Below are 57,671 nucleotides of genomic sequence, written 5' to 3'. Positions count from 1 at the left end.
GGCCAGGCGCGGCATGTTGGTCAGGCGCAGCGGCTGGTCGGTCAGCAGGCTGGCGGCCATCAGCTTGATGGCCGAGTTCTTGGCGCCGCTCACCGGGATGATCCCGTTCAGCTGCGCGCCGCCGGTGATGGCGATGCGATCCAATGAAAGTCCCTCGTCGCGCGGCCTTCGGAGGGGTGTCGCCGCGCGGTCATATGTGAAGGGGCGGTTCTACCGGTTGCAAGGGTCCGCGCAAGGGGCTGCACGGATTCCTCAACCTTCCTCCTCAGTCCGAAGAGGATTCGTCGTCCGAACGGGGTGATTCCGGCTTGGCGGCGGCCGCGGGGGCCGCCTTCCTGCGGCGGAGATTGGTTCGCAGCGCCTGCGCCAGCCTAGCTTCGCGCTCGGCTTTTTCGTTACTGGGCTTGGGGTTCTGGCTCATATGTCCACAGGTGAAATCGCTGCGACGATCGGTCAAGACGATTTTGGCTTTGCCAACCGCGTTTGGTTCGCTATACGCCCCCTCCTCGTCGCCGCCGTAGCTCAGTGGTAGAGCGCATCCTTGGTAAGGCTGAGGTCGGCAGTTCAATCCTGCCCGGCGGCACCATCGGGGTCCAAACCTAGCGGTTTGGGCCCCGACCCGTTTCTGGACATCGTCATCGACAGGCCCGGCCGCTCGGTCAGGCGCGCAGTTTCGACAGGTAGTCGAAGCTGATCCCCACCGATTCCAGGCGCGAATGGGCGAAGGGCGGCTCCTGCTCGACGAAGAAGTCGCGGACGCCTGCCGCGTGGGCGGCGGGCAGCAGGCGCGGCCAGTCGATCTTGCCGGACCCCACCTCGGTCGGGTCCTGGACGAAGACGAAGTTGGGCTTGGTCGACGCCTTGATGTCCTTGACGTGCATGGCCACGAACCGGCCCGGATGCGCCTTCAGAAGGGCGAACGGGTCCTGGCCGGCCGCGGCCACCCAGCCGGCGTCCATCTCGAAGCTCACGGCCGCCGGATCGGTGTTGGCCAGCAGGATCTCGTAGCCGTTGCGCGCGCCCGGCTTGCCGCCCGCCTGGGCGGTCAGGGGCGAGAACTCGGCGTTGTGGTTGTGATAGGCCAGCTTCAGGCCCAAGGCCTTCAGCGCCGCGCCCTTGGCGTTGAGGAAGTCGGCGTTGAACTTCCAGTCGTCGGCGGTCATCGCCCCGCCGACCCGGCCCAGCACCTGGCCGAACGCCTCGCCGGCCTTGGGTTTCAGGTCGAAGCGCTCGGGCGTGTAGAAGATCGGCATGACGATCATCCGCACGCCCAGCACGTGCGCCTCGTCGGCCAGGCGCGACAGGTCGCCGTCCAGGCTGGATTCGCCGCCCCGGGCCTGGACCTGGACGTGGGCGCTGGGCGTGGACAGGCCGAAGGCGTCCATGGCCGCCCGCAGCTGCGCCGGCGTGCGGCCCGCATAGCCGGCCAGCTCGATGCTCTTGAAGCCGATGGCGGCGACGGCCTTGAGCGTGCCCCCCAGATCGGCCTGGGCCTGGTCGGCCAGGGTGTAGAGCTGCAGCCCGATCGGCAGGCCGGTGCGGGCGAAGAACGGCTGGTCCGCCGCCTGGGCGATGCGCGCCGCGCCCAGCCCTGAGAGGCCGGCGACGCCCGCCGCCACGATCGCGCGCCTGGAAAGATCCATCGTCCCCCGCCCCTTCCGTTGTGTCGCCGCCATAAAGGCATCGGCGGCCGTCGAGGTCGATAGGGCGCGTGGCGCCTCGCGGATCGGCGGCCCCACGGTTGGCTTCGATAACGACGTTCTCGCCGGGATTGCCCCGACCGATCTTTCGCGTTAGGTTTTCAGAAAATGGGATTTGATCTCATTTTATGGGAGAGAACGACAAGCACGATCGGCCACCCAAGAAGGCCGGCGACGTCGTTCCACGGGAACAAGAAGCGGGCGCGAGCCCGGTCAGGGAGGAAGTCATGGTGCGCATTCACGCGGCTCGTCTGGTTTCAGGCTGCTCGCTGGCGGTTCTCGCCTCGGTCGCCCTGCTCGCCCCCGCCCACGCCCAGGAGGCGACGCAGACGACGGCGCCCCCCGGCGGCGACACGGTCGAGGAGGTGGTGGTCACCGGCTTCCGCGCCAGCCTGACCAGCGCCATCAACACCAAGCGGGTGTCCAACAACATCGTCGACGTCATCAAGGCCGACGACATGGCCAGCTTCCCGGACGCGAACCTGGCCGAGTCGATCCAGCGGATCCCCGGCGTCTCGATCACCCGCGACGGCGGCGAAGGCCGCAACATCACCGTGCGCGGCCTGGGCGGGGACTTCGTCCGCACCACCCTGAACGGCATCGAGGCCTATTCGGCCACCACCGGCTCGACCCTGGGCGTGGTGGCCGGCATCAACCGCTCGCGCGGCTTCGACTTCTCGACCTTCGCCTCGGAGCTGTTCAACAGCGTCACCGTCAGCAAGTCGCAGTCGGCCGAGATGGACGAGGGCTCGCTGGCCGCCACCGTCGACCTGCAGACCGGCCGCCCGTTCGACAAGAAGGGCTTCCGCGCCGCCGCCTCGGCCCAGGGCGCCTACTACGACAACAACAAGACCACGGCCCCGCGCTTCGCCGGCCTGATCAGCGACACCTGGGGCGATTTCGGCGCCCTGTTCTCGCTGGCCTACAACGAGCGCAAGCAGCAGGAAGAGGGCTACAGCGACACCTCGCAGTCCGACTATTCGGACGCCAACAACGGCTTCTGCGGCACGGCGGTGGACATCGCCAGCCAGCCCGGCAGCCAGGTGGTCAACACCCCCATCCCCTACGTGAACCCGCTGTCGGGCTCGGGCAACCGTCCGGCCGGCCAGTGCTTCTCGGGCCTGCCGTCGGATCCGACCGCCTATGCGGCGATCAACCAGCCCAACGTCTTCCTGCCGCGCAATCCGGGCCTGGGCCGCTTCGAGCTGGACCAGAAGCGCCTGGGCATGACCGGCGCCCTGCAATGGCGGCCCAGCGACCGGACCGAGGTCATCCTGGACCTGGTCTTCTCGAAGTTCGACCAGGACCGCACCGACTACGCCCTGTCGAACGCCTCGCTGAACCGCAACGTCAACGGCGCCACGGCGGCCTTCCCGCTGTTCGCCGGCCGGGTCGACGCCCAGATCATGGACGTCCACGTGCTGCCGACCGGCCAGGTCGACTACATGAAGATCAACAATGTCGACATCAAGCACATCGAGGAAAAGAGCGTCACCACCACCGAGACGCACCAGATCGGCCTGACGCTGAGGCACGATTTCACCGACCGGTTCAGCGCCGACGCCAAGCTCGGCCACTCGGGGTCGGACTTCAAGCAGCCCTGGGACGTGCTGATGTCCTACGACGGCTTCAACAAGCCGGGCTACGTCTGGGATTCCCGCCAGGACGCCCGCCGCCCCTTCATCGACTACGGCTACGACGTCACCAACCCGGCCAACGTCACCTTCACCAACGCCGGCACGGGCCTGACCCCCGACATCCGCGTGGTCAAGGCGTCGGTCTTCAACACGCTGTGGACCGGCGAGGCGAACGCCAAGTTCCGCCTGAACGACGTCTTCACCGTAAAGGGCGGCGTGTCGCTGAAGTCGTTCGACTTCCAGACCAAGCAGGTCCAGCGCCTGTACGGCAACAACGGCCCGACGGGCGTGACGGCGACGGGCACCATCCCGTTCAACTTCGCCCAGTTCGCCACCGACTTCCCCGGCTCTGCCCCGCTCAGCGAGACGATCACGGGCTTCGGCAAGCAGCTGAACCTGCCGGCGGGCTCGGTGACCAGCTGGGTGGTGCCGGACGTCTCGGCCTACATCGACAAGCTGGGCCTGCTCTGCAACTGCGCCAACAAGTACGGCGACTTCACCCTGGCCATCAATTCGGCCCTGGGTAACAACCGTGCAGTCCAGGAGACCGACACCGCCGCCTACCTGCAGACCGACTTCGACACCGAGGTCCTGAACGGCCATCGCCTGCGCGGCAATGTCGGCGTCCGCTACGTGAAGACCGACCTAGACGCCACGGGCTACACCTCGCTGACCTCGCAGGTCACGGTCAACAACAAGTACAGCGACTGGCTGCCCTCGCTGAACGTCGCCTTCGACGTGCGCGAGAACCTGATCGCCCGCTTCGCCGCGGCCCGGGTGATGGCCCGTCCCAGCTTCGGCAACCTGACGCCCGGCGGCTCGGTCAACACCACCTTCGGCGCCCAGTCGGCGACGATCGGCAATCCGTTCCTGGATCCGTATCGCGCCAAGAACTACGACGTCAGCCTGGAATGGTACCCCAGCGAAGGCGCGATCCTGTCAGCGACCGTCTTCGACAAGGAGATCGAGAGCTCGATCCAGACGATCGCGACCACGGAGCCCTACGGCAACACCGGCCTGCCGCTGGCCCTGCTGCCGGCCGGCCAGGACGCCTCGACGCCCTACCTGGTCACCCGCTCGCGCAACACCCAGGGCGGCTACATCCGCGGGATCGAGCTGAACTACCAGCAGTCGTTCCGGTTCCTGCCCGCGCCCTTCGACAACCTGGGCACGATGCTGAACTACACCTACGTGGACAGCTCGGTGCTCTACTACCTGTCGTCCGGCACCGCCACGACGCCGGCGACGCAGATCCACGACCAGTTCCTGAACGTCTCGCCGCACTCGGTGAACGCCACCCTCTACTACGAGGACAGCAAGCTCTCGGCCCGCGTCTCGGTCGCCTATCGCGACGAGTACCTGACCGCCCTGCCCTTCAAGTCGGAAGTGCCAGACGCCAACGGCAGCTACGCGACGACCAATGTCGACGCCTCGGTGTCCTACAAGCTGACCGACCACTTCAAGCTGACCTTCGACGCCCTGAACCTGACCAACCAGGAGGCCGACCAGTGGAGCGGCAAGGTGCGTCGTTCGCAGCGCGTGTTCAGCACCACGGGCCGCCAGTTCTTCTTCGGCGCGTCCTACACCTTCTGACCGGCGGGCCGCCCCCAAAGGGCGGCCCCGCGACGACCGCTTCCAGTGACCTCGGAGTACCCATGACGGCCAAGACGGTGATGCTGGCGCTGGCCCTGCTGACGATCGGCGGGACAGGCGCCTCGGCCCGGCCGGCGCCCGCCCCGGCCGAGGCGGCCAGGCCGGCGACGCTGGCCCTGCCCGACATGCCGCTGCACGACCCCTGGATCGTCGCCGACGCCGAGGCCGGGCTCTATCGGCTCTACACGTCCAACATCCCGGCCGTCAGCGGCGCGCCCGGCCTAGGCACGATGATGTACACCAGCCGCGACCTGAAGGCCTGGAGCCCGGCCGAGGCGGTGTTCGTGGCCCCGACCGGCTCTTGGTTCAAGGACGGCGCCTGGGCGCCCGAGGTCCACCGGTGGCGCGGCCGCTGGTGGCTGTTCACCACCTTCCACGACGAGGCCGCCGCCCTGCCGCCGGTCGACAAGCGCAAGCCCTATCGCCGCGGCACCGTGCTGGCCGTGGCCGACCGTCCGGAGGGGCCGTTCAAGCTGGTCCGTGGCGGCGAGCCCGTCGCGCCCAAGGGCCTGATGACCCTGGACGGCACGCTGCACGTCGACGCCGCCGGCAAGCCCTGGTTCGTCTACGCCCACGAGTGGCTGCAGGCCACCGACGGGACGATCGAGGCCCTGCCCCTGACCAACGACCTGGCCGCCAAGGGACCGTCGATGGTGCTGTTCAAGGCCAGCGACGCGCCCTGGGCCAAGGGCCAGAAGCAGCCGGCCGGCGACACGGTGTTCGTCACCGACGGGCCCGAGCTGTTCCGCACCCGGACCGGCGTCCTGCTGATGCTGTGGTCCAGCTACGACGCCAAGGGCTACGTCCAGTCCCAGGCCCGGTCGAAGAGCGGGACCCTAGCCGGGCCGTGGGAGCAGCTGGAGCCCCTGGTCCGCTACGACAGCGGCCACGGCATGCTGTTCAAGCGCTTCGACGGCCAGCTGATGATGGTGGTCCACCGCCCGTTCAAGAACGCCCGCGGCAAGCTCTACGAGATGCGCGACGCGGGGGACCATCTGGAGATCGTCCGTGAGCGGATCGACCTGGACGGTGATCCCGTGGAGCGGGTCGGCGGGCCGTGACCACGCATGGAGGACCCTAAACGGTTGTCATCCCGGAAAGCGCGTAGCGCTTGTCCGGGACCCAGGTGAACCGCACCGCATCTGCCCAGTCCCCTGGGTCCCGGACAGCCTCTGCGAGGCTTCCGGGATGACAACTGAAATGAAGCCACGATGCCCCCAGGAGCCCGCCTTGCTCAAGACCCTCCTCCTCGCCGCCACGGCCCTGACCCTGGCGACCGCTGTCCAGGCCGCCGACCGCGTCACCACGCCCCTCGCCGACGGCTGGCGCTTCGTGCAGGGCGACCCGGAAGGCGCGGAAACGACCGGCCTGGACGACTCCAAGTGGGCCGCGGTCAGCGTCCCGCACGACTGGGCCATCGCCGGGCCGTTCGACGTGAACGCCCGGGCGGGTGGGGCCGGCGGCTTCCTGCCCACGGGCGTGGCCTGGTACCGCAAGGTCCTGGACGTCAAGCCCGCGCCCGGCCGTCGGGTGTTCGTCGAGCTGGACCAGGTGATGGAGCGCAGCGGCGTCTGGATCAACGGCCACCACCTGGGCCATCGCCCCAGCGGCTATGTGGGCCTGCGCTACGACGTCACAGACGTCCTGCGCGCCGACGGCCCCAACGTGCTGGCCGTGCGGGCCGACACCTCGTTCGCGCCGTCCTCGCGCTGGTACGCCGGCTCGGGGATCCTCGGAAAGGTCCGGCTGATCGAGACCGGCGAGGCGCACATCGAACAAGGCGGCGTCTTCGTCAGCACGCCGACGATTTCCACGGACAAGGCGGTCGCCAAGGTCGTGGTCGACGTCACCAACGGCGGGGCGGCCGACGCCAAGGCGGGGCTGGAGATCGTCGTCACCGATCCGGACGGCAAGGTCGTGGCCAAGCGCGCCGTCGCGCCGGTGGCGGTCGGCGTCGCCCGCACCGAGACCCTGGCCGCCGAGATCGACCTGCCCTCGCCCCGCCTGTGGGACCTGGACAGCCCGAACCTCTACCGCGCCACGGTCCGGGTGATCGGCGCCGACGGCCAGGTCGGCGACAGCGAGACGGTCCCGTTCGGCGTCCGCACCGCCGAGTTCAAGGCCGACACCGGCTTCTGGCTGAACGGTCGGAACATCAAGCTGAAAGGCGTGGCCGTGCACGCCGACGGCGGGGCCCTGGGCGGAGCCGTGCCCCTGGCCGTCTGGCGCCAGCGGTTCACGGCGTTGAAGGCCCTGGGCGTCAACGCCCTGCGCACCGCCCACAACCCGCCCTCGCCCCAGGTCCTGGACCTGGCCGATCAGATGGGCTTGGTGGTCATGGACGAGCTGTTCGACCAGTGGAACGTCGCCAAGACGCCGGGCGACTACCACCTGTTCTTCAGCGACTGGTCCAAGCGCGACGCCCGCGACATGCTGCGCCGCGACCGCAACCACCCCAGCGTGGTGATCTGGAGCGCGGGCAACGAGATCCACGACACCGCCTATCCGGTCCAGGCCAAGGCGGCGCTGAAGAGCCTGCTGGCGGTGATGCACGACACCGACCCGACCCGGCCGGTGACCATGGGCCTGTTCCGCCCCAACGTGACCGGCGACTACCAGAACGGCCTGGCCGACATGCTGGACGTGGTCGGCCAGAACTACCGCGAGAACGAGCTGACCGCCGCCCATGAGGCCAAGCCCGCGCGCAAGATCGTCGGGACCGAGAACAGCCATGCGCGCGGCTCGTGGATCGCGGTGCGCGACTACGCCCCCTATGCCGGCATGTTCCTGTGGACCGGGGTCGACTATCTGGGCGAGTCCGACCGCAGCGGCTGGCCCAACATCGACAATCCCGCCGGCCTGATCGACCGCACCGGGGCCCTGAAGGTCTCGGGCATGCAGCGCGCGGGCTGGTGGGGCGAAACGCCGGTGATCCACGTGGTGCGCAACGCCGCCCCGGCCGCCCCGCCGCCCCCGAACGACGGCGCGGGTCCGGCCCCGGCCCTGCCGACCATGATCGCCGTCGCCACACCCCGGCCGAAGGTCGACATCGCCGACGACTGGACGCCCGCCGACCTGTCGCCGCATCCCGAGACCATCGAGGTCTACAGCAACTGCCCGTCGGTGGAGGTGTCGCTGAACGGCAAGGCCCTGGGCGCCAAGCCCCTGCCCGCCGACGGCTCGCCCCGCCAGTGGGCCGTGACCTTCGCGCCGGGCGAGGTGACGGCCTCGTGCGGCGCGTCCGGTCCGCGCGACGTGTTGCGCACGGCCGGTCCGCCGGCGCGCATCGTCCTGACCAGCGACGACAAGGCCGTGGGCTCGACCTTCGACGACCTGGCCATCGTCCGCGCCCAGGTGGTGGACGCCAAGGGCGTGATCGTGCCGTCATCCGACGCCGCCATCTCCTTCGCGGTCGGCGGTTCGGGACGCTTCGTCGCCGCCGACAACGCCGCCCCGACCGACCACACGCCGTTCGCCTCGCCCACCCGCCAGGCCTGGCGCGGCAAGGCAGCGGCTTTCGTGCGCGGGTCCGGCGCCGGCGGCGTCGTGACGGTCCAGGCCGGCGCGCCGGGGCTGAAGGGCGCGCCCCTGACCTTGCCGGTCGCCAAACCTTGAGTTCCATTTTGCGGGACTAAATCTCGTAATGTGAAATTCGTTGCCTTGGTGCGGCCCCGCCGATATTTCTGGAGCCAACGCAGCGCGACGCAGATCGCTGAGGGGAGGCCGGCCTTGATGATGCACAGACGCGCGCTCCTGGCCGCCCTGGCGGTCGCGCCGCCCCTTTGGTCGCCGGGCGCGAGCTGGGCGGCGGAGCCGGTGACATCGATGCAGAGCTGGGCCTTCGACTTCGGCGACGACAGGACGGCCGCGCCCGGCCATGTCCGCGTGGCGCGCGACGCCGTCTACGACCCGGCGATCGGCCACGGCTTCGAGCCCTCCCCGGCGGGGGGTCCGTTCCTGTTCTCGCTGGCCGTGCCCGAGGGCGACTATCGGGTGGTCGTGGAGCTGGGCGCCAAGGCCGCGTCCGACACCACGATCAAGGCCGAGTCCCGCCGCCTGATGGCCGAGCGGATCGTCGCCAGGCCCGGCAGGACCGCCACGGTCGAGTTCGTGGTCGACGTCCGCACCGCCGCCCTGAAGCCCCCGCCGCCCAACGCCCCCGGCGGCGTGCGCGTGCTGCTGAACCCGCGCGAGGAAGGCTCGTACGACTGGGACGACAAGCTGACCCTAGAGTTCTGCGGCCCCGCCCCGGCCGTGCGCCGCCTGCGGGTCGAGCCCGTCACCGTGCCGGTGGTGTTCCTGGCCGGCGACTCCACCGTCACCGACCAGCGCTTCGAGCCCGGCGCCAGCTGGGGCCAGATGCTGCCCCGGTTCTTCAAGCCCGACATCGCCGTGGCCAACCACGCCGAGTCCGGCGAGACGCTGAAGTCGTTCCTGTTCGAGCACCGGCTGGACAAGCTGCTGAGCCGGGTGAAGCCCGGCGACTGGCTGCTGATCCAGTTCGGCCACAACGACCAGAAGGCCAACTGGCCCCAGACCTACGCCGAGGCGGCCACCACCTATCGCGACTATCTGAAGGCCTATATCGGCGAGGCCCGCCGGCGCGGCGCCAAGCCGGTGCTGGTGACCTCGATGCACCGCCGCAAGTTCGACGCGGCCGGCAGGATCGTGAACACCCACGGCGACTATCCCGAAGCCGTGCGCGCGGTCGGCCGCGAGACCGGCGTGCCGGTGATCGACCTGCTGACGATGAGCGCGGCGTTCTACGAGGCCCTGGGTCCCGACCAGGCCTGGAAGGCGTTCGGCGACGGCGGCAAGGACGCCACCCATCACAACAACTACGGCGCCTATGTGCTGGCCCAATGCGTGGCGAGCGGGATCCGCAGCCAGATCCCCGACTTGGCGGCGCATCTGCTGGACGGCCTGCCGCCGTTCGACCCCGCCAAACCGCCCTCGCCCGACACGTTCGTCCTGGCTCCCAGCGCCGCCCACAGTACGGAGGCCCCTCGTGGAAACTGATCGTCGCTCGCTGCTGGGCCTGGGCGCCCTGGCCGTCGCCGCGCCGGGCCTGGCCCGCGCTCAATCGACCCAGCCCGGCGTCGAGGTCATGGACCTGTGGCCCGGCAAGCCGCCCGGCGGCGAGAAAGTCACGGTCACCGAGCAGGTGATCCTGCGCAAGCCCGGCGGGGATCCCAACGACACGGCCTATCTGAACATCACCAAGCCCTGGCTGATGATGCGACGGCCGACCAGGCCGAACGGCGCGGCGATCCTGATGATCCCGGGCGGCGGCTATATCCGCGTGGCGGTCGGCAAGAACGGCGGCCCCATCGACGCCTGGATCGCCGACCAGGGCGTCACCGCCTTCGTCATGGACTACCGCCTGCCCGCCGACGGCTGGGCGGCGGGGCCGGACGTGTCGCTGCAGGACGCCCAGCGCGCCATCCGCCTGATCCGCGCCAACGCCGGCAAGTGGGGGCTGGATCCCGAACGGATCGCCGTGACCGGCTTCTCGGCCGGGGGCCATGTCGCCGCGCGGCTGGCCACCCAGTTCGGCCGCGAGACCTACGCCCCCATCGACGCCGCCGACAGACTGTCGACCCGACCCAATGCGGCGGGCCTGTTCTATCCGGTGGTCACCATGACCGCGCCCTACGCCCACGGCAGCTCGCTGAAGTCGCTGCTGGGCGCGGCCCCGACCGACGCCCAGCGCCTGGCGGTCTCGGCCGAGCACGGCGTGCCCGCCGACGCCCCGCCGACCTTCATCGCCGCCGCCGCGGACGACAAGGTGGTGGCCATGGAGAACAGCCTGATGATGTTCCAGGCCCTGCGGGCCCAGAAGATCGCCAGCGAGCTGCACGTCTTCGAGTCCGGCGGCCACGGCTTCGGCCTGAACGGCCCCGGCGGCGTCGCCATGCCCTGGCCCGCCCTGCTGAGCGCCTTCCTCGAGCGGCACGGCCTCTACGCATGACCCGCGCGCCGTTCGACGTCCGCGACTTCGGGGCGGTCGGCGACGGCGCGACCCTGGCGACCGACGCGATCAACGCGGCGATCGCGGTGGCTCATGCCGTGGGCGGCGGCGAAGTGGTGCTGCCGGCCGGGCGATGGCTGTCGTTCTCGATCCGGCTGCTCAGCGGCGTCACCCTGCGGTTGGACGAGGGCTGTGTGCTGGAAGCCGCCGACCCGGCCCGCCATGCCGGCGCCTACGACGCCGCCGAGCCCAACCCGTTCGACCTCTACCAGGACTTCGGCCACAGCCATTGGCATAACAGCCTGATCTGGGCGGACGACGTCGAGGACGTGGCCGTCGTCGGGTCCGGCCTGATCGACGGCGTGGGCATGACCCGCGAAGGTCCCGGCTCGCGCTGGACCCGCCAGGCCGGCGAGTTCCCGGTCAGCATGGCCAACCTGTCGGCGGAAGAGATGGCGATCCTGGTCCCGGACCTGGAGGCCATGGCCGGCCACGGCAACAAGGCCATCGCCCTGAAGAACGCCCGGCGGGTCCGGCTGGAGGGCTTCACGATCTGGCGCGGCGGCCACTTCGCGGTGCTGGCCACCGGCTGCGACGACCTGACGATCCGGAGCCTGCGGATCGACACCAACCGCGACGGCCTGGACATCGACTGCTGCCGCGACGTGGTCATTGCCGACTGCCGGGTCAACACGCCCAACGACGACGCCATCGTGCTGAAGAGCTCCATGGCCCTGGGCGAGGTCCGGGCCACCGAGCGGGTCGAGATCACCGGGTGCCACGTCAGCGGCTTCGACCTGGGGACCCTGCTGGACGGGACCCAGGGCCGCAGCCAGCAGTTGGCCCCCGACCAGGACCGCGTCACCGGCCGGATCAAGCTGGGCACCGAGTCCAACGGCGGCTTCCGCGAGATCACCATCAGCGACTGCGTCTTCACCCGCTCGCGGGGCCTGGCCCTGGAGACCGTGGACGGCGGCCTGATCGAGGACATCTCGATCAACAATGTCGTCCTGCGCGAGGTGACCACCGCCCCGCTGTTCCTGCGGCTGGGCGACCGGGGGCGCGGGCCCGAGGGCACGACGCGCGGGGCCATCCGGCGGGTCAGCGTCAGCAACCTGACGGCCTGGGACATCCTGCCCGACTACGCCGCCACGATCGCCGGCCTGGAGGGCCATCCGATCCAGGACGTGACGCTGACCGACATCCGCCTGGTCTATGCCGGCGGCGGCCTGGCCGAGTGGTCCGCGCGGCGGCCCGACGACATGGCCCAGGCCTATCCCGAGCCCAGCATGTTCGGCCCTACCCCGGCCCACGGCCTGTGGGCGCGCCACGTCGACGGCCTGAGGCTGGACAACGTGCGCATCGAGACCCTGACGCCCGATCCGCGCCCTCCCGTGCTGCTGCAGGCCGTCCGCGCCGGCCGCTTTGACCGCCTGGACCTGGGCGCCGCCCCGGGCGTGGAGCCGATCATCGCCGAGGACGGTTCGGACTTCACGCTCGACGGAGACACGCCATGAAGCGCCGCGCCGTCCTGGGCGGACTGGCCGCGCTGGCCGCCGTGCCCGCCCCTGGGCCCGCCCTCGCCGAAACGCCGCCCCGGCGCGGCCGCCGCCTGCACGCCGACGACTTCCGCCACGGCCTGGACCGATGGGCGCTGGAGGCCGAGAAACCGGCCAAGGTGAACGTCCGCGACGGCCTGCTGGACATCGAGACCCCGGCCGGCCTGACCCTGTGGTTCCGGCCCGAACTGGTCGGTCCGGTGCTGATCGAATACCAGGCCCTGGCGGTCTCGGCGGGCGGTCCGAACGACCGGGTCAGCGACCTGAACGCCTTCTGGATGGCGCGCGACGCGGGCGGCGGCAGCCCGCTGGCCACGCCGCGCACCGGCGCCTTCGCCGACTACGACACCCTGAAGACCTACTATGTGGGCCAGGGCGGCAACGGGAACACCTCGACGCGTTTCCGCCGCTATGTCGGTCGCCCGGGCGACCGGCCGCTGCTGCCCCAGCACGACCACGCCGCGGCCGACGAGATGCTGGTCGCCAACCGCTGGCAAACGGTGCGGCTGGTCGCCGACGGCGGCCTGATCCAGTACTGGAACGACGGCCGCAAGCTGTTCGAGCTGGACGACGCCCAGCCCTACACGCGCGGCTGGTTCGGCCTGCGCACCACCTGGAGCCACCTGCGGGTGCGGCGGTTCGGCGTGTACGCGCTGAAGCTCTAGCTTCGACTTCAAGACCCCCCAACGGTTGTCATGCCGGAAGCCTCGCAGGGGCTGTCCGGGACCCAGGGGACTGGGGACTGGGGACTGGGCTGATGCGGTGCGGTTCACCTGGTCCCGGACAAGCGCTACGCGCTTTCCGGGATGACAACCGTGGGGACAAAGGAAAAGGGCCGCGCCATGCCGGCGCGGCCCTGAAGTCGTCCCTAGATCGTGGAGGGCGACGGGCGTCCCGGGCTCGACACCGGGACGCCGCCGCCAAGCGCAGTCCTAGAACTTCGCCGTCATGCCGACGAAGAAGCGGCGGCCGAAGTAGCCCAGTTCCGTCAGGCGGATGTCGCCGGCGGTCGAGCGTTCCTCTTCCTTGGTCAGGTTCTTGCCTTCGACGAAGAAGGACAGGCCCTGGATGTTCCAGAGGTCCGGCTTCCAGGTGATCTTGCCGTCCAGGTAGCCGGTCGAGTCGCGGTAGACCGGCTGGCCCGAGTTGTCGGCGGCCGAGATCAGGTACTTGGAGCGGTAGTTGTAGGCCAGGCGGGCGTTGAACGGGCCCTTGTCGTACCACAGGGTCGCGTTGGCGCTGTCGGGCGACAGACCCGGGAACGGCAGGGGAGAGCCGTCCAGGATCGAGTACAGACCGACGTCGGTGGCCTTCTGGTAGGTGTAGTTGGCGTCGACGCCGAAGCCCGACAGCCAGCCCGGCAGGAAGGTGAAGGCGGTCTTGGCCGTGATTTCCACGCCCTTGATCTTGGCGCCGTCGCCGTTGACGTAGGTGTTGTAGTTGTACATCACGCCGTCGCCGTAGACGTCACGCTTGCCCAGCAGGGTGCGCGACGAGACGTAGAACGACTTGATGTCCTTGTAGAACAGACCCACCGACACCTGGGTGTCCTGGTTGGGGTAGTATTCGAAGCTCAGGTCGTACTGGTTGGCGCGATAGGGCTTCAGGTCCGGGTTGCCGGCGGTGCAGCTCGGTTCGTCGAACTCGCCGTTGGCGTCGGGCGAGGCGTCGGTGGTGCAGGTCACCGTGGGCAGCAGGAAGTCCAGGCGCGGGCGGGCCATCAGCTGGGCGAAGCCGAAGCGCGTCGACAGCTTGTTCGGCACGAACCACAGGCCGGCGTTGAAGCTGGGCAGCCAGACCGTGTAGTCCTTCTTGTAGCTGCGCAGGCTGTTGGACAGGATGTAGGTCGTCGCCGTGCCGCCGTTGGTGGCCGCGTACGACTGCTGGCGGGTCGAGACGCCTTCCGCGGTCACCTTCGTCTGAACCCGACGCCAGCCGAAGTTGCCGTCCAGATCGAACGAGCCGATCGGGACCGAATAGTCGAACTTGATGTACTGGGCGTTGGTCTCTTCCTGGATCCGATACGGGATCTGGTCATGCGCCTTGCCGTCGTTGCCGACGGTGTGGACCATGTTGTTCAGGTTGAAGTGCGACGTGTCGAGGTTCTGCGAGATCACGTCGTAGTTCGGATACAGCCAGTTCATCGGCATAGAGCCGCCGCCGAAATAGAAGTCCGACGGCAGGGGCGACATGCCCGAGGCGAAGACCTGGTTCGAGAAGGCCCGCGACCAGACCTCCGACGAACCCCAGTAGCCGGTGGTGTAGGTCGTGCCCAGCACCGGATTGGTCTGGTCGGGCGCGCCCGCGGCGTTGTTGATCGTCGCCGTCGAGTTCACCGCGTTGCTGTAGATCACGGTGTCGTCGGTGGTCGCATACGGGTTGGCGCCGCCGTCCAGGATGAAGCCGCCGTAGCCGTAGCCCTCGGTCTTGTAGTCGGTGGCGCGGCCGCCGAACTCCAGCTTGTGGATGACCGGCAGGTGCGTGTCGTAGTCGAAGTCGAGCTTGTACTGCTGCTCCTTCTGGTTCACGAGCGACGGGCGGTACTGGATCTGCCACTGGCGGATCGCCGAGGCGTCCGACGGGCTGTAGCCGCTGGCGAACTTGAAGGACGGCTCGCCGTTGCCGTCCAGGGTCACGACCATGCCGGGCGTGTCGAAGCTGACGCTGACGTTGTTGGTCTGCGACGTCGTGTCGGTGTTGGCGTCGGAGCCCATGAACTCGATCTGCAGACGGTCGCCTTTGTAGCGGCCGCCGAAGCTGACGTATTCGCTCTTGCTGTCATAGGCGAAGTCGCGGGCGCTGATGCCGAAGCCCAGGTTGCCGCCGGCGCTGGCGGTCACCAGGCAGTTGCCCAGGGTGTAGCCGGTGACGTTGTGGTTGGCGTCGACCTTGACCGAGCTGGCGGTCGTGTCGGTGGCCGAGCACGACGTGCCCACCAGGTTGCGCAGGCGGGCCACGGCCGTGAAATCGGTGCCGTAGTTGATGTCGTTGAGCTTCTGCTTACGCTCGTCGTAGTTGTAGCTGATCCAGGCGTCCAGGCGATCGTTGAACCGGTACTGGGCGGTGAATTCCGACGAGATCCGCTTGTCGTTGCGATACCAGACGCCGTAGCGCGCCGTACGCGGCGCATAGTCGTACCACTGCGACTGACAGGCCGTGCGCAGGTTGGCCGACGAGATCTGGGTCGCGTCGGGCGTCACCAGGGCGGCGCAGTTGGCCTGGGTGGTGACGTTGCGGGCCAGGTCGTTGATCGCGCTGTTGTAGGCGGTGTTGTAGTACGGGACGGTCTTGTCGGCCGAGTTGTCGAAGTCGGCGAAGCGGCCCCACGAGGTGTTGCGGACGAAGTCGCCGCGCGTGTCGACGTCGTCGTAGGTGACGTTGGCCATCAGGCCCAGGCGGTCGTCCAAGAACTTGCCGGCCGCGATCACGTTGAAGCGCGGCGCCCAGTCCTTCATCGTGTCCAGCTTCTGGGCCGAAGCGGTCATCGAGATGGTCGGCTTGGCGAAGTCCAGCGGCTTGCGGGTGGTCACCGAGACCGTGCCGCCGACGCCGCCTTCGGTCATGTCGGCGGTGAAGCCCTTGAACACGTCGATCGACTGGACCAGTTCCGCCGCCAGTTCGCGGAAGTCGTTGGACCGGCCGCCGCCGCCGTAGACCTGCAGGTTGCCGGCCGTCGACAGCACGCTCATGCCGTTGATCTCGACGCGGTTCAGGTCCGGCTCGACGCCGCGGATCGAGACCGCGTTGCCTTCGCCGAAGTCGCGGGCCAGCTGCACGCCGGTCACGCGGCCCAGGGCCTCGCCGATATTCTTGTCGGGGAACTGGCCGATGTCCTCGGCGACGATGGAATCGGAGATCGTGCCGTTCCGCTTCTTGCGGTTCATGGCCGACTGCAGGCTGGCGCGGGTGCCGACGACGACGACCTCATCGATCGTGGTGGCCTTGTCCTCGACCGCGGCGGCCGGCTTGGCCTGGGCCTCGGCCTGACTCGCGCAGGCGATGCCCGCGGTCAGCGCCAGCAAGGACGCGGTGGCGACAGCCGCACGACGGCCGCGAGTGGATGCAAGCATTGGGTTCCCTCCCTCTAACCATGACCTGAGGTCTCCCGACGAAGACCCCGGACGCCTTACCGAGCCCTGCGGCGACCCTTGAACGGGCTGCTCGCAGCGCACGGCGGCACATTTCTCATACAATAGGAATAGTTCCACATTCTGAGATGTCAACGCAATTTGTGGGAAGACAGAAGTTTGTTTCCATGATGTAAGGCTGTTGCAACGCTCGCGAGGCGGCCCTGACGCCGACCCCGAGGCCGCGAAGAACGGCCGTCGCGAGCCTGGACTGGGGAAACCAAAGGGATTCGACGCATGAGTAAGCGTGGTGGAAACCGGGGCTCGCGGATCGCGGCGACGGTTCTTCTGGGCGCGACGGCGCTATCGTCCTTGGGCGGATCAGCGCTCGCCGCCCCCCGCCGGATGGAGGCCCTCGACCGAGGCGTGGTCGCCGTGCCAGCCGTGGACGGCGGCGTGCTGGTCAGCTGGCGGCTGCTGGGCGACGACCCGGCCAAGATCGCCTTCAACCTCTATCGCGACGGCGCGAAGCTGAACGCCTCCCCCCTGACCGGCCCGACCGACTTCGTCGACAAGACCGGCGGCCCGACCGCGACCTACACCGTCCGCGCGGTGGTCGGCGGCAAGGAGGCCGCGCCCAGCGCCCCGGCCAAGGTCTGGGCCGGCGGCTATCTGAGCCTCCCGCTGGACCCGCCGGCCGGCGGCGTCACCCCGGCGGGCGAGGCCTATTCCTACACCGCCAACGACGCCAGCGTCGGCGACCTGGACGGCGACGGCCGCTACGAGATCGTCCTCAAGTGGGACCCGACCAACTCCAAGGACAACGCCTTCGGCGGCTATACGGGGAACGTCTTCCTCGACGCCTATACGCTGGACGGCAAGCGCCTGTGGCGCATCGACCTGGGCCGCAACATCCGGGCCGGGGCGCACTACACCCAGTTCCAGGTCTATGACTACGACGGCGACGGCAAGGCCGAGATCGCCGTGCGCACCAGCGACGGCACGGTCGACGGGACCGGCAAGGTGCTGGGCGATCCCAAGGCCGACTGGCGCGAGGACGGGGGCGAGCGCCCCCAGGCCGACCGCACGGGCGCCACGACCCTGCCGGACGGGACCAAGGTCGCCAAGGTGCAGGGCCGCATCCTCAAGGGCCCCGAATACCTGACGGTGTTCGAGGGCGCGACCGGCAAGGCCCTGGCCAGCGCCCCCTACTCGCCCCCGCGCGATCCGCGCACCGACGCGCCCAGCGTCGAGCAGATGACGGAGGTCTGGGGCGACGGCTACGGCAACCGCTCCGACCGCTTCCTGGCCGGCACCGCCTATCTGGACGGCCGGCTGCCCAGCATCGTCATGGGCCGCGGCTACTACGGCCGCTCCACCGTGGCGGCGTGGGACTTCCGGGGCGGCAAGCTGACCCAGCGCTGGCTGTTCGACAGCGCCGCGCCCGGCAACGAGGCGTTCGGCGGCCAGGGCAACCACCAGCTCAGCGTCGCCGATGTCGACGGCGACGGTCGCGACGAGATCATCTACGGCTCGATGGCGGTGGACGACACCGGCAAGGGCCTGTGGAGCGCCCGCCTCTTCCACGGCGACACCATGCACGTGGGCGACCTGGACCCCACCCGTCCCGGCCTCGAGAAGTTCGGGGTGCACGAGGAGATGCGCAACAACGGCGGGATCGGCGCGGCCATGCTGGACGCCCGCACGGGCAAGGTGCTGTGGAGCACCCCGTCCGACAAGGACACCGGCCGGGGCCTGTCGGCCGACATCGACCCGCGTTTCCCGGGCGAGGAGGCCTGGGGCTCCAACCAGGAGACCCTCTACACCGCCCAGGGCAAGCCGATCGAAGGGGTCAAGCATCCGCGCCAGACCAACTTCGCCATCTGGTGGGACGGCGACGACCTGCGCGAATTGTTGGACAAGAACCAGATCAGCAAGTGGGACTGGAAGACCGGCGAGGCCAGGCCGCTGCTGACCGCCGAGGGCTTCACCTCCAACAACGGCACCAAATCGACCCCGGCCCTGTCGGCCGACATCCTGGGCGACTGGCGCGAGGAGGTGATCTGGCGGGCCGAGGACAACAAGAGCCTGCGGATCTACGCCACGCCCTACGTCACCCAGCGCCGCCTGGTGACCCTGATGCACGACCCGCAGTACCGCGTGTCGATCGCCTGGCAGAACACCGCCTACAACCAGCCGCCGCACACCAGCTTCTATCTCGGCGAGGGCATGAAGGCCCCGCCGCGCGCCGACATCCGGACCAAGTGAGGTGACGCCGATGAAGACCGCCCTCCTCCTCCGCGCCGCGGCCGTGAGCCTGCTGCTCGCCGCCGCCGCGCCCGCCGCCTTCGTCCCGGCCCTGGCCCAGGACAGGGTCACCGAGCCGCGCGCCGGCCTGCCCGAGGCCCCGCGCGAATGGATCGACAAGGACACCGGCCACCGCGTGATCCGCCTGTCGGACAAGCCCGGCAGCGGCAGCCTGTATTTCAACTACAACGGCTACACGCCCGACGGCCGCTTCCTGGCGATCAGCACGCCCGACGGCGTCTCGGTGGTCGACCTGAAGAGCCATGCCCTCACGCCCGTCGTCGTGGGCAAGGTCCGGCTGCTGTTCGTCGGCCGCAAGACCGGCCAGGTCTACTACCAGCGCACCGCCGAGGACGGCTCGGGTCAGGTCGAGGCGGTCGATCCCGCCACGAAGAAGGTCCGGACGATCGCCAAGCTGGCCAAGGGCGTGGGCATCCAGACGATCAACGCCGACGAGACCCTGCTGGCCGGGGTGGCCGTGCGCACCGACGTCCCGGCCGTGCCCAACCTCGCCGACGCCCTGCCCAAGAATCCGGACGACGTGAAGAGCGCCGACGGCCGCGAGCTGTCCTACGCCGAGGGCCGCGAGGTGCAGCTGAACGCGCGTCTGGACAGCCGCATCCCGATGGAGATCTTCACGATCAACACCGCGACCGGCGAGCGCAAGGTCGTGCACCAGGCCACCGACTGGCTGAACCACCTGCAGTTCTCGCCCACCGATCCGGGCCTGCTGATGTTCTGCCACGAGGGTCCCTGGCACAAGGTCGACCGGTTGTGGCTGGTGCGGATCGACAAGGCCGGCGACACGCCGGTCAAGATCCACGCCCGGACCATGAACATGGAGATCGCCGGGCACGAGTGGTTCAGCGCCGACGGCAAGACCATCTGGTACGACCTGCAGACCCCGCGCGGCGAGGACTTCTGGGTGGCCGGCTACGAGATCGCCACCGGCAAGCGCACCTGGATGCACCTGGACCGCAACGCCTGGTCGGTGCACTTCAACACCTCGCCGGACGGCAAGCTGTTCGCCGGGGACGGCGGCGACAGCGAGATGGTCGCCCACGCGCCCGACGGCAAATGGCTGTACCTGATGCGTCCGCGCGCCATCCCGGATGTCGCCGGCATCCACGCCCCGGGCTCCGAGACCCTGATCCAGCCGGGCGTGCTGGACACCGAGCGGCTGGTCAACATGCAGGGCCACGACTACCGCCTGGAGCCGAACGTCAACTTCACGCCGGACGCCAAGTGGATCGTGTTCCGCTCGAACATGCACGGGGCCAACCACGTGTACGCGGTCGAGGTGGCTAAGGCCGCGCAGTAGGTCCCCCCGTGGGGGAGGCGCTGGCGGCTACCGCCCCTTCAACCGCTCGGTGATGAACGCGTCCACCGCATCGGTATAAGCCTCGGGCAACCCCAGCGTCCGGTTGATGTCGGCATGGGTCAGGGCTTGCGGCAGGACGGGCATGTCGCGTCCTGCCGCCCGGGCCTTGGCCTGGAACCGCCGTGCGTCGTCGCACGGATCGTCCGGCCGTCGGGTCGAGCAGACCAGCATCATCGGCACGGCCCGGGGCGTCCATTGGTCCATCGGCGACGCCTTGGCCCAGTACGTGGGATCGGCGCCGAACGCGCGGTCGTAGAAGCCGGGGTGACGGCCGGCCATGGTCGCCGAGACCTGCATGGCGGCCGAATCCAGCACCACCGTCCCGGCCCACGGCCGGCCGACCATGTCGGGTCGCGACGAGACCAGCGCCACCAGGTGCGCGCCGGCCGAGTGGCCCATCAGAATGATCTTGTCCGGATCGCCGCCCCAGTCCTCGGCATAGCCCTGGGCCCACTGGACGGCGTCGGCCACGTCCTCGGCCTGCTCGTAAGCCATGGCGTCGGGCAGCATGCGATAGTTCACGCTGACCACGATCCAGCCGCGGGTCAGCCAGTGCTTGAGCTTGTTTTCGACCGAGCCTGTATTGGCCTTGTCGCCGATCATCCAGGCCCCGCCGTGCACCATGACCAGGATCGGCGCACCGTGGGCGTGAGGGGGGATATAGACGTCCAGCCGCTGGGCGGGGTCGGTCCCGTAGGCGTCGGTCTGCTTGCGGGCGCCGGTCAGGATGGCCTGCAGGTCGATCGGGCGCTCTTCCTCGGCCTTCTTCTCCAGCAGGCGCTGGCGCATCGGCCCGCGCAGGCCCAGCCCCGGCTGAGCGGCCTCGACGGCGCCGGCCCCGCCGAGGGTCGCGACCGCCAGGACGATCAGCAAGGCGCTTCGGCGTGACGTCATTTCAGGCCCTCGAGCTGGTCGCGGACGGCGGCGACCTCGTCGCGTGACAGTCGCCCATCATGGTCGCGATCGGCGCGGTCGAACAACGGAGCCGGTCCGTCGACGAACTCGGCGCGGGTGACCCGGCCGTCGCCGTCGCGGTCGGCGTGGGTGATCACCGTCTTCAGGGCCTGGGCCTTGGGACGGTTCGACTTGGCCAGGCGTGGGAACTCCGACAGCGTCACCACGCCGTCGTCGTTGCGGTCCAAGCGCTGGAACTGCGCCGCGCGCGAGGCTCTGAATTCGTCGCGGGTGACATAGCCGTCGTGATTGGAGTCGGCCTTGTCGAGCGCCGCGCCGGGCGTGCGCGAGGCCGCATCGGCGCCGGAAGCGCCCATGGCGGCCAGGCAGATGAGGGACAGGGTCAGGATCTTCATGTTCGGTCTCCGGAGAACGCCCGCCGCGCCGTTTGGGGGAGCCTGGCGCGGCGGGCCTGGACGGGTTCGATCAGGGGCGGGTCACCGTCCCGCTGATGGAACGCGTCGAGCCGTCGTAGCCGGTGCGCGAATGGTCGTAGCTGACCGTGCCGTCGCCGTTGTTGACGACGTTGGTCGAACGGCTGGCCGAGGCGCCGTTGTTGAACGTGCGGGACGCCCCGCCGTGATAGGCGCCGTCGCCCCAGCTGGCGTTGCGGTTGCTGGCCACGCCGCGACCGGAGTTGGTCTGCGTCCCGCGCGAGACCGAGATCGCGCCGGGCTGGCGGCTGACATTGCGATTGTGGACATAGCCGTGGCCGCGCGCGCCTTGGACGCTGACGAAACGCCCGTGCTGGCCGGCCTGGGCGGGCGCGGCGATCATGGCGGCGAGAACCGCCAGGGACGAGAGGCCGGCGGCCAGGATGGAAGTCTTACGCATGATGGCTCCATGGGGAGTGGGGTCGGTGTCCCTCGACGCCGCCATCTGACCACCGCCGGGCAATCCCTGGTTTGCTCGCGCCCGACGAACTGTGTCGAAGTGTAAACGGGCCGAGTGGCGGCTTCCGCTGGGCCGGGGCTTGAGGCATCTCCTTGACCATGGCCGACAACACGCTGATCGCGGTCGTGGAAGACGACGCCGAAATCCGGGACCTGACCTTGGGGCTGCTGCGCCGCGAGGGTTACGACGTCGTGGGCTGCGCCGACGCCGAGGCCTTCGACCGCCTGGCCGCCCGCCGTCGCGTGGACCTGGTCCTGCTGGACATCATGATGCCGGGCGAAGACGGCCTGTCGGTCTGCCGTCGCCTGCGGGCGGCCGGCGACACGGCGATCCTGATGGTCACCGCCAAGGGCGACGACATCGACCGGGTGATCGGCCTTGAGATCGGCGCCGACGACTATCTGGCCAAGCCCTATAATCCGCGCGAACTGCTAGCCCGGGTCAAAGCGATCCTGCGCCGCACGCGCGAGGTCCATCGCGTGACCAGCACACCGCCCGGCGAGGTGCTGGGCTTCGCCGGCTGGCGGCTGGACACGGCCAGCCGCGACCTGACCGATCCTGATGGCCGGCCCGTGACCCTGACCGGCGGCGAGCACGACCTGCTGATGGCCTTCCTGCGTCACCCCCAGCGGGTGCTCAGCCGCGACCAGTTGCTGGACTGGACCCGCGGCCGCAGCGCCGAACCGTTCGACCGCGCCGTCGACGTGCTGCTGAGCCGCCTGCGCCGCAAGCTGGGCGGCGCGACCTTGATCAAGACCGTGCGCGGCGGCGGCTACCTGTTCAGCGCGCCGGCCGAGCGGCTCTAGCCATGATGCTGTCCGACAACCTCTCCACGCGCATGACGGCCATCCTGCTAGCCGGGCTGGCGGTCATGCTGGTGATCGGGGCCGCCCTGCTGGTCTGGCCGCAGGGGCGGGGCGAAGGCGGCGTGCGCTTCTACCAGTTGCCCCGGCCGTCCGAGGCCCGGGCCATCGTCGAGGCGGTCGAGGCCAGCCCGCCGTCGGCCCGGCCCAAGGTGGTCAAGGCGCTGGACACCGGCGTCATCCGCACCACCCTGGAGACCGATTTCCTGCCCGTGCCGTTGCGGGCCCGGGTCGCCGACGCGGGCGATCCCGGTTATCGGGCCTATCGCCAGGCGCTGGGCGAGCGGGACCTGCGGATCGACATCCGGCGCGGCGGCCGGCTGCGCCAGGACGCCCTGCCCGGCCGCCAGGCCCTGCGGCTGTCGGTGCGGCTGGCCGACGGCGAGGTGCTGGTGCTGCGCCGTCGCGCCCCTGAGACGGCGCGGCAATTCTTCAGCCGGGTCTCCCTCGCCGCCGCCGCCCTGCTGGTCGTCACCCTGCTGATGCTGGTCCTGGCGGTGCGCCAGACCACCCAGCCGGTCAGCCATCTGGCCCGCGAGGTCGCGCGGTTCGGCGACGACCTGGACGCCAAGGCCCTGCCGTTGCGGGGGCCGCGCGAGCTGCGCGAACTGTCCGCGGCCTTCAACACGATGCAGGGCCGGATACGAGGGCTGATGGACGAACGCACGCGGATGCTGGCGGCCATCGCCCACGACCTGCGCACCTACCTGACCCGTCTGACCCTGCGCGCCGAGTTCATCGCCGACGACGCCCAGCGCGCCAAGGCCGGGAGCGACCTGGCCGAGATGTCCCAGTTGCTGGACGACACCCTGCTGTTCGCCCGCCAGGACGCCGGACGCGGCGACGGCGCGCGATCGATCGACGTCCGCCAGGAACTCGAGACCCTGGTCGCGTTGCGCCTCGAGATGGGCCAGGCGGTGCTGCTGGCGCCCGAAGCGGCCGGCGCGGCCTGGGCCTCGCCCCTGGCCGTGCGTCGCATGGTCGACAACCTGATCGACAACGCCGCCCGCTACGGCGGGGCGGTGACGGTCGACGCCCGTCCCCTCGGCCGCCGCGTCGAGATCATGGTGCTGGACGACGGGCCGGGGCTCCCGGTCGAGATGCTGGAGACCATCACCGCTCCGTTCGAACGCGGCGAGGCCTCGCGTAACCGGCGCACAGGCGGCGCGGGCCTGGGCCTGTCGATCGTCCAGGCCCTGGCCAAGGGCGAGGGCGGCCGCCTGACCCTCGCCAACCGCCCCGAAGGCGGGCTGGCGGCGACGATCGAGCTGCCTTCGGGACCACCGCGCCCTAGAGCCCCCGATAGACCTCGGCCTCGATCACCCCCAGCGCGCCGCCGGTCTTGACCTTCTCCGCGCCCGTATCCAGCCCCGCCCGAGCGCCGGTGATCTCGACGATCTTGCCGAAGGCGTCGCGGTCCTCGGTGGGTCCGGTCAGGGCGATGCGCAGCTTGCGGCCCGCGGGGGCGGCCTTCAGCGGCAGGGTGACATAGCCCAGGCTCTTGGGGGCCACGCCCTCGTAGACGACCCGGCCGTCCAGGGTGATGCGCAGCGGATAGGCGCGCAGGCGCCAGCCGATCAGTTTCAGCGTCACCTCGTCCACCCGCTGGGGCTGGGCGTACTGGAACTCGAGCCAGGCGTCGGACAGCCGGCCGTCGCTGGCCCAGTGGGTGGTCTCGTCGTCGTCCGTGGCCTTCCCGACGTCGGCGGCGTTGGAGCCGGCGACCACCGCGGCGGCCTTCAGGGCCACGCGGCGGACCTTGTAGGACGGGGTGGCGGGCGTCGGGCCGCGCGATAGGTCCACGGGCGGCAGCGGCGCCTCGGCCGGCGGCGGGGCGACGTCGAGGGTCAGGCTGGCGGGCTTCAGCCCCTCGGCCGCGGCGGTGACGACGACCTTGCCGGCCGCCAGGGTGGAGCGCAGGGCCACGCGGTTGATCCCGGCCTCGATCGGCAAGGTCTTCGAGCCGATGAAGTTGTCGTCGCCGCGATTGGTCCCCTCGTAGTGGGTCACCGCGTCCTTGCCGGCCGCCTGGGTGACGACGTTCACCGCCGGACCGGCGACCTCGACCGGCTTCCTGCCGGTGGAGTCGCCCTGGGCGATGCCGCCCCGCCACTCGGCCGGACCCGACAGGTCGAACTTCACCAGGTCCAGCGCCGTCGGCACGCGCCGCCCCTGCGCATCCACCGCCTCGACGTCGACCAGGGCGATGTCGGACGCGTCGGCCCGCCAGCCCGAGGGACCGGCGTGCGGGGTCAGGCGCAGGGCCACGGCGGGACCGGTGGTGACCCGCTCGTCGGTCGAGACCACCTTGCCACGGGCGTCGCGGCCGATCGCCTTCAGCGTCCCCGGCGACCAGGCGACCTTGGCGAAGGTGAACAGGAAGCCGTCCGACTTCACGCCCTTCCCCAGCGACTTGCCGTTCAGCAGCAGTTCGACGCTGTCGGCGCTGGAGACGACCGTCACGTCCTTCACTGTCCCGGGCGCGTAGTTCCAGTGGCCGACGATGTGGCTGCGGGGATGCTCGACATCGACCCAGCCGTCCCACATGACCTGGTGGACGTAGAAGGCGTCCTTGGGCAGGCGCATGGCGTCCACCTCGCCGCTGCGGCGATAGTTGTTGTCGCCCCGGAAGTGGGTGTTGCTGTCGGTGAAGCCGATGTTCACGCCGCCCGAGCTGACGCGATCCCCGCCGCCCGGGCGTTCGCGCCAGTAATCGTACCAGCGGCGCACCGCCTCGGCGGAATAGCTGTCCTGGTTGCGGTTGTAGTCGGGGCTGTTGGCGTGGAACGGCGGGGTCAGCTCGTCCTGGAACTTCCGCGCCGCCTCGTCGCGCATGTATTCCATGGCCCAGACGGGCTTGGTCGCGCTCTTGTTGATGTAGAGCATCTCGCCGCCGTATTCGGCTGCCTTGCTGTCGAGCATCTCGCGCGAGCCGATGGCGCGGCCGCCGCGCGGATCGAATTGGTCGCGCACGGCCTTCAGCTCCGCCATGTGCTCTTCGCTGATGTTCTCGTTGCCGCCCTCGTAGAACAGGACCGAAGGGTTGTTGCGGAAGGCGACCACCGCGTCGCGCATCACCTCGACCCGCTGCTCCCACCGGCGGCCGGTCACGTCGCCCTCGGCGTCGCCGGCCGGCAGGGCCTGCATCAGGCCCACGCGATCGGCCGAGTCGATGTCCTGGCGGGACGGCGTCACGTGCATCCAGCGCACCAGGTTGCCGTTGCTCTGCACCATCAGTCGGTTGGAGAAGTCGCTGACCCACGGCGGCGCGTCCGGGCCCAGGGCGGGCCATTCGTTGGTGCTGCGCTGGGCGTAGCCGTGGACTTGGATGACCCGGTCGTTGAGATAGATCATCCCGTTCCGGAACTCGGTCTTGCGGAAGCCCGTGCGGGTGGTCACCGCGTCGACGCTGGCGCCGTCCTCCACCAGCTCGGTGCTCACGGTGTAGAGATAGCCGTAGCCCCAGCTCCAGAAGTGCAGGCCCGTCAGCGGCGACTGGGCCGAGACGGTGCGGGTCTCGCCGGGCGCCAGGGTGACCGTCGGGCCCTCGAAGGCGCCGGCCGGCTTGCCGTCGACGTCGCGCAGGCTGACCCGGTACTTGAACGTGCGCGGGCGGCCGGAGTCGTTGCGCACCTGGGACTCGGCGTGGACGGTCGCCGCCCCGCGCCGGATGTCGAACCGGTCGGCCCAGACGTAGACGCCGGTCGTCCCCAGGCTGGAATAGAACGGCAGGGTCTGGTGCAGGCCGTCGGTCAGATGCAGGCGCACCGCCCGGTTCACGCCGCCGTAGTTGGCGTTGAAGTTCTTGTTGTTCCACTGGAAGGCGCTGCCGGTGGCGCGCTCCTTGTAGATCCAGCTGTTGTCGACCCGCACGGCGACGACGTTGACGAAGGGCGCGGGCTTCAGCTGGGCGGTGGCGTCGACGGCGAAGCCCGAGACGCCGTTCTCGTGGCCGCCCACGCGCACGCCGTTCACATAGACGTCGGCCGCCTGGCGCACGCCGTCGAAAGCCAGGAACGCCTTGCCGCCCGGGTCGGCGCCGGCGGGCAGGACGAAGCGCTTGCGATACCAGATCACCGCTTCCTTCTGGTCGGTGCTGGCGTCGCGGAAGGCCTGGTCCTCGTTGAAGGCGCGCGGCAGGGTGACCGGGGTCCAGGCCGCGTCGTCGAGGTCGGCCTTCTCGGCGCCGGCGATCTCGCCCGTCGTCATGCGCCAGCCGTCGTTGAAGAACCGGTCGATGCGCGGCGCGGCGGTCGATGCGCCCGCCAGGCAGGCGGCGACCAGACCGCCCAGGATCGATCCCGCTACGTTTCGCATGGTGGGGCCCTCCAAATTGGCCAGGCCACTTTGAGCCTTTATCCACCTGTGGCTTGACATCCCGCCCGCTGTCAAGCATTCTCATTATATCGGATGATGTTCCATATTATGGAACCTTAGCCGTCGGGATTTGGACCTCGGTCCCGTCCCTCCCCACACACGGACTCGCCCGTTCTTCCCCCCATCCGGGCCAGCGGGGCGCCACTTCAGGCGTCCCGCTTTTCTTTTGCTTCCCCCTCGCCTCCGCTCATCCCGGCGAATGCCGGGACCCAGATGGAATGGTTTTGAAGCGGGTTCCTCGAACTCGGAGCGTACCCAGCCCGACACACCGCCATGGGATCTGGGTCCCGGCATTCGCCGGGATGAGCGGATCAATGAGGGCTTAAGCCGCTACCGCCCCAGACAGCGCGGGCCGCCGAGGATCGGCTGCACGCCGGTCGAGGCGGGATGCACATAGGCCGAGACCGGCAGGTCCAGGAACGCCAGCCGCCCCGCCACCAGCGACGCGGCCAGGCGCGCCCCGCCCTCGTTGATGTGGGTGGTGTCGCTGTTGCCGTTCGGGTAGCGCGCGACGTGGTCCTCGGGCGTGTAGATCAGGTAGAGGCGGCGCGAGGCCGGCTCGCCCAAGGCCTGCTGGGCGCCCATCATGTCGGCGTCCAGGTCGATCAGCGGCGTCTTGGTGGCCTTGGCCACGGCCCGCACCGCCAGGGCGTAGGCGCCGTGGGTCTCCTGGACCTTGTCGTCGAGGAACACATGCTTGGCGATCGGGGTCACCAGGACGGGCCGGCCGCCCTTGGCCCGCACGTCGGCGACGAAGCGGGTCAGGTTGGCGGTGTAGGCGCCCTGGGGGTCGGTGAAGCGGACGATCTTCACACGGTCGGCGTCGTTGTGGCCGAACTGGATCAGCACCGTGTCGCCGGGCTGGAGCTTGGCCAGCAGGCCGTCCCACAGGCCTTCCTCGATGAAGGTCTTGGTCGAGCGACCGCCGCGCGCCAGGTTCACCACCTCGACGCGGGGGTCCAGCGAGCACTTCAGCACCATGCCCCAGCCCATCTGCGGATAGGCCGAGGCGCCGTAGTTGGCGGCGGTGGAGTCGCTGGCGATCAGGATGCGGGCGACCGGCGCTTCCATGGCCGCCGGCGCGGGCACGTCCGTGAGGTCGGGCTTCGGGGCGCCGGGCGCGGTCTGCAGCGCCAGGGCCGCGACGACGGCCAGCACGCTCATCGTTCCACCTTGGCCAGGATCGAGCTGTCGATCTGATCCAGGGTGTTGACGCCGGTCAGGGCCATGGCCACGCGCATCTCCTTCTCGATCAGGTCCAGCAGTTGGGTCACGCCCAGCCCGCCGCGCGCGGCCAGGGCGTAGACGAAGGCCCGGCCCAGCAGCACGCCCTTGGCGCCCAGGGCCAGCATCCGCACCACGTCCAGGCCCGAACGCACGCCGCTGTCGGCCAGGACGGTCAGGCGGTCGCCCACGGCGTCGGCGATGGCCGGCAGGGCGCGGGCCGAGGACAGCACGCCGTCCAACTGCCGCCCGCCGTGGTTGGAGACCACAATGCCGTCGGCGCCGATGTCGGCGGCGGCCTTGGCGTCTTCCGGATCGAGCACGCCCTTGATGATCAGCGGGCCCTTCCACTGGTCGCGGATCCAGTCGAGGTCCTTCCACTGGATGGAGGGATCGAAATTGGCCCCCAGCCAGCCCATGAAGTCCTCGAGGCCGGAATTCTTGCCCAGCACCGGGGCGACGTTGCCCAGGGTGTGGGGCCGGCCCATGACGCCGACGTCCCAGGCCCAGGCGGGCTTGAGCACCGCCTGCATCAGCCGCCGCGCGGCGGCGTTGGGACCGCTCATGCCGGAATGGGCGTCGCGATAGCGGGCGCCGGGCACGGGCATGTCGACGGTGAACACCAGGGCCGTAGCCCCGGCGTCGGTGGCGCGGGCCAGCAGGTCGCGCATGAAGGCCCGGTCGCGCAGCACGTAGAGCTGGAACCAGATCGGCGTCGGGCTGGCCCTGGACACCTCCTGCAGGTCGCAGACCGAGACGGTCGACAGGCAGAACGGCACGCCCTTGGCGGCGGCGGCCTTGGCCGCCTGGCACTCGCCGCGCCGCGCGTACATGCCCGTCAGCCCCACCGGGGCCAGGGCGACCGGCAGGGCCTGGTAGTGGCCGAACAGGGTGGTCGAGGTGTCGACCTGGGAGACGTCCTTCAGCACCCGCTGGCGGAGGCTGAGGTCGGCCAGGTCCGAGACGTTGCGGCCCAGGGTCCGCTCGGCATAGGCGCCGCCGTCGATATAGTCGAACAGGAAGCGGGGCAGCTTGCGCCGCGCCGCCTCCCGGAAGTCCGTGGTGGACGAGATGATCACGGGGCTACTGCAGGTTCACGAACGCGCCGCCGTCGACCAGCAGGGCCGCACCGGTCACGTACTTGGCCAGGTCCGAGGCCAGGAAGACGATCGGCCCGGCCAGGTCGTCAGGCTCGCCCAGGCGGCCCAGCGGGATGCGGCCGGCCATGTATTCGCGCTTGGCGACGTCGGCCAGGTCTTCCTTGTTGATCGCCGTCTCGATGGTGCCGGGCAGCACCGAGTTGCAGCGGATGCCGTACTTGCCCAGGGCGATGGCGGTCGACTGCATCAGGCTGTGCACGCCGGCCTTGGTCGGGGTGTAGTGGGTCTGCATGCCGCCGCCGACCAGGGCGCTGATCGAACTGACGGCGATGATGGCCCCGCCGTCGCCTTGGCGGACCATCTGGTTGGCCGCCGCCTGCACCATGTAGTAGGCGCCGAACAGATTGACCTTCATCGTCCGCTCCATGACCTCGGGCGGCATGTCGAGGAAGGCGTGGAAGGGGCAGATGCCGGCGTTGTTGACGAAGACGTCGACCCGGCCGAACGCCTTGACGGCGGCGTCCACGAACAACGCGGCGGTCTCGACCTGGGCCACGTCGCCCTTCACGGCGATGGCCCGGCGGCCCAGGGCCTCGATCTGCGCCACGGCGTCGGCCGCGCCGGCCTCGTCGGAATGGTAGTTGATCGCCACGTCCGCGCCGTGCTGGGCGCAGCCGATGGCGGCCGCCTTGCCGATCCCCTGCGAGGCGCCGGTCACCAGCACCACCTTGTCCTTCAGAAGCATCGTTCCTCCACTGAACTCTACGGACGACCTACCGCTTGGCGGGCGTCCTCTTCTCGTTCCATCCCAGCTCGACGCCGATGGCGTTGGCGCAGTCGCGCACCGTCGTGGTCAGGTCCTTCATGCGCGCGTCGTCCATGTACTGGGCCGCGCCGGAGACGCTGATGGCCGCGACGATGGCGCCGCTGGGGCCGCGGATCGGGGCGGCGACGCAGCGGATGCGGTCCTCGTTCTCCTCGAGGTCGAAGGCCACGCCCTTCTTGGCGTAGTCGCGCATCCAGGCGATCCACTGCTCTTCGTCGGGACCGTGCGCCGAGCGCGGGCCTTCCTTGCGATAGAGCTCGCGCCAGCGCTCCTCGGTGTCGTCCAGCACCAGGGCCTTGCCCAGGCCCGTCGAGCGGATCGGCTGGCGATCGCCCACGCGCGAGGAGATGTTGATCCGGCGGCGGCCGGTCAGCTTGTCCAGGTAGTGGGCGCGGTCGTCTTCCAGGACGCCCAGGTGGACCGTGTCCTCCAGCTCGTCCCACAGCTTTTCCAGATACGGACGGGCCACGCGGGGCAGGTCCATCTGCTGGCCGGCCAGGTAGCCCAGCTCCAGCAGCTTGGAGCCCAGGCTGTAGCCTTCGCGCGGGGTCTGGGCCAGCAGGCGGCGCTCGACCAGGGCCGTGGCCAGGCGGTGAGTCGTGCTGCGGGTCAGGCCCAGGCGCTGGGCCAGGGCGGGCAGGCCGATGGTGCCGGAGTCCGCGACCACGTCCAGCAGGTCCAGGCCCCGGAAGAGCGTCTGGCTGCCGCTGGGCGCCTTGCCGTTCGCACTATCATCCTTGGCCACCGGTTCGGCTCCCCTTGACGCGTCACGTTTCATTTTGTAGCACTCTCTCTCATAATATGGTACCTAGCGCAAGCGGCGAAGGCGACGATCCGGTCACCAAAAGTCGGCGCGCGCCACCGTGTCATAGGACGTCTCCGGGGAGGTAGGCGCGGCCGCTCAAGGTTTCGCCAAGCATGTCGAAGGCCTTAGCCTCACGATACGCCCTTCTCTTCCTTTAAGTAGATCGCTTCCTCTTAGGAAGTGTGGGCTGGAGCTGGTTTTTCCCATGCCGTTTCCCCTCATCCGGCAAGTTCGGGCCTATGTCGTGCGTGGCGGCGGGGCCGACTATCACGATCAGGGCGAAGGCCACTGGATCGACGACCACATCGCCACCCCGATGTCGCGCTATCCGGAATACCGCCAGAGCCGCCAGAGCTTCGGCATCAACGTGCTGGGCACGCTGGTCGTCGAGATCGAGGCCGCCGACGGCACGGTCGGCTTCGCGGTGACCACCGGCGGCGAGCCGGCCGCCTACATCGTCGAGAAGCACCTGGCCCGCTTCCTGGAAGGCCGCGACCCGACCGAGGTCGAGAAGATCTGGGACCAGATGTATTTCTCGACCCAGTACTACGGCCGCAAGGGCCTGGTCGTGAACGCCCTGTCGGGCGTCGACCTGGCGCTGTGGGACCTGCTGGGCAAGCTGCGCCAGGAGCCCGTCTACCACCTGCTGGGCGGCAAGGTCCGCGACGAGCTGACCTTCTACGCCACGGGCGCGCGTCCGGACCTGGCCAAGAAGATGGGCTTCATCGGCGGCAAGATGCCCCTGCACCACGGCCCGGCCGAGGGCGAGGAAGGCCTGCGCAAGAACCTCGAAGAACTGGCCACGATGCGCGAGCGCTGCGGCGAGGACTTCTGGCTGATGTTCGACTGCTGGATGGCGCTGGACCTGAACTACGCCACCAAGCTGGCCCACAAGGCCCACGAGTACGGCCTGAAGTGGATCGAGGAAGCGCTCAGCCCCGACGACTACTGGGGCTATCGCGACCTGAAGAAGAACGCCCCCAAGGGCATGCTGGTCACCACCGGCGAGCACGAGGCCACCCGCTGGGGCTTCCGCATGCTGCTGGAGATGGAGTGCTGCGACATCATCCAGCCCGACGTCGGCTGGTGCGGCGGCATGACCGAGCTGGTGAAGATCTCGAACCTGGCCGACAGCCGCGGCGTGCTGTGCATCCCGCACGGCTCGAGCGTCTACAGCTACCACTTCGTGGTCACCCGCCATAACAGCCCGTTCGCCGAATTCCTGATGATGGCCCCGAAGGCCGACGAGGTGGTGCCGATGTTCCACCCGCAGCTGATCGGCGAGCCCGTGCCGGTGAACGGCAAGCTGAAACTCTCCGACGCCCCCGGCTTCGGCGTCGAACTCAATCGCGAGGTCGGTCTGCACCGGCCTTACGCCCGCTGATCTCCTCGAAAGCGTAGACCCATGAAACTGCTTCGTTACGGCCCCCGCGGCGCCGAAAAGCCCGGCCTCCTCGACGCCGACGGCCAGATCCGCGACCTGTCCGGCGTCGTCGCCGACATCACCGGCGCCGAGCTGTCGCCCGCCAGCCTGAAGAAGCTGGCCGCGATCGATCCCAAGTCGCTGCCGCTGGTCGAGGGCTCGCCCCGCTACGGCGTGCCGGTCAAGGGCGTCTCCAAGTTCATCGCCGTGGGCCTGAACTTCGCCGACCACGCCGCCGAGTCGAACCTGCCGATCCCCGAGGAGCCGGTGCTGTTCACCAAGGCCGTCAGCTGCCTGACCGGCCCGAACGACCCGGTGATGATCCCCAAGGGCTCGCTGAAGACCGACTGGGAAGTCGAGCTGGGCGTCGTGATGGGTTCGCGCGCTTCGTACGTCTCCGAGGCCGAGGCCCTGGACCACGTCGCCGGCTACGTGCTGATCAACGACGTCTCCGAGCGCGCCTTCCAGATCGAGCGCGGCGGCACCTGGGACAAGGGCAAGGGTTGCGACACCTTCGGCCCGGTCGGCCCGTGGATGGTCACCTCGGACGAGGTGGGCGACCCGCAGAACCTCGGCATGTGGCTGGACGTCAACGGCCAGCGCAAGCAGGACGGCTCGTCCAAGACCATGATCTTCCCGATCAGCAAGCTGGTCTCGTACATCAGCGAGTTCATGACGCTGGAGCCGGGCGACCTGATCACCACCGGCACGCCTCCGGGCGTCGGCATGGGCCAGAAGCCCGAGCCCGTCTATCTCAAAGCCGGCGACGAGATCCGCCTGGGCATCGAGAAGCTGGGCGAGCAGCGCCAGATCGTCGTGGCCTGGTCCAAGGAAGGCGTCGCGTGAGCACCGTCTCCTCCCCCAAGGTCTATCCGAATCGCTTCGCCGGCCGCGTCGCGGTGATCACGGGCGGCGCCTCGGGCCTGGGCAAGGCCGTGGCCGCGCGCATCGTCGCCGAGGGCGGCCAGGTCTCGCTGTGGGACGTGGACGCCGAGGGCCTGAAGGCCGCCGCCGCCGAGGTGGGCGCCAAGCACACCGTCGCCCTGGACGTCTCGGACGAAGCGGCCGTCCTGGCCGCCGGCCAGGCCGCCAATGCGGCCCTGGGCCGCGTCGACATCCTGGTCGCCTCGGCCGGCATCACCGGGGCCACGGCCACCGTGTACGAGTATCCGACCGACAGCTGGAAGCGCGTCTTCGACATCAACGTCAACGGCGTCTTCTACTGCTGCAAGGCCCTGGCGCCGTTCATGATCGCCCAGGGCTACGGCCGCATCGTCAACGTCGCCTCGGTGGCGGGCAAGGAAGGCAACCCCAACGCCGGCGCCTATTCGGCGTCGAAGGCGGCGGTGATCGGCCTGACCAAGTCGCTGGGCAAGGAGCTGGCCACCAAGGGCGTGATCGCCAACAGCCTGACCCCGGCCACCTTCGAGAGCCCGATCCTGGAGCAGCTGCCCCAGAGCCAGGTCGAGTACATGAAGGGCAAGATCCCGATGGGCCGCCTGGGCGAAGTCCACGAGAGCGCGGCCATGGTCTGCTTCATGGCCAGCGAGGAGTGCAGCTTTACCACCGCCTCGACCTTCGACACCTCCGGCGGCCGCACGACCTTCTAGGAAAGAGCGGAGCGATGACCTATCTCGGCCCGATCATCGACCCGCACATGCACCTGTGGGACCTGGAGCGGCACTACTACAGCTGGCTCCAGGACACCCCGCTGCCGAACAATCCGGCCGGCGACATGTCGCCGATCGCCTACAAATCCTACGGGTTGGACGACTACCTGGCCGACACCGCCGGCTGGAACGTCGTCCAGACCGTCCACGTCGAATGCGGCCTGCCGCCCAAGGACCAGCTGTCGGAGACCGACTGGCTGCAGGGCCTGGCCGACACGCGCGGCGTGATCGGCGGGATCGTCTGCGGGGCCAACCTTGACGATCCGGGCGTCGAGCCTCTGCTCGAAGCCCAGGCGTCGCGGACCAACGTCCGGGGCGTGCGCCAGATCGTCAACTGGCACAAGGACCCGGCCAAGACCTACGGCCCGACCGACCTGCTGCTGAACGACCAGTGGCGCAAGGGCTACGCCCTGCTGGCCAGGTACGGCCTGTCGTTCGACCTGCAGCTCTATCCCTCGCAGATGGCGGCCGCCGCCGAGCTGGCCGCCGCCCATCCCGACATCCCGGTGATCGTCAACCACGCCGGCATGCCCACCGACCGCGACGACGCCGGCCTGGCGACCTGGCGCGACCGCCTGGCCCTGCTGGCCCAGCGGCCGAACGTCAGCTGCAAGATCTCGGGCCTGGCCATGATCGACCGGACCTGGACGACCGACAGCCTGCGGCCCTTCGTGCTGCGGGTGATCGAGACCTTCGGCCCCAACCGCTGCATGTTCGCCAGCAACTTCCCGGTCGAGAAGGTGCACGGGTCGTTCGGCGGCTTCTACGAGGCCTATGACGCGATCACCGCCGGCTTCGGCGAGGCCGAGCGGGCCCTGCTGTTCGGCGGGACGGCCAGCCGGATCTACCGCCTGCCGCCGCCAACGACCTGAACGCGAACGACAAGACAAGAAACGGGAGGACACGATGAGCAACCAGGACCGGCCCCTCGCCTTCCGCATGCAGCTCAAGCCCGGCGTCGCCGCCGAATACGAGCGCCGTCACGACGAACTGTGGCCCGACCTGGCCGCCGCCCTGCGCGAGGCGGGCATCCACGACTATTCGATCTTCCTGGACGAAGGGACCATGAGCCTCTTCGCCGTGCTGCGCCTGCGCCCCGACAACAAGAAGGACGCCCTGCCGCTGCAGCCGGTGATGAAGCGCTGGTGGGACTACATGGCCGACCTGATGGAGGTCCATCCGGACAACAAGCCGGTGGAATGGCCGCTGAAGCCCGTCTTCTACTTCGAGGGCTGAGGATGCCTCGCCCCCTCCTCCCCGTTCTCGGACTGACGGCCGCCCTGCTGGCGACCTCGGCGCTCGCCGAGCCCGTGCGCTACACGATGACGGCGTTCACCAACGCCAGCCAATCGAACATGAGCGTCTACGACTCGGTGGACGGGACGCGCTTCACCCTGAAGAAGCCGCTGGCCTACACCCCGCCCAAGGGGTTGATCCGCGATCCCAGCGTGATGAAGCATTCGGACGGCTGGTACTACGTCGCCTACACTACCGGCTGGGCCGGCGACACGATCGGCCTGGCCCGCAGCAAGGACCTGACCGACTGGACCTTCCTGCGCGACGTGAAGGTCGAGGTCCCGGGCGCGACCAATAGCTGGGCGCCGGAATGGTTCGTCGACCAGGACGGATCGGTGAACCTGATCCTTTCGGTCTCGACCACGGGCCAGCAGGGCCAGTTCCAGCCCTACCGGATCACCGCCGCCGACGCCTCGCTCGCCACCTGGAGCGCGCCTAAACCGCTGTCGGGCCTGGGACCGAACTTCATCGACACCTTCGTGGTGCGCGAGGGCGGGCTCTACAACGCCTTCGCCAAGAACGAGACCAGCAAGTTCGTCGAGCTGTGGACCGCCCCCTCGCTGGACGGGCCGTGGCAGGCCAAGGGGACCGGCGACTGGGCCGGCTGGGGCAAGTTCCTGGAGGGGCCCGCCCTGACCCGCACGCCGGACGGCGCGTGGCGGATCTATTTCGACGAGTACATGTCCAAGCGGTATTGGTGGTCGGACAGCAAGGACGGCTTCCGCACCTGGACGCCCAAGACCGAGCTGCCCGAACTGTCGGGGACCGTGCGCCACTTCACGGTGCTGAAGGAGGGCGGCGAGACCGCCGTCGCGGCAAAGCCCGGCTCGCCGGCCATTGGGGCCCACCAGATCACCTGGGACAAGTACTCGCTGAAGGTCGACGGACAGCGCATCTACTCGTGGGGCGGCGAGTTCCATCCCTTCCGCGTGCCCAGCCCCGACCTGTGGCGCGACATCCTCCAGAAGATGAAGGCCAGCGGCTACAACACGGTCGCGATCTATTTCGACTGGGGCTACCACTCGCCGAAACAGGGGGTCTACGACTTCAACGGCGTGCGCGACATGGATCGCGTGCTGACCATGGCGAAGGAGGAAGGCCTCTACGTCATCACCCGCGCCGGGCCCTACGTGAACGCCGAGCTGACGCGCGGCGGCTTCCCGGGCTGGATGGTCAACCAGCAGGCCCGCGCCCGCACCGACGCGCCGGAATACCTGACGGCCGCCGACGAGTGGCTGACCCAGATCAACGCCGTCATCGCCCGCCACCAGCTGACCACCGGCGGCGGCACGGTCATCGCCCACCAGATCGAGAATGAGCTGGACGTCGTCGGCGCGCCGCAGCAGCGCTACATGAAGTGGCTGGACGACAAGGCCAAGGCCGACGGCATCACCGTCCCGATCTTCCACAACGACAAGGGCCGCAACGGCTACTGGGTCCCCAAGGGCTCGAACGTGCCGGGCACGGTCGAGGGCCCCAACGACCTCTACGCCTTCGACGGCTATCCGGGCGGCAGTTGCAAGGTCGACTCCACGCCGTCGTCGCCGGGCGTCGCGCCGGACTGGGGCCTGTACGGTCCCGGCGGGGCCAAGGGCGGCGCCTCGGCCAGCCCCAACACCCCCGGCTTCCTGGCCGAGTTCGGCGGCGGCTGGTTCGACTACTGGGGCAGCAACGGCGACTACGACTGCACCGCCATCCATCGCGGCGTCGGCTACCAGCGGGTGTTCTACGGCACGAACATCGCCAACGGCCTGACGCTGCAGAGCTTCTACATGACCTATGGCGGGACCAGCTGGGGCTGGCTGCCGGCCCCGGTGGTGTTCACGTCCTACGACTACGGCTCGGCGATCGACGAGGCCCGGGGCCTGCGCGACAAGGCCCGGGTCATGAAGCAGATGGGCGAGTTCATCGCCGCCGTGCCCGACCTGACCCGCATGGACAAGGGCGAGGCCGTGACCCCGTCCAACGACAAGGTCCGCGTCTATCACAACGTCAACGCCGAGACCGGAAGCCACCTCTATGTGGTGGTCCACAATCCCAGCAGCGCCACGGGCGACGAGGCCTTCACCTTCAAGCTGAAGACCCGCGACGGCGAGTACGTGGTCCCCTCGCGGATCAAGGGTCAGGACAGCAAGCTGCTGATGGCGTCCTACGACCTGGGCGGCCAGCGGCTGGTCTATTCGACGTCCGAGATCCAGACGCGCCTGAAATGGAACGACGGCGACCTGGCGCTGCTCTACGGCCGCGCCGGCGAGGCGGGCGAGACGGTGCTGCGTTACACGTCCGCCCCCAAGGTCGAGGTGCTGGACGGCGACGTGGCTTCGGCCTTCGACGCCGCCAAGGGCGACCTGAAGCTGACCTATGAACACAAGGGCCTGGCCCGCGTGCGGATCACCGGCGGCGGCCGCCCGCCGCTGACCCTGCTGCTGGCCGACGCCGAGACCGGCCAGACCTTCTGGCGCCGCGACGACCTGCTGATCCGCGGTCCAGGCCTGGTGCGCGGCGAGGCGATCAAGGGCGGCGTGCTGAGCCTGACCGGCGACACCGAGGCCGACAGCCCGCTGGAGGTCTTCGCGCCCAAGGCCGTGAGCGCGATCCGCTGGAACGGCGCCAAGGTCGCGACCAGGACCACCGCCTCGGGCAGCCTGCTGGCCGACAAGCCGCTGGCCGGTCCGGCGGCGATCGCCCTCCCCGACCTGACCCAGCTGACCTGGAAGACCGCGCCCGGTTCGCCCGAGGCCGATCCCAAGTTCGACGACAGCGCGTGGCTGAAGGCCGAGGGCCGCCGCAGCGGCTCGACCGTGCGCGGTCCCACGGGGCAACCGGTGCTCGACATGAGCGCCTACGGCTTCCACCAGGGCGACGTCTGGTATCGCGGCCGCTACACGGCCAAAGCTGGGTCCGACGTTGGCATCGACACCCTGACCCTGCACTACGGCGGCGGTGGGGCGGGCATGCTGCAGGTCTGGCTGGACGGCCGGTTCCTGGGCCAGCACGAGCTGGACGGCGGCCTGCCGCGCCCGATCACCACGGGCGTCGCCACCTTCAAGCTGCCTGAGGACCTGCGCGGAACCGGCGAGCACGTGATCTCGGTGATGGTCCGCAACAACGGCCACAACTGGGACCTGGACGCCGACGACTTCCACAAGGAGGCCCGCGGCCTGGTCTCGGCCTCGCTGTCGGGTCCCGGCTCCTACAGCTTCGCCGTGCCGATCGCCTGGAAGATCCAGGGCAATCTGGGCGGCGAGGACATCCAGGATCCGGTGCGCGGCAACGCCAACAACGGCGGCCAGTACGGCGAGCGGATGGGCTGGCACCTGCCGGGCTTCCCGGACGCCGCCTGGACCAAGGCCGACATGGCGGCGACCCAGCCCCACGCCGGCACGACCTGGTACCGCACCAGCTTCGACCTGGCCCTGCCCAAGGACCAGGACACCACCCTGGGCCTGACGATCGGCGATCCGAACACGCCGCGCTCGCCGGGTCGCTACAGGGTGCTGATCTTCGTCAACGGTTGGAACATGGGCCAGTTCATCGCCAATGTCGGCCCGCAGCGGACCTTCGTCCTGCCCAACGGGATCATCGATCCGCACGGCAAGAACACCATCGCCCTGGCGGTGATCAGCGACGGCGCCCCCGGCGACGCCCTGGAGGAAGTGAAACTAGTAAGACTGCGCACGGTGCGCGGCGGCATCCCCGTCGCCCGCGTTCCCGCCCCTGATTTCAAACCCTGAGACCCGGCGCTCCCCCGCCGCTTTCGACTGCTACTGGAGACTATCGTGCCCAATCTCGCTCACGGCCTCGAGGCCAAGGACATCAAGGCCAAGATCGCCCTGCTGATCAGCAACCTGGTCGACATCCAGGACGAGACCGGCGAGTTCCTGCTGCGCCTGGATGACGGCCGCGTTATTGACACCAAGGGCTGGAACGACTGGGAATGGACCCACGGCGTGGGCCTGTACGGCCTGTGGAAGCAGTACGAGATGACCGCCGACCCGCGGGCGTTCGAGATCATGACCCAGTGGTTCGCCGACCGCTTCGAGGCCGGCACCCCGACCAAGAACATCAACACGGTCTCGCCGTTCCTGACCCTGGCCTACCTCTACGAAGCCACCGGCGACCACACCTACCTGCCGTATCTGGAGACCTGGGCCGACTACGTCATGTACGAGGGCCCGCGCACCGAGGAAGGCGGCTTCCAGCACATCGTCTTCAACAGCGAAAACCCCCAGCAGCTGTGGGACGACACGCTGATGATGAGCGTCCTGCCCCTGGCCAAGATCGGCCTGCTGCTGGGCCGCGACGACTTCGTCGAGGAGGCCAAGCGCCAGTTCATGGTGCACGTGAAGTACCTGGCCGACCGCAAGACCGGTATGTGGTTCCACGGCTGGACGTTCGAGGGCCGGCATAACTTCGCCGACGCCCTGTGGGCGCGCGGCAACTGCTGGGTGACGATCGCCATCCCGGAGTTCATCGAGCTGCTGGACCTCAAGCCCGGCGACGCCCTGCGCGACTTCCTGATCGACACGCTGGAAGCCCAGATCAAGGCCCTGGCCCGCTACCAGGACGCCGAGACAGGCCTCTGGCACACCCTGGTCGACGACAAGACCTCGTACCTGGAAGCCTCGGCCACGGCCGGCTTCGCCTACGGCGTGCTGAAGGCCGTGCGCAAGCGCTACGTCTCCAAGGACTACCAGGAGATGGGCATCAGGGCGCTGAAGGGCGTGCTGGCCAATATCGACGACAAGGGCGAGCTGCAGCAGGTGTCGTTCGGCACCCCGGTGTTCGACACCCTGCAGGGCTACAAGGACATCCCGCTGACCTCGATGCCGTACGGCCAGTCCCTGGCCATCCTGGCCCTGGGCGAGTTCCAGCGGGCCTTCATCTAGAACCTTCTTTCTAACCGCTCATCCCCGCGAAGGCGGGGACCCAAGCTGAGCCTACCGAGTGCGTGCTGGAAACTCGGCTTGGACCCCCGCCTTCGCGGGGATGAACGGATGAGGGAGGCAAGGAAATCCAAGGTCCGTCAGAGGCCTTTGAACATTTGGGAATGAGATGCTGATGGCGACGTCGGAACCGCGCAAACCCTCCTGGGTCACGTATTGGAGCTGGGGTTCCGGCGACATGCTGGGGGCCGGGGCCCAGGCGGTCATCACCGGCTGGCTGGCCTATTTCTTCATCACCTTCTGCGGGCTGTCGGCGGTCGAGACGGGCCTGATCCTGGGCCTTCCGCGCCTGCTGGAAGCGATCACCTGCCCGCTGATCGGCTATGTCTCCGACAACCTGCGCCACACCTGGGTCGGCAGGCGCATCGGCCGGCGCAAGATCTTCCTGATCCTGACCATTCCGCTGCTGCCCTGCTTCGCCCTGATCTTCGTGACGGGCCAGACCTTCCTCTACTACCTGGTCACCTTCGTCTTCTTCGAGTTCCTGTACACGATGTTCCTGATCCCGTGGGAAACCCTCGCGGCGGAAATGACCAAGGATTACAAAGAGAAGGCCAAGTTCGCGGGCGTGCGGATGCTGATCGCCCAGAGCTCGGCGATCCTGGCCTCGTACCTGCCGACCCTGATCATCAACCACTTCGGCGGCAAGGACTCGTCCGGCACCTTCCTGATCATGGCCGCGATCTTCGGCGGCCTGTTCAGCCTGGTCGTGCTGCTGGTGGTGCTGTTCACCTGGGAGCGGCCCTACACCGAGGCCGAGAAGCTGATCCAGCCCGAGCCCCTGGACTGGGAGAAGGCGGCGCTGATCCCGATCAACATGTTCCGCGACCTGTTCTCGACCCTGCGCATCAAGGCCTTCCGCCAGCACCTGTCGCTCTATCTGGGCGGCTATATCTCGCAGGACATCTTCAACACCGCCTTCCCGCTGTTCGTGGCCACGGTGATGATGGGAGCCACCCTGGTGATCTCCCAGCTGATGACCACCATGTACGTCGCCCAGCTGATCTCGGTGATGATCGCCATCAACGTGGTCATCCGCACCGGCCCCACGGCCGCCTACCGCATGGCCATCAGTTTCGTGGGCGCGGCCCTGCTGCTGTTCCTGGCCTTCTACCTGATCCGGCCGGCGGGCTTCGCCGAGGGCCTGACGGCGCTGGGCGGCAACCTGTTCGGCGGCGGCGCCTCGCCGACCGTGCTGTTCTGGCTGTTCGTGCCGATCATCCTGGCGGGTCTGGGCCGTGGAACGCTGAACTTCGTGCCTTGGAGCGTCTACAACTACCTGCCCGACGTTGACGAGGCGGTGACCGGCCAGCGTCGCGAGGGCATCTTCGCCGGGGTGATGACCTTCGTGCGCAAGATCGCCCAGTCAGGGGCCATCGTCGCCACCACCTCGCTGATCGGCCTGGGCGGCTTCGTGTCGCCCGACAAGGCCCATCCCGGCGCGACTGTGGTCCAGTCTCCCGAGGCGGTGCGCGCCGTGGTGCTGGTGATGGTCGCCGGTCCGATCCTGGTCATGCTGTGGGGCCTGTGGGTCTCGTGGTCGTTCCGCCTCAACGCCCGCACCCACGAGGTTCTGATCCACGAGGTCGAGCGCCTGCGCGCCGGCGAGACCCAGGCTGAAAGCCCGGAGTCCAAGGCGATCGTCGAGAACCTGACCGGCTGGAAGTTCGAACGGCTTTGGGGTCGGGGGTAGATCGCAAAAGCGGTTGTCATCCCGGCGGCCTCGCAGAGGCTGTCCGGGACCCAGGGGACTGGGCAAATGCCGTGCGGCTGCTCTGGGTCCCGGACAAGCGCTGCGCGCTTTCCGGGAAGACAACGAAAGAAGCGCCTAGCCCTGACCGGGGATCGGCAGCTGCTCCATGATCTCCACCGAGTCCCCGGGGAAGATCGCGAAGTGGGGATGGTTCTCGAACATCTGCGCGGCCGCCTCGTGGGAGTCGGCCTCGACGATGACGTAGCCGGCGACCTTGTTGCGGATGTCGGTGACGCCGTCCTTGCCGGTCTTCTTGGTCTCGCCCAGCGGACCGCCGGTCACCAGCACGGACTCGGCGTGGTCGGTCATCCACTGGCCCCAGGCGGCCATGCCCCGTTCGATCTCGGCCGGGTCCATCGCGCCGGGGTCCATCGGGGTGTCGGAGCCCATGTAGAGGGCTAGAAAGATCGCCATCGCCGTCTCTCCTCCAGGGCCGCCCATCGGCCGGGGGCGAGCATAGCCCGCCCCCGCGCCAGGACTAGCCTCGGCGAGCGAGCAGCACCTCGGCCACCTGCACGGCGTTCAGGGCCGCGCCCTTGCGCAGGTTGTCGGCGCTGACGAACAGGGCCAGGCCGTGCTCGACGGTCGGGTCGACCCGCACCCGGCCCACGAAGACCGGGTCCTGGCCGGTGGCCTCCAGCGGGTTCGGCACGGCCGTCACCGCCACGCCCGGCGCGACGCCCAGCAGGTCCACGGCCTGCTGCGGCGACAGCGGTCGTTCGAACTCGGCGTTGATCGACAGCGAGTGGCCCGAATAGACCGGCACCCGCACGCAGGTGCCCGAGACCGGCAGGCCGGGAATCTCGAGGATCTTGCGGCTCTCGTCGCGCAGCTTGGTCTCTTCCTCGGTGTAGCCGTCCTCGCCCAGCACGTAGTTCAGGGCCACCACGTTGTAGGCGATCGGCACGGCCCACTTCTTCGGCGTCGGGAAGGCCACGGCCTGGCCGTCGCGGGCCAGGGTCACGCCGTCCTGGGCGCCGGCGCGGACCTGGCCTTCCAGTTCCTCGATGCCGGCCACGCCGCCGCCCGACACCGCCTGGTAGGTCGAGACCACCAGGCGCTTGAGGCCCGCGGCCTCGTGCAGCGGCCGCAGCACCGGCATGGCGGCCATGGTGGTGCAGTTGGGGTTGGCGACGATGCCCTTGGGGATCACGTCCAGGGCGTGGGGGTTCACCTCGGCCACCACCAGCGGTACGGCGGGGTCGGAGCGGAAGGCCGAAGAATTGTCGATCACGACCGCGCCCGCCGCGGCGACCTTCGGCGCCAGGGCGCGCGAGGTGTCGCCGCCGGCCGAGAAGAACACGATGTCCAGGCCGGCGTAGTCGGCGGTGGCGGCGTCCTCGACCACGATCTCCCGGTCGCCGAACGCCAGCTTGGTCCCGGCCGAGCGGGCCGAGGCGAACAGGCGCAGGGCCTTCATCGGGAAGTCCCGCTCGGCCAGCAGGGCCCGCATCATCTCGCCGACGAGGCCGGTCGCGCCGACGATGCCGACGGCGGGCGGATTGGAAGAGGAAAAGGTCTGGCTCACGGTGTTGCGTCTCCTGAAGTGCGGAGGCGCGGGGGTGTCTGCCGGTCTGGGAAAGACGGGGCCCCGCGCATCGGCGGGGCTGGTCCGGGGCGTCGCGGCTTAGGCCGCGCACACACCCGCACACGCCCCGCCGAGGCGGGTCGTTTTGCGGGTAATGGTTTTGGTCGCGGTCGCGGACATGGCGCAGCTCTCTAGGGGCGAACGGCGCCGATGTAAACCGCCTCCGTCATCGCGCCCGACGGCCGGTCGGTTGGGGCTGGCGGCGCGCGCCAAATCCCGCATAAATACTCAGACAAAATAACGAGACGGGGAGAACGGGCGATGCGAATGGCGGGACTGTGCCTGGCGGCGGCCTTGCTGGCGACCACCGCCCTCTCGCCAGGAACCGGGCGAACCGCTCCCTCGCCCCGCCTCGACGCCCACGCCGTCGCCACGGCCCGGTTCGGCGCCGACGCGGCCTGGTACGAGGACAACATCCCGCTGTTCGAATCCTCGGACCAGAGGCTGGACGAAATCTACTACTACCGCTGGAGCGTCTTCCGCGCCCACCAGCGCGACCTGGGCCCGCGCGGCTACATCACCACCGAGTTCCTCGACGACGTCGGCTGGCAGCGCTGGCCCTACGCCAGCCTCAACGACGCCACGGGCTTCCACATCCTGGAGGGCCGCTGGCTGCGCGACCGCCGCTACGCCGGCGACTATATCGACTTCATGTACGAGGGCGGCGGCAACGACCGCCACTTCGCCGAGGCCATCGCCGACGCCACCTGGGCCCGCTACCTGGTCGACGGCGACCAGGCGTCCGCGACGCGGCACCTGGCGGCGATGAAGCACATCTACGCCCTGTGGGACGACCACTACGACTTCGACAAGAAGCTGTACTGGATCGAGCCGCTGCTGGACGCCACCGAATATACGATCAGCTCGATCGACGCCTCGGGCGGCAAGGACGGCTTCACCGGCGGCCACGCCTTCCGGCCCTCGATCAACAGCTACATGTACGCCAACGCCAAGGCGATCGGCCGCCTCTCGGCCCTGACCGGCGACACGGCGGCGGCGGCCGACTACGAGGCCCGAGCCCAGTCCCTGAAGACGCGGGTTCAGAAGAGCCTGTGGAACGACGGCTTCGCGCACTTCGTCGACCGCCACCGGATCAACAACGACCATGTGAAGTACTGGGACCCGATCCGCGGCCGCGAACTGGTCGGCTACGTGCCCTGGACCTTCGGCCTGCCCGACGACACGCCCGCCTACGCCCAGGCCTGGAAGCACGCGGTCGATCCCGACGAACTGGCCGGGCCCTTCGGCCTGCGCACGGTGGAGCCGTCGTACGAATATTACATGCGCCAGTACCGCTACGAGGGGACCGCGCCCGAGTGCCAATGGAACGGGCCGGTCTGGCCGTTCCAGACCACCCAGGTGCTGACGGGCCTGGCCAACCTGCTGAACGACTACAGGCAGGACGTGGTCGCCCGCGCCGACTACGCCCGCTTGCTGGCCCAGTACACCGCCCTGCACTACCAGGACGGCAAGCCGGACCTGGAGGAGGACTACGATCCCGCCACCGGCAAGCCGATCGTCGGCCTGGCCCGCAGCCACCACTACAATCACTCCGACTATGTGGACCTGGTGATCACCGGCCTGGTCGGCCTGCGTCCGCGCGCCGACGACGTGCTGGAGGTCAATCCGCTGGCCCCGACCGATCCGGCCGATCCGCACTTCCTGAAGTACTTCCGCCTGCAGGACGTGGCCTATCACGGGCGTCTGGTGACCATCGCCTGGGACGCCGACGGCGCGCGCTACGGCCGCCAGGGGCTGGTGGTCAGCGTGGACGGCCAGGAAGTGGCGACCAGCCCCACCCTCGCCCGGCTGACCGTCCCGCTGGCGCGCAAGGCCCCGGCGCCGATCGCCCGTCCGATCGACCTGGCGGTCAACCTGGTGCGCTCGGACTATCCGCGCGGCGCGGCCTCGTCCGGCGCCGATCCCAAGACCGTGCATCAGGCCCTGGACGGCCGGGTGTGGTTCTTTCCGGAAATGGCCAACGGCTGGTCGCCAGGGGCTGGGATCGGCAAGGCCTGGTTCGAGGTCGACTTCGGCAAGCCGACGCCCGTGACCGCCGCCGAGCTCAGTTTCTTCGCCGACGACAAGGCCTTGGCCGCCCCGGCCCGCTATCGGCTGGAGGCGTGGAAGGACGGCAAGTGGGTGGAGGTGGCCAAGGTGGCGACGCCGCTGGCCAACGGCGTCGACAGGACGACCTGGGGGCCGGTGACGGCCGGCAAGCTGCGGGCGGTGTTCGACCTGGCGCCCGGCAAGGACATGCGCCTGGTCGAGATGAAGGTGTTCTGAGCGCCCTCTTCAGCCCGGGTCCGGCGACCAGCTCAGCCGCGCGCCGTCGGCGCCGTCCGACCGCGGCCCCGGGCTCAGGCTGGTGATCGTCCCGCCCCTCAGGTCCAGCGTCAGGAAGCGGTCGGTTTCGAGGGACATCAGCACGAGGTCTCCGGTCGGGGTCTCGATCCATTGGAACGCGCGCGCCTGGAGGCTCGGACGCCGATCCAGGCTCACCGCGCCGTCGGGGGCGACCGAGACGAAGTCCTGCCCGACCTTCAGCGCCACGCGCCCTTGGCCCAGGTCGACCACCGAGAAGGTCGAAGGGGCGCCGATCGCCAACCGCCCGTCGACGACGCTCAGGCCAAGCGAGGACCCCAGAGCCGCGAACCGGACCGAACCGCCGAACGGAATGGGTCTCTGCAGGCCCTTGGGGTTCGGCTCGTGGACCGTGATGCTGTCGAAGTCGGCGTGACCGCCTTCCACGCCCGTCGTGTTGTAGGCGAACAGCGCGTAGCGCACCCCCTGGAAGGTGCGAAGCGAGAAGACCGTGGTGAAGACCGCGCCCACCGGCGTGAAGGCCACGCCGTCGGTCGAATAGCTCAGCTGAGCCTTTTCCGTCAGGAAATCGCAGTCGGCGCGCAGCCAGACCCGGCTCCCGGCCAGCGGCGTCGACGACTTCGCGCCGGTCGACTTGTCGAACTGGACCAGCGCCAGGTCCTTGCCCGCGCGCTCCACGCCGATCCAGGCATAGGGCATGTCCAGCAACGCCAAGCCCGCGATGTCGCCGTCCTTCAGGCCCGCAGCGTCGAGGACGACGGTCGGCTGCGATCGCGGGCCGATCGCCCGCTGGGTCAGGCTGTTGCGGGCTTCCCAGAACGAGGGTGCCGGAAGGGTGCGAAGGCGCAGGAAGCCGGGCCGCTCGGTGAGCGACCAGTGCGTGTCATCCGGCACGTGGTTCCACTGCCAGACCGGCTTCAGCCGTGCGCCGTCGAACGTATCGCTCCGCTCGTAGGGGACCCGGATCGGCGAGGCCGCGTCGGTCTTCGGCTTGACCCAGGTCCGAGGCGTCCGTCCCAGGTTCCCCGGCAGGCCGAAATAGGGCCAGCCGCCCTTCCAGGTGATCGGCGAAAGCGCGACGAGGCGGCCGACTGAATTGTAGTCGAGCATGGAAAAGCCCCACCACTCGCCCTTTGGCGTCCGCACCACGCCGCCCTGGTGCAGCGACATGCGGCCGCGCGGTTCGGGATTGGGCGGGACGAGATCGAAGGCGGGGCCGTTCGGGTCCTTCAGGCGGTAGCCTTCGGCCAGCCCGAAATCCTCGTCGATGCTGATGGCCTTGTTGATCTCCCACGGGCCGGCGAGGCTGTCGGCGCGGGCGGCGGGCATACGCATGCGGCCGTCCCACCAGGCGCTGATGATGAAGTAGCGGCCGTCGATCTTGTAGAGGTGCGAGCCCTCCCCCATGCCCGCGTCGCGATCGAACAGGGTGCGCTCGGTGCCCTCGACGATGTCGGTCAGGTCGGCGTTCAGCTGGCCGATCTTCAGATCGCGATAGCCCCAGACGACCCAGGCCTTTCCGTCATCGTCGAACAGCACCGAAAGGTCGTGGAACGACCGCTTCATCCGGCGATGGGTCCACGGGCCGCGCGGGTCGGTGGCGGTGAAGACCTGGGTGGTCTCGCCGTTGACGTTGGAGAAGATGTAGAAGACGCCGTCGTGATAGCGGAAGCTGGGCGCCCAGATCCCGCGCCCATAGACGTCGCCGCCCTGCAGGCGATAGGCCGGCGCCAGATCCAGCTTGTCGACGGCGTAGGACAAGAACTCCCAGTTCACCAGGTCCTTGGACCGCAGGACGGGCAAACCCGGCATGGCGTGCATGGTCGTGCCGGTCATGTAGAAGTCGTCGCCGACGCGGATCAGGTCGGGATCGGAAAACTCGTCGTAGAAGATCGGGTTGGTGAAGGTCCCGTCGCCGTTGTCGGCCGTCCAGGTGGCCTGGCCCCAGGCGGGCGCGGCGGCCGCGAACAGCGCCGCGCAGGACAGCAAGGCCGCCAAGCCGGAAGCGCGGGCCACCGCGGAGGCCTTGCTCATGGGCTCTGCTCCGATTTCCAGCCGGGAGGCGCCCGCCCATGCCTCGCCTCAACGACGCATGGGCGGGTCGTGGCCCCTAGTTCAGGTCCAGCACCACCACCGACTTGCTCGGCAGGGTCGCGGTCAGGGTGTCGCCCTTGATCGAGGCCGCCGTGAAGGCCGCCGGCTTGACCGCGTTCGGGGCGTCGAACGTGTTGTGCGCCGCCATGGTCGAGGCCGTCAGCACCCGGCCCTTGGCGGCCTTGCCGCTCACGCCCGAGAGCTTGACGGTCACGGTCGCCGACTTGTTCGGATCCAGGTTCACCAGCGCCAGGTGGACCACGCCGGCGGTGTCCTTGCCGGCCGAGGCGCTGACCGCCGGCACGCTGGTCTTGCCCACCGTGTAGGCCGGGCTATTCAGCTCGACCGGCAGGGAGGTCGCGCCCTGGAACGGCTTATAGAGGTCGTAGACCCAGTAGGTCGGGGTCAGGACCATCTTGTCCTTGTCGGTCAGGATCATCGCCTGCAGCACGTTGACCATCTGGGCGATGGCGGTCAGCCGCACCCGGTCGGCGTGCTTGTGGAAGATGTTCAGCGTCGCGCCGGCCGCCACCGCGTCGCGCATGGTGTTCTGCTGGTACAGGAAGCCCGGGTTCGTGCCCGGCTCGACGTCGTGCCAGATGCCCCACTCGTCGACGGCCAGGCCCACCCGCTTCTTCGGGTCGTACTTGTCCATGATGGCGGTGTGCTTGGTGATCAGCTCGTCCATGCGCAGGGCCTGGAACATGGTGTCGGCCCAGGTCTGCTCGTCGAACTCGGTGGCCGAGCCCTTGTGCTCCCACTTGCCGCTGGGGATCGTGTAGTAGTGGACGCTGATCTGATCCATGTTCTTGGCAGCGCCGGCCATCAGGGTCTCGGTCCAGCTGTAGTCGTCGCTGTTGGCGCCGCCGGCGATCTTCTCGGTCTTGGTGCCCTTCGGCACCCGGATGAACTCGGCGAAGTTGCGATAGAGGTCGGTGTAGTGGGCCGCCGTCATCTGGCCGCCGCAGCCCCAGTTCTCGTTGCCGACGCCGAAGTAGTCGAGCTTCCAGGGTTTGTCGCGGCCGTTGGCCCGGCGCAGGTTGGCGATCGACGAGCTGGTCGGCGATACCATGTACTCGACCCACTCGGCCATCTCCTGCGGCGAGCCGGTGCCGACATTGCCGGCGACATAGGTCTTGGCGCCGATCAGTTCGGCGAACTCCATGAACTCGTTGGTGCCGAAGCTGTTGGGCTCCTCGACGCCGCCCCACACCACGTTGACCTTGACGGGGCGCTTGTCGCGCGGGCCGATCCCCTCGCGCCAGTGGTAGTCGTCGGCGAAGCAGCCGCCGGGCCAGCGGACCAGCGGCACCTTGATGGCCTTCAGGGCCGCGACCACGTCGTTGCGATAGCCCCGGGTGTTGGGGATCTTGCTGTCCTCGCCGACCCAGACGCCCTCGTAGATGCCATGCCCCAGGTGCTCGGCGAACTGGCCGTAGACCTCCGGCTGGATCACCGGACCAGGCTGGTCGGCGCGCAGGGCGCCGGTGACGGCGGTCTGGGCGCAAGCGGCCCCGGCCGTGGCCAGGACAGCGGTGGCGAGGCCTGCGACGAGCGCGTGCTTCAACGTGGTCAGCTTCACGATATTCTCCCTAAGGCTCGCCGTTGATCGGCGTTTGTCTTCGGTGGTTCGGATCTAGTGGTTGTCGCGGGGCAGGCCCTTGGTCTGGGCGATGCGCTGGTACTTGACGGCCGGCTCCAGCACCGCCCCCGTCTCCATCTGGCCGACGATGGCCCGCTGGATCTCCTGCCAGGGCGTCTGGCTTTCCGGATATTTGAAGCCGCCTTCGGCCTCGAGCGCCTTGCGCCGCGCGACGATCTCCTCGGGCGTGACCAGCACGTCGACGCGCGACTTGCGCAGATCGACGCGGACCCGGTCGCCGGTCTTCAGCAGGGCCAGGCCGCCGCCGGCCGCGGCTTCCGGCGAGGCGTTGAGGATCGAGGGAGACCCCGACGTGCCCGACTGGCGGCCGTCGCCGATGCACGGCAGCTGGTGGACGCCCTTCTTGATCAGGTAGTCGGGGGCCCGCATGTTCACGACCTCGGCCGCGCCGGGATAGCCGATCGGCCCGGCCCCACGCATGAACAGCACGCTGCGCTCGGTGATGCCCACCGACGGGTCGTCGATCCGGTGGTGGTAGTCCTCGGGGCCGTCGAACACCACCGCGTCGCCCTCGAAGGCGTCGGGGTCGTTCGGGTCCGACAGGTAGCGGTCGCGGAACTCGGCGGTGATCACGCTGGTCTTCATGATCGCCGAGTTGAACAGGTTGCCGCGCATGACCACGAAGCCGGCGCGCTCGACCAGCGGCTTGTCGAACGGACGGATCACCGCCTCGTCCTCGATCGCCGCGCCGCGACAGGCTTCGCCCAGGGTCTTGCCCGACACGGTCAGGGCGTCCTCGCGGATCAGGCCCTGGCCCATCAGCTGGTTGACCACCGCCGGCACGCCGCCGGCGCGGTAATAGTCCTCGCCGAGGTATTCGCCGGCCGGCTGCAGGTTGACCAGCAGCGGCACCTCCTCGCCATAGGTCTGCCAGTCGTCGACGCTGAGCTCGACGCCCATGTGCCGGGCCAGGCCGTTCAGGTGGATCGGGGCGTTGGTCGAGCCGCCGATGGCCGAGTTGACGACGATGGCGTTCAGGAACGCGTCGCGGGTCAGGATGTCGGACGGCTTGATGTCCTGCTCGACCAGCTCGACGATCCGCAGGCCGGTCTCGTAGGCGTTCTGCTGCCGGTCGCGATACGGGGCCGGGATCGCCGCCGAGCCGGTCAGCGACATGCCCAGCGCCTCGGTCAGCGAGTTCATGGTCGTGGCCGTGCCCATGGTGTTGCAGTAGCCGGTCGACGGAGCCGAGCTGGCCACCAGCTTGATGAAGCCGGCGCGGTCGATCTCGCCGGCCGCCAGCATCTCGCGGGCCTTCCAGACGATGGTGCCCGAGCCGGTGCGCTGGCCCTTGTGCCAGCCGTTCAGCATCGGGCCGACCGACAGGGCGATGGCGGGGATGTTGACGGTGGCGGCGGCCATCAGGCAGGCCGGGGTGGTCTTGTCGCAGCCGATGGTCAGGACCACGCCGTCGATCGGATAGCCGTACAGGGTCTCCACCAGGCCCAGGTACGACAGGTTGCGGTCCAGGCCCGCGGTCGGACGCTTGCCGGTTTCCTGGATCGGGTGGACCGGGAACTCCAGGGCGATGCCGCCGGCCGTGCGGATGCCTTCGCGGATGCGCTCGGCCAGCACCAGGTGGTGGCGGTTGCAGGGCGACAGGTCGCTGCCGGTCTGGGCGATGCCGATGATCGGCTTGCCCGACTGCAGCTCGTCCAGCGACAGGCCGAAGTTCAGGTAGCGCTCGAGGTACAGCGCCGTCATGTCCGCGTTGTCGGGATTGTCGAACCAGGCGCGCGAACGAAGGGCGCGGGGCGGAACGGCGGCAGAGCTCATGACAGTCCTTGATAGGCGGCCCCGGGTGGACGAGGAGGGCCTTGGGTCGGCGTCAGCGGGAGGGCCTCGCGGGCTGCCATGACGATTGTCCGCCACTTGAGCGGAGCGATCGACATTCCCGTTCGTTTCACCCCTGTTTATTTGTCTGACTATACCGCCCACGACGTGGCGTCAACGTGAGAGCTGCGCCGCTCGACAAGGTCGGCAAGCCGTGTTTTCCAATTGAACGCACAACAAAAACTTCGCCGAAAGTTGTCGGACGATAGGTCGCGCGGGAGGCGTCCATGGACTCGAAAAATCCGCTCGCCAAGGCGGGGTTCCGCCTCCGGCGCCGGGCCCTGCTGGCCGCTTCGCTCGCCGCGCCCTGGCTTCCGCACGCGGCCCGGGCAGCTGATTCCCTGGCCTTCCGCGCCCTGGCGCCCACCCCGCCGATGGGCTGGAACAGCTGGGACAGCTTCGCCACCACCCTGACCGAGGAGCAGGCGATCGCCAACGCCCAGGTCATGGCCAAGGTGCTGCTGCCGCACGGCTACGACGTCTTCACGGTGGACATCCAGTGGTACGAGCCCGGCGCGACCGGCTTCGACTACCGTCAGGACGCGCATCTGGCGCTCGATCCGTGGGGCCGCCTGCTGCCGGCGGTCAACCGCTTCCCGTCGTCCGCCAACGGCGCAGGGTTCAAGCCGCTGGGCGACCGGCTGCACGCCCTGGGCCTGAAGTTCGGCATCCACCTGATGCGCGGCGCGCCCCGCCAGGCGGCGGATCGAAACCTGCCGGTGCTGGGGACGGACCTCCGCATCGGCGACATCGTCGACAGGAACAGCACCTGCCCGTGGAACCCGGACATGTACGGCGTCGACATGAAGAAGCCGGGCGCCCAGGCCTATTACGACAGCGTCTTCAAGCTGCTGGCCGCCTGGGGCGTCGACTACGTCAAGGTCGACGACATGAGCCGGCCCTATCACGACCACGCGCCCGAGATCGAAGCGGTGCGCAAGGCCATCGACGCCAGCGGCCGACCGATGGTGCTGAGCCTGTCGCCCGGCGAGACGCCGCTGGACGCCGCGGCCCATGTGCAGCGCCACGCCAACCTCTGGCGGATCAGCGACGACTTCTGGGACCAGTGGCCGCTGCTGCTGGAGCAGTTCGGCCGGCTGGAGCGCTGGAACCCCTACCGCATCCCCGGCTGCTGGCCCGACGCCGACATGCTGCCGCTCGGCGTCCTCGACCTGGGCAAGCGGACCACGCGCTTCACCCCCGACGAGCAGCGCACGATGATGACCCTCTGGTCGATCGCCCGCTCGCCCCTGATCATGGGCGGCGACCTGCGCAAGCTGGACGCCGCGACGACGGCGCTGCTGACCAACGACGAGGTCTTGGCGGTGAACCAGCGGAGCACGGGGAACCGGCCGGTGATCAACGACGACCGGCAAGCGGCGTGGGCGGCCGAGGCCCCGGGTTCGAAGGCGCGATACGTGGCGCTGTTCAACAAGACGGACCGCGAGGCGGCGGTCGGCGTCGACCTCGCGCCGCTGGGTCTGAAAGGTCGCGCGGCGGTGCGGGACCTCTGGGCGCGGAAGGCCGACGGCGCGGCGGAGGGCCGGCTGGAGCGGACGTTGCCGGCCCACGGTTCGGGACTGTATCGGCTCGGCTAGTCAAAATCCGCTCATCCCGGCGAATGCCGGGATGAGCGGTGCTTTGAGACGTTAGACAGTAAGCGAACCTAGTCCGCGATCGAGGCCCGCGTGTCCTCCAGCGCCAAGCCCACCAGCCGCTCCATCGCCTGCCGCGCCTGGTCCGGACGGCTGGCGGCGATGGCGTCGAACACCTTCCAGTGGTCGGGCATCGGGTCGCGGGGCAGCTCGCGCTTGCGCTGCTTGAAGATCGTGGTCCAGCGCACCGCCGCACCGATGCTGCTGGACAGCGTGAACAGCGGCGCGTTGCCGGTGGCCTCCAGCACGGTGTCGTGAAAGTCGCGGTCGGCGGCCTGGCCGGCCTCGGTGGCCAGGGTCTGGCTTTCCATCTGGATCAGCGCCTTGCGCATGCGTTCCAGCTGGCCGTCGTCGCGGCGCTCGGCGGCCAGGGCCGCGGCGGCCGGCTCGACGATCATCCGCAGTTCGTACAGGCCCTTGAGGAACTCCTCGCTGGGCTCGGATTCGAAGAACCAGGCCAGCACCTCGGGGTCCAGCAGGCTCCACCGGTTGCGCTCGGTGACCCGGGTGCCGGTCTTGGGACGGCTCTCGACCAGGCCCTTGGCGGCCAGGATGCGGATGGCCTCGCGATAGGCGCTGCGCGAGACCTGCAACTGCTCGCTGGAATCGATCTCGTTGTTGAGGATGTCGCCCGGCTGGTACTGGCCGGAGACGATGGCCACCCCCAGGGTGCGCGCGATCGAGCCGTGGATTCGACTGGTGGCCGCCAGGCTGTCCCGCGCGAAATCCCCGTCGCCGGCCTTGTCCGTCTTCTTTCGCACGCGCGCTTCGCTCCCTGCCCAGCCGACGAACGAAGCCCCCTCCGCCCGCCGATCTCGACGCAGCGCGACACTAGCGAGACAGTTTGTCCGCCGACAAGGGATTTCGCAGGGGCTTCACCGATCATGGGTGTCCGATTTCCATCCTCAAAAGTATGACGATTGGCAAACGCCGACGCGACGCGGGTTTGCGCCGTTTCCGGCGCTGGGACAGCGCGCCGTCCGGTTCGGATCGCCGCCGGGAAACGCCCGATCCACGTTTGACAGCGCCTCGCAGATCGCTATTTGTCTGACTAAATAGCCAAACCCGCTGGGAGGTAACGACAGCCATGGTGCTGCGGTTCGTGCAACTGAAGGAACAGGGCGGGACGCGAATCCTCGCGGCGGTCAATGACGCGGGCCTGGCCCGCAAGGTCGAGGGCGTCGACACCCTGCTGGCCCTGGCCAACGCCGCCCTGGCGGCCGGCGCCACCCTGGCCGAGGCCGCACAGGCCACGCCGCTCGGCGCCGAGATCGACATCCCCGCCGCCCTAGCCGAGGGCCGGGTGCTGGCCCCGATCGACCATCCCGATCCCGCCCACCTGGTGCTGACCGGCACCGGCCTGACCCACCTCGGCTCGGCCGAGGGCCGCGACAAGATGCACAAGGCCGCCCAGGCGGGCGAGCAGCTGACCGACTCCATGCGGATGTTCCTGATGGGCGTCGAGGGCGGCAAGCCCGCCGCCGGCCAGGTCGGGGCCCAGCCGGAGTGGTTCTACAAGGGCGACGGCTCGCACGTGGTCGGCCACGGCGCGGCCCTGACCTCGCCCGCCTTCGCCAAGGACGGCGGCGAGGAGCCCGAGATCGCCGGCGTCTACATCATCGGCCCCGACAGGACCCCGCACCGCCTGGGCTTCTGCCTGGCCAACGAATTCTCGGACCACGTGATCGAGCGCGGCAACTATCTGTGGCTGGCCCACTCCAAGCTGCGCCAGGCGGCCCTGGGTCCCGAACTGCTGACGGGCGAGCTGCCCGCCGACGTGCGCGGCGCCAGCAAGATCCTGCGCGGCGGCCAGGTGGTCTGGGAGAAGCCCTTCCTGTCGGGCGAGGCGAACATGTCCCACACGATCGCCAACCTCGAGCACCACCACTTCAAGTACGACATCTTCCGCAAGCCGGGCGACGTGCACGTGCACTTCTTCGGCACGGCCACCCTGTCGTTCTCGGAGGGCTTCCAGACCCAGGTCGGCGACGTGTTCGAGATCGGCGCGGCTCCGTTCCTCTACCCTGTCAGCAATCCCCTGGCCCAGGCCCAGGACAAGCCGGTGACGGTGCGCCAGCTGTGACGCCGATCCGCCTGGCGCCCATTCGCCTAGCATTGGTCGGTCTGGGCAAGATCGCCCGCGACCAGCACCTGCCCGCCATCGCCGCCGACGACCGGTTCGAACTGGCCGCCGTGGTCAGCCGCAACGCCGACCTCGACGGCGTCCCGCACTTCACGACCCTGGCCGAGCTGCTGGCCAGCGACGTGGCGGTCGACGCGGTGTCGCTGTGCACCCCGCCCCAGCCGCGCCACGCCCTGGCCCATCTGGCCTTGGCGGCCGGCAAGCACGTGATGCTGGAAAAGCCGCCGGGCGCGACGCTGAGCGAGGTCGAGGACCTGCGCCTGACCGCGGCCGAGCGCGGCCTGACCCTGCAGACCACCTGGCATTCGCGCTACGCCCAGGGCGTGGCCCCCGCCCGCGAATGGCTGGCCGACAAGACCATCAAGTCGGTCCGCATCGACTGGCGAGAGGACGTCCGCGTCTGGCATCCGGGCCAGACCTGGATCTGGGAGGCCGGCGGCCTGGGCGTGTTCGATCCAGGCATCAACGCCCTGTCGATCGCCACCGCCATCCTGCCCCGCCCCTTCTTCCTGACGGCCGCCACGCTGCACGTGCCGGAAAACTGCCAGTCGCCGATCCAGGCCGAGCTGGACTTCGTGGACGCCGCCGGCGCGCCGGTAAGGGCCGAGTTCGACTTCCTGCAGACCGGTCCGCAAAGCTGGGACATCGCGGTCGAGGTCGAAGACAAAGATACCGGTAACAAAGTGTTGAAGCTGTCGCACGGCGGCGCCAAGTTGTGGCTCGACGACGTCCTGCTTCGCGAGGGGCCGGACGCCGAATATGCCGGCCTCTATGACGCTTTCGCGCGCTTGGTGGTCGACGCCGCCAGCGACGTCGACGTCAGCCCGTTACGCCATGTCGCCGACGCCTTCCTGCTGGGGCGACGGGTCGTCGCTCCGGCGTTCATTGAATAGAGAGATCGACATGGCCGAAGCCGCGCTGCGGGCCCTGAACCCCGCCACCAACGAACACTTCGGCCGCAGCTTCCCGGAGCCTAGCGCGGAGCAGATCGAATCCGTCGTCGCCGCCGCCGCGGCCGCCTTCGACACCTATCGCGAGACCGACCTGGAAACCCGCGCCGCCTTCCTCGAGGGGATCGCCGCCGAGATCGAGGCGCTGGGCGACGAGCTGATCGAGACCGCCGTGGCCGAGACCGGCCTGCCCGCGGCCCGCATCACCGGCGAGCGCGGCCGCACCTGCGGCCAGCTGCGGCTGTTCGCCCAGGTCGTCCGGCGCGGCGACTGGATCGGCGCCCGCATCGACCCGGCCATGCCGGACCGCACGCCCCTGCCCCGCGCCGACCTGCGCCAGCGCTTCATCCCGCTGGGCCCCGTGGTGGTGTTCGGCGCGTCGAACTTCCCCCTGGCCTTCTCGACGGCCGGCGGCGACACCGCCTCGGCCCTGGCGGCCGGCTGCCCGGTCATCGTCAAGGGTCACTCGGCCCACCCCAACACCGGCTACTTGGTGGGCACCGCGGTCGAGAAGGCGGTCAAGGCCGCCGGCCTGCCCGCCGGCGTCTTCGCCATGCTGATCGGCCAGCAGCGCACCCTGGGCGCCGGCCTGGTCGCCGACCCGCGCGTCAAGGCCGTGGGCTTCACCGGTTCGCGCGCCGGCGGCACGGCCTTCATGCGGATCGCCGCCAACCGCCCCGAGCCGATCCCGGTCTTCGCCGAGATGAGCAGCGTCAATCCGGTGCTGCTGCTGCCCGCCGCCCTGTCGGCCCGCGCCGAGGCCCTGGGCGCGGCCTTCATCGGCTCGCTGACCATGGGCGCCGGCCAGTTCTGCACCAATCCCGGCCTGGTCTTCGTCCTGGCCGGCCCGGACGCCGACCGCTTCGAGACCGCCGCCGTCGAGGCGCTCAAGGGCGCCCAGCCCCACGTCATGCTGACCCCGGGCATCTTCGGCGCCTACGAGCAGGGCGTGGACGCGCTGGTCGACCATCCGGGCGTCAAGCTGCTGGCCCGCGGCTGCGTCGGCGACGGCGT

General features: G+C 69.2%; 42 protein-coding genes and 1 tRNA gene (2 of these 43 running past the window's edge). 25 read left to right on the top strand and 18 right to left on the bottom strand.

Annotated elements, in window-relative coordinates; genetic code table 11:
* Positions 1-144, bottom strand: the start of a protein-coding gene (murA, locus tag BR39_RS0100475) for a UDP-N-acetylglucosamine 1-carboxyvinyltransferase (protein WP_029907068.1). The gene continues 1,155 nt to the left of window position 1, outside the view; 144 of the gene's 1,299 nt are visible here — the first part of the coding sequence; it begins with the start codon at positions 142-144; the stop codon falls past the left edge of the window.
* Between the two features lie 367 nt (positions 145-511).
* Between murA and BR39_RS0100470 the strand changes: the two genes are divergently transcribed.
* Positions 512-586 (top strand) — tRNA-Thr (locus tag BR39_RS0100470).
* Positions 587-659: 73 nt separating this feature from the next.
* Here the strand turns inward: BR39_RS0100470 and BR39_RS0100465 are convergent.
* Positions 660-1,643 (bottom strand): sugar phosphate isomerase/epimerase, encoded by a 984-nt coding sequence (locus BR39_RS0100465; RefSeq protein ID WP_029907067.1) that lies wholly within the window; start codon positions 1,641-1,643, stop codon positions 660-662.
* A 284-nt stretch (positions 1,644-1,927) separates the two neighbouring features.
* Between BR39_RS0100465 and BR39_RS0100460 the strand changes: the two genes are divergently transcribed.
* The 7 genes from BR39_RS0100460 (at position 1,928) to BR39_RS0100430 (ending at position 13,185) form a co-directional block, all read left to right on the top strand.
* Positions 1,928-4,930: a TonB-dependent receptor gene (locus tag BR39_RS0100460; RefSeq protein ID WP_029907066.1), complete on the top strand. Its 3,003-nt coding sequence runs from the start codon at positions 1,928-1,930 to the stop codon at positions 4,928-4,930.
* Between the two features lie 62 nt (positions 4,931-4,992).
* The gene (locus BR39_RS0100455) at positions 4,993-6,051 is read left to right on the top strand and encodes a glycoside hydrolase family 43 protein (RefSeq protein ID WP_197026622.1); all 1,059 of its coding nucleotides are present in this window, start codon (positions 4,993-4,995) and stop codon (positions 6,049-6,051) included.
* Between the two features lie 169 nt (positions 6,052-6,220).
* Positions 6,221-8,605 (top strand): glycoside hydrolase family 2, encoded by a 2,385-nt coding sequence (locus BR39_RS0100450; protein ID WP_029907064.1) that lies wholly within the window; start codon positions 6,221-6,223, stop codon positions 8,603-8,605.
* A 117-nt stretch (positions 8,606-8,722) separates the two neighbouring features.
* Positions 8,723-10,009, top strand: coding sequence for a rhamnogalacturonan acetylesterase (locus BR39_RS26875; protein WP_029907063.1), 1,287 nt, complete (start codon positions 8,723-8,725; stop codon positions 10,007-10,009).
* On the top strand, positions 9,999-10,961 hold the full coding sequence (locus BR39_RS0100440) for an alpha/beta hydrolase (RefSeq protein WP_029907062.1): 963 nt from the start codon (positions 9,999-10,001) through the stop codon (positions 10,959-10,961). Before BR39_RS26875 ends, BR39_RS0100440 begins: the two co-directional genes overlap by 11 nt.
* A complete protein-coding gene (locus BR39_RS0100435) occupies positions 10,958-12,478 on the top strand; it encodes a glycoside hydrolase family 28 protein (protein ID WP_081916438.1) in 1,521 nt (506 codons plus the stop codon). Before BR39_RS0100440 ends, BR39_RS0100435 begins: the two co-directional genes overlap by 4 nt.
* Complete coding sequence (locus BR39_RS0100430) at positions 12,475-13,185, top strand: DUF6250 domain-containing protein (RefSeq protein ID WP_029907060.1); 711 nt, start codon at positions 12,475-12,477, stop codon at positions 13,183-13,185. The genes BR39_RS0100435 and BR39_RS0100430 overlap by 4 nt, the downstream gene beginning before the upstream one ends.
* A 267-nt stretch (positions 13,186-13,452) precedes the next feature.
* Here the strand turns inward: BR39_RS0100430 and BR39_RS0100425 are convergent, their stop codons facing one another.
* Positions 13,453-16,590 carry a TonB-dependent receptor gene (locus BR39_RS0100425; protein WP_029907059.1) on the bottom strand — a complete coding sequence of 1,046 codons (3,138 nt, stop codon included), beginning with the start codon at positions 16,588-16,590 and terminating at the stop codon, positions 13,453-13,455.
* Positions 16,591-16,884: 294 nt separating this feature from the next.
* On the opposite strand from BR39_RS0100425, the gene BR39_RS0100420 reads away from it, so the two are divergent.
* Both BR39_RS0100420 and BR39_RS0100415 read left to right on the top strand, forming a co-directional pair.
* Positions 16,885-18,855 (top strand): rhamnogalacturonan lyase, encoded by a 1,971-nt coding sequence (locus BR39_RS0100420; RefSeq protein ID WP_304413047.1) that lies wholly within the window; start codon positions 16,885-16,887, stop codon positions 18,853-18,855.
* Between the two features lie 10 nt (positions 18,856-18,865).
* Positions 18,866-20,215 carry an oligogalacturonate lyase family protein gene (locus BR39_RS0100415; RefSeq protein WP_029907057.1) on the top strand — a complete coding sequence of 450 codons (1,350 nt, stop codon included), beginning with the start codon at positions 18,866-18,868 and terminating at the stop codon, positions 20,213-20,215.
* 27 nt (positions 20,216-20,242) lie between these two features.
* Here BR39_RS0100415 and BR39_RS0100410 read toward each other — a convergent pair whose 3' ends face one another.
* The 3 genes from BR39_RS0100410 to BR39_RS0100400 all read right to left on the bottom strand — a co-directional run bounded on the left by BR39_RS0100410 (position 20,243) and on the right by BR39_RS0100400 (position 22,063).
* Positions 20,243-21,169: an alpha/beta hydrolase gene (locus tag BR39_RS0100410; protein WP_029907056.1), complete on the bottom strand. Its 927-nt coding sequence runs from the start codon at positions 21,167-21,169 to the stop codon at positions 20,243-20,245.
* On the bottom strand, positions 21,166-21,585 hold the full coding sequence (locus BR39_RS0100405) for an EF-hand domain-containing protein (protein WP_029907055.1): 420 nt from the start codon (positions 21,583-21,585) through the stop codon (positions 21,166-21,168). The genes BR39_RS0100410 and BR39_RS0100405 overlap by 4 nt, the downstream gene beginning before the upstream one ends.
* A gap of 70 nt (positions 21,586-21,655) precedes the next feature.
* On the bottom strand, positions 21,656-22,063 hold the full coding sequence (locus tag BR39_RS0100400) for a hypothetical protein (protein WP_029907054.1): 408 nt from the start codon (positions 22,061-22,063) through the stop codon (positions 21,656-21,658).
* Between the two features lie 158 nt (positions 22,064-22,221).
* Between BR39_RS0100400 and BR39_RS0100395 the strand changes: the two genes are divergently transcribed.
* Both BR39_RS0100395 and BR39_RS0100390 read left to right on the top strand, forming a co-directional pair.
* Complete coding sequence (locus BR39_RS0100395) at positions 22,222-22,929, top strand: response regulator (RefSeq protein WP_029907053.1); 708 nt, start codon at positions 22,222-22,224, stop codon at positions 22,927-22,929.
* A gap of 2 nt (positions 22,930-22,931) precedes the next feature.
* Entirely contained in the window at positions 22,932-24,332 is a 1,401-nt protein-coding gene (locus BR39_RS0100390) for an ATP-binding protein (protein ID WP_231499366.1), read from the top strand.
* Here BR39_RS0100390 and BR39_RS0100385 read toward each other — a convergent pair.
* From BR39_RS0100385 to BR39_RS0100365, 5 genes are all read right to left on the bottom strand, one after another.
* Entirely contained in the window at positions 24,277-27,303 is a 3,027-nt protein-coding gene (locus BR39_RS0100385) for a DUF4982 domain-containing protein (RefSeq protein ID WP_029907051.1), read from the bottom strand. The two genes, BR39_RS0100390 and BR39_RS0100385, sit on opposite strands and share 56 nt — an antisense overlap.
* A gap of 390 nt (positions 27,304-27,693) precedes the next feature.
* The gene (locus tag BR39_RS0100380; RefSeq protein ID WP_029907050.1) at positions 27,694-28,527 is read right to left on the bottom strand and encodes a rhamnogalacturonan acetylesterase; all 834 of its coding nucleotides are present in this window, start codon (positions 28,525-28,527) and stop codon (positions 27,694-27,696) included.
* Entirely contained in the window at positions 28,524-29,666 is a 1,143-nt protein-coding gene (gene lldD, locus BR39_RS0100375) for an FMN-dependent L-lactate dehydrogenase LldD (protein ID WP_029907049.1), read from the bottom strand. The genes BR39_RS0100380 and lldD overlap by 4 nt, the downstream gene beginning before the upstream one ends.
* Before the next feature lie 4 nt (positions 29,667-29,670).
* Entirely contained in the window at positions 29,671-30,432 is a 762-nt protein-coding gene (locus BR39_RS0100370; RefSeq protein ID WP_029907048.1) for an SDR family NAD(P)-dependent oxidoreductase, read from the bottom strand.
* Between the two features lie 28 nt (positions 30,433-30,460).
* Positions 30,461-31,291 (bottom strand): IclR family transcriptional regulator, encoded by an 831-nt coding sequence (locus tag BR39_RS0100365; RefSeq protein WP_051695015.1) that lies wholly within the window; start codon positions 31,289-31,291, stop codon positions 30,461-30,463.
* 232 nt (positions 31,292-31,523) lie between these two features.
* Here BR39_RS0100365 and rhmD point away from each other — a divergent pair, with 232 nt between their 5' ends.
* The 8 genes from rhmD to BR39_RS0100325 all read left to right on the top strand — a co-directional run bounded on the left by rhmD (position 31,524) and on the right by BR39_RS0100325 (position 42,346).
* Positions 31,524-32,702, top strand: coding sequence for an L-rhamnonate dehydratase (gene rhmD / locus BR39_RS0100360; RefSeq protein WP_029907046.1), 1,179 nt, complete (start codon positions 31,524-31,526; stop codon positions 32,700-32,702).
* 21 nt (positions 32,703-32,723) lie between these two features.
* Positions 32,724-33,587 (top strand): fumarylacetoacetate hydrolase family protein, encoded by an 864-nt coding sequence (locus tag BR39_RS0100355; RefSeq protein ID WP_029907045.1) that lies wholly within the window; start codon positions 32,724-32,726, stop codon positions 33,585-33,587.
* Positions 33,584-34,351 carry an SDR family NAD(P)-dependent oxidoreductase gene (locus tag BR39_RS0100350; protein WP_029907044.1) on the top strand — a complete coding sequence of 256 codons (768 nt, stop codon included), beginning with the start codon at positions 33,584-33,586 and terminating at the stop codon, positions 34,349-34,351. The genes BR39_RS0100355 and BR39_RS0100350 overlap by 4 nt, the downstream gene beginning before the upstream one ends.
* 14 nt (positions 34,352-34,365) lie before the next feature.
* Entirely contained in the window at positions 34,366-35,283 is a 918-nt protein-coding gene (locus BR39_RS0100345) for an amidohydrolase (protein ID WP_029907043.1), read from the top strand.
* A 34-nt stretch (positions 35,284-35,317) separates the two neighbouring features.
* Entirely contained in the window at positions 35,318-35,647 is a 330-nt protein-coding gene (gene rhaM / locus BR39_RS0100340) for an L-rhamnose mutarotase (RefSeq protein WP_029907042.1), read from the top strand.
* 2 nt (positions 35,648-35,649) lie between these two features.
* A complete protein-coding gene (locus BR39_RS0100335; RefSeq protein WP_029907041.1) occupies positions 35,650-39,441 on the top strand; it encodes a beta-galactosidase in 3,792 nt (1,263 codons plus the stop codon).
* 45 nt (positions 39,442-39,486) lie between these two features.
* Positions 39,487-40,596, top strand: a complete 1,110-nt coding sequence (locus BR39_RS0100330) for a glycoside hydrolase family 105 protein (protein WP_029907040.1) — start codon at positions 39,487-39,489, stop codon at positions 40,594-40,596.
* A gap of 172 nt (positions 40,597-40,768) precedes the next feature.
* Positions 40,769-42,346 carry an MFS transporter gene (locus tag BR39_RS0100325; protein WP_029907039.1) on the top strand — a complete coding sequence of 526 codons (1,578 nt, stop codon included), beginning with the start codon at positions 40,769-40,771 and terminating at the stop codon, positions 42,344-42,346.
* Between the two features lie 135 nt (positions 42,347-42,481).
* On the opposite strand, the gene BR39_RS0100320 is transcribed toward BR39_RS0100325, so the two are convergent.
* The 3 genes from BR39_RS0100320 to BR39_RS26295 form a co-directional block, all read right to left on the bottom strand.
* Complete coding sequence (locus tag BR39_RS0100320) at positions 42,482-42,820, bottom strand: YciI family protein (protein WP_029907038.1); 339 nt, start codon at positions 42,818-42,820, stop codon at positions 42,482-42,484.
* A gap of 64 nt (positions 42,821-42,884) precedes the next feature.
* Positions 42,885-43,934 (bottom strand): aspartate-semialdehyde dehydrogenase, encoded by a 1,050-nt coding sequence (locus BR39_RS0100315; protein ID WP_029907037.1) that lies wholly within the window; start codon positions 43,932-43,934, stop codon positions 42,885-42,887.
* A gap of 99 nt (positions 43,935-44,033) precedes the next feature.
* Positions 44,034-44,114, bottom strand: coding sequence for a hypothetical protein (locus BR39_RS26295; protein ID WP_156035531.1), 81 nt, complete (start codon positions 44,112-44,114; stop codon positions 44,034-44,036).
* 141 nt (positions 44,115-44,255) lie between these two features.
* On the opposite strand from BR39_RS26295, the gene BR39_RS0100310 reads away from it, so the two are divergent.
* Complete coding sequence (locus tag BR39_RS0100310) at positions 44,256-46,280, top strand: discoidin domain-containing protein (protein WP_029907036.1); 2,025 nt, start codon at positions 44,256-44,258, stop codon at positions 46,278-46,280.
* Positions 46,281-46,289: 9 nt separating this feature from the next.
* Here the strand turns inward: BR39_RS0100310 and BR39_RS0100305 are convergent, their stop codons facing one another.
* The 3 genes from BR39_RS0100305 to BR39_RS0100295 form a co-directional block, all read right to left on the bottom strand.
* Complete coding sequence (locus BR39_RS0100305; RefSeq protein ID WP_029907035.1) at positions 46,290-48,353, bottom strand: glycoside hydrolase 43 family protein; 2,064 nt, start codon at positions 48,351-48,353, stop codon at positions 46,290-46,292.
* Positions 48,354-48,429: 76 nt separating this feature from the next.
* Positions 48,430-49,995 carry an alpha-N-arabinofuranosidase gene (locus BR39_RS0100300; RefSeq protein ID WP_029907034.1) on the bottom strand — a complete coding sequence of 522 codons (1,566 nt, stop codon included), beginning with the start codon at positions 49,993-49,995 and terminating at the stop codon, positions 48,430-48,432.
* Between the two features lie 54 nt (positions 49,996-50,049).
* Complete coding sequence (locus BR39_RS0100295) at positions 50,050-51,852, bottom strand: IlvD/Edd family dehydratase (protein WP_029907033.1); 1,803 nt, start codon at positions 51,850-51,852, stop codon at positions 50,050-50,052.
* A 284-nt stretch (positions 51,853-52,136) separates the two neighbouring features.
* Here BR39_RS0100295 and BR39_RS0100290 point away from each other — a divergent pair, with 284 nt between their 5' ends.
* Positions 52,137-53,507 carry a glycoside hydrolase family 27 protein gene (locus tag BR39_RS0100290; RefSeq protein ID WP_029907032.1) on the top strand — a complete coding sequence of 457 codons (1,371 nt, stop codon included), beginning with the start codon at positions 52,137-52,139 and terminating at the stop codon, positions 53,505-53,507.
* 68 nt (positions 53,508-53,575) lie between these two features.
* Here the strand turns inward: BR39_RS0100290 and BR39_RS0100285 are convergent, their stop codons facing one another.
* The gene (locus tag BR39_RS0100285; protein ID WP_337685538.1) at positions 53,576-54,274 is read right to left on the bottom strand and encodes a FadR/GntR family transcriptional regulator; all 699 of its coding nucleotides are present in this window, start codon (positions 54,272-54,274) and stop codon (positions 53,576-53,578) included.
* Positions 54,275-54,651: 377 nt separating this feature from the next.
* Between BR39_RS0100285 and araD1 the strand changes: the two genes are divergently transcribed.
* The 3 genes in view from araD1 to BR39_RS0100270 are tightly spaced (at most 10 nt apart) and all read left to right on the top strand, a layout consistent with a single transcriptional unit that may run on beyond the window.
* Complete coding sequence (gene araD1 / locus BR39_RS0100280; RefSeq protein WP_029907030.1) at positions 54,652-55,647, top strand: AraD1 family protein; 996 nt, start codon at positions 54,652-54,654, stop codon at positions 55,645-55,647.
* On the top strand, positions 55,644-56,600 hold the full coding sequence (locus BR39_RS0100275; protein WP_029907029.1) for a Gfo/Idh/MocA family oxidoreductase: 957 nt from the start codon (positions 55,644-55,646) through the stop codon (positions 56,598-56,600). Before araD1 ends, BR39_RS0100275 begins: the two co-directional genes overlap by 4 nt.
* A gap of 10 nt (positions 56,601-56,610) precedes the next feature.
* On the top strand, positions 56,611-57,671 hold the 5' portion of the coding sequence (locus tag BR39_RS0100270) for an aldehyde dehydrogenase (NADP(+)) (RefSeq protein WP_051695012.1). 475 nt of this gene lie beyond the right edge of the window; only the first 1,061 of its 1,536 coding nucleotides appear in the window; it begins with the start codon at positions 56,611-56,613; its stop codon lies beyond the right edge, outside the window.

This window comes from Caulobacter sp. UNC358MFTsu5.1 (assembly GCF_000712075.1).
Lineage (GTDB): Bacteria > Pseudomonadota > Alphaproteobacteria > Caulobacterales > Caulobacteraceae > Caulobacter.
This window is presented reverse-complemented; position numbering and strand designations above follow the sequence as displayed.

Coding starts and splice junctions, on each gene's coding strand:
- BR39_RS0100395 (WP_029907053.1), top strand. CDS start 22,222: ATGGCCGACAACACGCTGATCGCGGTCGTGGAAGACGACGCCGAAATC.
- BR39_RS0100295 (WP_029907033.1), bottom strand. CDS start 51,852: ATGAGCTCTGCCGCCGTTCCGCCCCGCGCCCTTCGTTCGCGCGCCTGG.
- BR39_RS0100345 (WP_029907043.1), top strand. CDS start 34,366: ATGACCTATCTCGGCCCGATCATCGACCCGCACATGCACCTGTGGGAC.
- BR39_RS0100465 (WP_029907067.1), bottom strand. CDS start 1,643: ATGGATCTTTCCAGGCGCGCGATCGTGGCGGCGGGCGTCGCCGGCCTC.
- rhmD (WP_029907046.1), top strand. CDS start 31,524: ATGCCGTTTCCCCTCATCCGGCAAGTTCGGGCCTATGTCGTGCGTGGC.
- araD1 (WP_029907030.1), top strand. CDS start 54,652: ATGGTGCTGCGGTTCGTGCAACTGAAGGAACAGGGCGGGACGCGAATC.
- BR39_RS0100310 (WP_029907036.1), top strand. CDS start 44,256: ATGCGAATGGCGGGACTGTGCCTGGCGGCGGCCTTGCTGGCGACCACC.
- BR39_RS0100415 (WP_029907057.1), top strand. CDS start 18,866: ATGAAGACCGCCCTCCTCCTCCGCGCCGCGGCCGTGAGCCTGCTGCTC.
- BR39_RS0100390 (WP_231499366.1), top strand. CDS start 22,932: ATGATGCTGTCCGACAACCTCTCCACGCGCATGACGGCCATCCTGCTA.
- BR39_RS0100325 (WP_029907039.1), top strand. CDS start 40,769: ATGGCGACGTCGGAACCGCGCAAACCCTCCTGGGTCACGTATTGGAGC.
- BR39_RS0100425 (WP_029907059.1), bottom strand. CDS start 16,590: ATGCTTGCATCCACTCGCGGCCGTCGTGCGGCTGTCGCCACCGCGTCC.
- BR39_RS0100430 (WP_029907060.1), top strand. CDS start 12,475: ATGAAGCGCCGCGCCGTCCTGGGCGGACTGGCCGCGCTGGCCGCCGTG.
- BR39_RS0100370 (WP_029907048.1), bottom strand. CDS start 30,432: ATGCTTCTGAAGGACAAGGTGGTGCTGGTGACCGGCGCCTCGCAGGGG.
- BR39_RS26295 (WP_156035531.1), bottom strand. CDS start 44,114: ATGTCCGCGACCGCGACCAAAACCATTACCCGCAAAACGACCCGCCTC.
- BR39_RS0100365 (WP_051695015.1), bottom strand. CDS start 31,291: ATGAAACGTGACGCGTCAAGGGGAGCCGAACCGGTGGCCAAGGATGAT.
- BR39_RS0100400 (WP_029907054.1), bottom strand. CDS start 22,063: ATGCGTAAGACTTCCATCCTGGCCGCCGGCCTCTCGTCCCTGGCGGTT.
- rhaM (WP_029907042.1), top strand. CDS start 35,318: ATGAGCAACCAGGACCGGCCCCTCGCCTTCCGCATGCAGCTCAAGCCC.
- BR39_RS0100405 (WP_029907055.1), bottom strand. CDS start 21,585: ATGAAGATCCTGACCCTGTCCCTCATCTGCCTGGCCGCCATGGGCGCT.
- BR39_RS0100385 (WP_029907051.1), bottom strand. CDS start 27,303: ATGCGAAACGTAGCGGGATCGATCCTGGGCGGTCTGGTCGCCGCCTGC.
- BR39_RS0100420 (WP_304413047.1), top strand. CDS start 16,885: ATGAGTAAGCGTGGTGGAAACCGGGGCTCGCGGATCGCGGCGACGGTT.
- BR39_RS0100455 (WP_197026622.1), top strand. CDS start 4,993: ATGACGGCCAAGACGGTGATGCTGGCGCTGGCCCTGCTGACGATCGGC.
- BR39_RS0100410 (WP_029907056.1), bottom strand. CDS start 21,169: ATGACGTCACGCCGAAGCGCCTTGCTGATCGTCCTGGCGGTCGCGACC.
- BR39_RS0100290 (WP_029907032.1), top strand. CDS start 52,137: ATGGACTCGAAAAATCCGCTCGCCAAGGCGGGGTTCCGCCTCCGGCGC.
- BR39_RS0100380 (WP_029907050.1), bottom strand. CDS start 28,527: ATGAGCGTGCTGGCCGTCGTCGCGGCCCTGGCGCTGCAGACCGCGCCC.
- BR39_RS0100355 (WP_029907045.1), top strand. CDS start 32,724: ATGAAACTGCTTCGTTACGGCCCCCGCGGCGCCGAAAAGCCCGGCCTC.
- BR39_RS0100305 (WP_029907035.1), bottom strand. CDS start 48,353: ATGAGCAAGGCCTCCGCGGTGGCCCGCGCTTCCGGCTTGGCGGCCTTG.
- BR39_RS26875 (WP_029907063.1), top strand. CDS start 8,723: ATGATGCACAGACGCGCGCTCCTGGCCGCCCTGGCGGTCGCGCCGCCC.
- BR39_RS0100335 (WP_029907041.1), top strand. CDS start 35,650: ATGCCTCGCCCCCTCCTCCCCGTTCTCGGACTGACGGCCGCCCTGCTG.
- BR39_RS0100320 (WP_029907038.1), bottom strand. CDS start 42,820: ATGGCGATCTTTCTAGCCCTCTACATGGGCTCCGACACCCCGATGGAC.
- BR39_RS0100435 (WP_081916438.1), top strand. CDS start 10,958: ATGACCCGCGCGCCGTTCGACGTCCGCGACTTCGGGGCGGTCGGCGAC.
- BR39_RS0100460 (WP_029907066.1), top strand. CDS start 1,928: ATGGTGCGCATTCACGCGGCTCGTCTGGTTTCAGGCTGCTCGCTGGCG.